Origin of the sequence: Streptomyces sp. NPDC005566 (genome assembly GCF_040605575.1) — a bacterium.
GTDB lineage: Bacteria > Actinomycetota > Actinomycetes > Streptomycetales > Streptomycetaceae > Streptomyces.
Window position 1 is genome coordinate 163742 of sequence record NZ_JBEXDB010000001.1, and the last position, 55749, is coordinate 219490.

Annotated in this window: 51 protein-coding genes and 2 pseudogenes (1 of these 53 running past the window's edge); 28 read left to right on the plus strand and 25 right to left on the minus strand. The window is 71.1% G+C overall.

What is annotated here, in order from left to right:
- Both ABZS61_RS00770 and ABZS61_RS00775 read left to right on the plus strand, forming a co-directional pair.
- Positions 1–1975, plus strand: a pseudogene (locus ABZS61_RS00770) (hypothetical protein); the annotation flags it as partial.
- Complete coding sequence (locus ABZS61_RS00775; RefSeq protein ID WP_356414018.1) at positions 1972–2586, plus strand: hypothetical protein; 615 nt, start codon at positions 1972–1974, stop codon at positions 2584–2586. The pseudogene ABZS61_RS00770 and the gene ABZS61_RS00775, both read left to right, overlap by 4 nt.
- A gap of 469 nt (positions 2587–3055) precedes the next feature.
- On the opposite strand, the gene glnA is transcribed toward ABZS61_RS00775, so the two are convergent.
- Positions 3056–4417, minus strand: a complete 1362-nt coding sequence (gene glnA / locus ABZS61_RS00780) for a type I glutamate--ammonia ligase (protein ID WP_351181830.1) — start codon at positions 4415–4417, stop codon at positions 3056–3058.
- A gap of 244 nt (positions 4418–4661) precedes the next feature.
- On the opposite strand from glnA, the gene ABZS61_RS00785 reads away from it, so the two are divergent.
- From ABZS61_RS00785 to ABZS61_RS00800, 4 genes are all read left to right on the plus strand, one after another.
- Positions 4662–5336, plus strand: a complete 675-nt coding sequence (locus ABZS61_RS00785) for a DUF3105 domain-containing protein (RefSeq protein WP_356414020.1) — start codon at positions 4662–4664, stop codon at positions 5334–5336.
- Positions 5333–6019 carry a DUF305 domain-containing protein gene (locus tag ABZS61_RS00790; RefSeq protein WP_356414023.1) on the plus strand — a complete coding sequence of 229 codons (687 nt, stop codon included), beginning with the start codon at positions 5333–5335 and terminating at the stop codon, positions 6017–6019. Before ABZS61_RS00785 ends, ABZS61_RS00790 begins: the two co-directional genes overlap by 4 nt.
- 121 nt (positions 6020–6140) lie before the next feature.
- Positions 6141–6566: a CBS domain-containing protein gene (locus tag ABZS61_RS00795; protein ID WP_351181821.1), complete on the plus strand. Its 426-nt coding sequence runs from the start codon at positions 6141–6143 to the stop codon at positions 6564–6566.
- A 197-nt stretch (positions 6567–6763) separates the two neighbouring features.
- On the plus strand, positions 6764–8518 hold the full coding sequence (locus ABZS61_RS00800; RefSeq protein WP_356414027.1) for an NAD+ synthase: 1755 nt from the start codon (positions 6764–6766) through the stop codon (positions 8516–8518).
- Positions 8519–8583: 65 nt separating this feature from the next.
- Here the strand turns inward: ABZS61_RS00800 and ABZS61_RS00805 are convergent, their stop codons facing one another.
- From ABZS61_RS00805 to ABZS61_RS00825, 5 genes are all read right to left on the minus strand, one after another.
- Positions 8584–9792: an MFS transporter gene (locus ABZS61_RS00805; protein WP_356414030.1), complete on the minus strand. Its 1209-nt coding sequence runs from the start codon at positions 9790–9792 to the stop codon at positions 8584–8586.
- A gap of 213 nt (positions 9793–10005) precedes the next feature.
- Positions 10006–11217 carry a Cmx/CmrA family chloramphenicol efflux MFS transporter gene (locus ABZS61_RS00810; RefSeq protein WP_356414033.1) on the minus strand — a complete coding sequence of 404 codons (1212 nt, stop codon included), beginning with the start codon at positions 11215–11217 and terminating at the stop codon, positions 10006–10008.
- A 304-nt stretch (positions 11218–11521) separates the two neighbouring features.
- Positions 11522–12547 (minus strand): endonuclease/exonuclease/phosphatase family protein, encoded by a 1026-nt coding sequence (locus ABZS61_RS00815; RefSeq protein WP_356414036.1) that lies wholly within the window; start codon positions 12545–12547, stop codon positions 11522–11524.
- A 167-nt stretch (positions 12548–12714) separates the two neighbouring features.
- Positions 12715–13458, minus strand: coding sequence for a TetR/AcrR family transcriptional regulator (locus ABZS61_RS00820; protein ID WP_356414040.1), 744 nt, complete (start codon positions 13456–13458; stop codon positions 12715–12717).
- 307 nt (positions 13459–13765) lie between these two features.
- Entirely contained in the window at positions 13766–15391 is a 1626-nt protein-coding gene (locus ABZS61_RS00825) for an MFS transporter (RefSeq protein ID WP_356414043.1), read from the minus strand.
- A gap of 162 nt (positions 15392–15553) precedes the next feature.
- Here ABZS61_RS00825 and panB point away from each other — a divergent pair, with 162 nt between their 5' ends.
- The 3 genes from panB (at position 15554) to ABZS61_RS00840 (ending at position 18436) form a co-directional block, all read left to right on the plus strand.
- Positions 15554–16441, plus strand: a complete 888-nt coding sequence (gene panB / locus ABZS61_RS00830) for a 3-methyl-2-oxobutanoate hydroxymethyltransferase (RefSeq protein ID WP_356414046.1) — start codon at positions 15554–15556, stop codon at positions 16439–16441.
- A gap of 121 nt (positions 16442–16562) precedes the next feature.
- A complete protein-coding gene (locus tag ABZS61_RS00835; protein ID WP_356414049.1) occupies positions 16563–17582 on the plus strand; it encodes an ATP-binding cassette domain-containing protein in 1020 nt (339 codons plus the stop codon).
- Complete coding sequence (locus ABZS61_RS00840) at positions 17579–18436, plus strand: ABC transporter permease (protein ID WP_356414052.1); 858 nt, start codon at positions 17579–17581, stop codon at positions 18434–18436. The genes ABZS61_RS00835 and ABZS61_RS00840 overlap by 4 nt, the downstream gene beginning before the upstream one ends.
- Positions 18437–18446: 10 nt before the next feature.
- Here ABZS61_RS00840 and ABZS61_RS00845 read toward each other — a convergent pair whose 3' ends face one another.
- The gene (locus tag ABZS61_RS00845; RefSeq protein WP_356414055.1) at positions 18447–21746 is read right to left on the minus strand and encodes a BTAD domain-containing putative transcriptional regulator; all 3300 of its coding nucleotides are present in this window, start codon (positions 21744–21746) and stop codon (positions 18447–18449) included.
- A gap of 124 nt (positions 21747–21870) precedes the next feature.
- Here ABZS61_RS00845 and ABZS61_RS00850 point away from each other — a divergent pair, with 124 nt between their 5' ends.
- The gene (locus ABZS61_RS00850) at positions 21871–22683 is read left to right on the plus strand and encodes a site-2 protease family protein (RefSeq protein WP_356414058.1); all 813 of its coding nucleotides are present in this window, start codon (positions 21871–21873) and stop codon (positions 22681–22683) included.
- A gap of 13 nt (positions 22684–22696) precedes the next feature.
- On the opposite strand, the gene ABZS61_RS00855 is transcribed toward ABZS61_RS00850, so the two are convergent.
- Both ABZS61_RS00855 and npdG read right to left on the minus strand, forming a co-directional pair.
- Positions 22697–22879, minus strand: coding sequence for a hypothetical protein (locus ABZS61_RS00855; protein ID WP_356414061.1), 183 nt, complete (start codon positions 22877–22879; stop codon positions 22697–22699).
- A gap of 80 nt (positions 22880–22959) precedes the next feature.
- Positions 22960–23670, minus strand: a complete 711-nt coding sequence (npdG, locus tag ABZS61_RS00860) for an NADPH-dependent F420 reductase (RefSeq protein WP_356414064.1) — start codon at positions 23668–23670, stop codon at positions 22960–22962.
- 181 nt (positions 23671–23851) lie between these two features.
- Here npdG and ABZS61_RS00865 point away from each other — a divergent pair, with 181 nt between their 5' ends.
- Positions 23852–24454, plus strand: a complete 603-nt coding sequence (locus tag ABZS61_RS00865) for a hypothetical protein (protein ID WP_356414067.1) — start codon at positions 23852–23854, stop codon at positions 24452–24454.
- 71 nt (positions 24455–24525) lie between these two features.
- On the opposite strand, the gene ABZS61_RS00870 is transcribed toward ABZS61_RS00865, so the two are convergent.
- Entirely contained in the window at positions 24526–24753 is a 228-nt protein-coding gene (locus ABZS61_RS00870; RefSeq protein WP_356414070.1) for a hypothetical protein, read from the minus strand.
- A 58-nt stretch (positions 24754–24811) separates the two neighbouring features.
- Here ABZS61_RS00870 and map point away from each other — a divergent pair, with 58 nt between their 5' ends.
- Positions 24812–25669 (plus strand): type I methionyl aminopeptidase, encoded by an 858-nt coding sequence (gene map / locus ABZS61_RS00875; RefSeq protein WP_356414073.1) that lies wholly within the window; start codon positions 24812–24814, stop codon positions 25667–25669.
- Positions 25670–25834: 165 nt separating this feature from the next.
- A complete protein-coding gene (locus ABZS61_RS00880) occupies positions 25835–26497 on the plus strand; it encodes a biliverdin-producing heme oxygenase (protein WP_356414075.1) in 663 nt (220 codons plus the stop codon).
- A 9-nt stretch (positions 26498–26506) separates the two neighbouring features.
- Here the strand turns inward: ABZS61_RS00880 and ABZS61_RS00885 are convergent, their stop codons facing one another.
- The 3 genes from ABZS61_RS00885 to ABZS61_RS00895 all read right to left on the minus strand — a co-directional run bounded on the left by ABZS61_RS00885 (position 26507) and on the right by ABZS61_RS00895 (position 30263).
- Positions 26507–27178, minus strand: a complete 672-nt coding sequence (locus ABZS61_RS00885; RefSeq protein ID WP_356414078.1) for a PhzF family phenazine biosynthesis protein — start codon at positions 27176–27178, stop codon at positions 26507–26509.
- Positions 27179–27274: 96 nt separating this feature from the next.
- Positions 27275–28798, minus strand: a complete 1524-nt coding sequence (locus tag ABZS61_RS00890) for an HtaA domain-containing protein (RefSeq protein WP_356414080.1) — start codon at positions 28796–28798, stop codon at positions 27275–27277.
- Positions 28799–28862: 64 nt separating this feature from the next.
- Positions 28863–30263: an HtaA domain-containing protein gene (locus tag ABZS61_RS00895; RefSeq protein WP_356414083.1), complete on the minus strand. Its 1401-nt coding sequence runs from the start codon at positions 30261–30263 to the stop codon at positions 28863–28865.
- 109 nt (positions 30264–30372) lie between these two features.
- Here ABZS61_RS00895 and ABZS61_RS00900 point away from each other — a divergent pair, with 109 nt between their 5' ends.
- From ABZS61_RS00900 to ABZS61_RS00930, 7 genes are all read left to right on the plus strand, one after another.
- Complete coding sequence (locus ABZS61_RS00900) at positions 30373–31440, plus strand: ABC transporter substrate-binding protein (RefSeq protein WP_356414085.1); 1068 nt, start codon at positions 30373–30375, stop codon at positions 31438–31440.
- A complete protein-coding gene (locus ABZS61_RS00905) occupies positions 31437–32519 on the plus strand; it encodes an iron ABC transporter permease (protein WP_356414088.1) in 1083 nt (360 codons plus the stop codon). The genes ABZS61_RS00900 and ABZS61_RS00905 overlap by 4 nt, the downstream gene beginning before the upstream one ends.
- A complete protein-coding gene (locus tag ABZS61_RS00910) occupies positions 32516–33355 on the plus strand; it encodes a heme ABC transporter ATP-binding protein (RefSeq protein ID WP_356414091.1) in 840 nt (279 codons plus the stop codon). Before ABZS61_RS00905 ends, ABZS61_RS00910 begins: the two co-directional genes overlap by 4 nt.
- A gap of 187 nt (positions 33356–33542) precedes the next feature.
- On the plus strand, positions 33543–34679 hold the full coding sequence (gene efeO / locus ABZS61_RS00915; protein ID WP_356414094.1) for an iron uptake system protein EfeO: 1137 nt from the start codon (positions 33543–33545) through the stop codon (positions 34677–34679).
- On the plus strand, positions 34679–35944 hold the full coding sequence (gene efeB, locus ABZS61_RS00920; protein WP_356414097.1) for an iron uptake transporter deferrochelatase/peroxidase subunit: 1266 nt from the start codon (positions 34679–34681) through the stop codon (positions 35942–35944). The genes efeO and efeB overlap by 1 nt, the downstream gene beginning before the upstream one ends.
- A gap of 22 nt (positions 35945–35966) precedes the next feature.
- Positions 35967–36935, plus strand: coding sequence for an iron uptake transporter permease EfeU (gene efeU / locus ABZS61_RS00925; RefSeq protein ID WP_356414100.1), 969 nt, complete (start codon positions 35967–35969; stop codon positions 36933–36935).
- Positions 36823–37812 carry a hypothetical protein gene (locus ABZS61_RS00930; protein WP_356415106.1) on the plus strand — a complete coding sequence of 330 codons (990 nt, stop codon included), beginning with the start codon at positions 36823–36825 and terminating at the stop codon, positions 37810–37812. The genes efeU and ABZS61_RS00930 overlap by 113 nt, the downstream gene beginning before the upstream one ends.
- A 39-nt stretch (positions 37813–37851) precedes the next feature.
- On the opposite strand, the gene ABZS61_RS00935 is transcribed toward ABZS61_RS00930, so the two are convergent.
- On the minus strand, positions 37852–38595 hold the full coding sequence (locus ABZS61_RS00935) for a bifunctional DNA primase/polymerase (RefSeq protein WP_356414103.1): 744 nt from the start codon (positions 38593–38595) through the stop codon (positions 37852–37854).
- A gap of 136 nt (positions 38596–38731) precedes the next feature.
- Positions 38732–39355, minus strand: coding sequence for a TetR/AcrR family transcriptional regulator (locus ABZS61_RS00940; RefSeq protein ID WP_356414106.1), 624 nt, complete (start codon positions 39353–39355; stop codon positions 38732–38734).
- A gap of 171 nt (positions 39356–39526) precedes the next feature.
- On the opposite strand from ABZS61_RS00940, the pseudogene ddaH reads away from it, so the two are divergent.
- Positions 39527–40354, plus strand: a pseudogene (ddaH, locus tag ABZS61_RS00945) (dimethylargininase); the annotation flags it as partial.
- Here ddaH and ABZS61_RS00950 read toward each other — a convergent pair.
- Positions 40351–41346 (minus strand): small ribosomal subunit Rsm22 family protein, encoded by a 996-nt coding sequence (locus tag ABZS61_RS00950; RefSeq protein WP_356414109.1) that lies wholly within the window; start codon positions 41344–41346, stop codon positions 40351–40353. The pseudogene ddaH and the gene ABZS61_RS00950 sit on opposite strands and share 4 nt — an antisense overlap.
- Positions 41347–41525: 179 nt before the next feature.
- Here ABZS61_RS00950 and ABZS61_RS00955 point away from each other — a divergent pair, with 179 nt between their 5' ends.
- Positions 41526–42836: a hypothetical protein gene (locus ABZS61_RS00955; RefSeq protein WP_356414112.1), complete on the plus strand. Its 1311-nt coding sequence runs from the start codon at positions 41526–41528 to the stop codon at positions 42834–42836.
- Here the strand turns inward: ABZS61_RS00955 and ABZS61_RS00960 are convergent.
- Positions 42818–44203 carry a Bcr/CflA family multidrug efflux MFS transporter gene (locus ABZS61_RS00960; protein ID WP_356414115.1) on the minus strand — a complete coding sequence of 462 codons (1386 nt, stop codon included), beginning with the start codon at positions 44201–44203 and terminating at the stop codon, positions 42818–42820. The genes ABZS61_RS00955 and ABZS61_RS00960 overlap by 19 nt on opposite strands.
- Positions 44204–44288: 85 nt before the next feature.
- Here ABZS61_RS00960 and ABZS61_RS00965 point away from each other — a divergent pair, with 85 nt between their 5' ends.
- On the plus strand, positions 44289–45296 hold the full coding sequence (locus ABZS61_RS00965) for a Gfo/Idh/MocA family oxidoreductase (protein WP_356414118.1): 1008 nt from the start codon (positions 44289–44291) through the stop codon (positions 45294–45296).
- Positions 45297–45321: 25 nt separating this feature from the next.
- Here ABZS61_RS00965 and ABZS61_RS00970 read toward each other — a convergent pair whose 3' ends face one another.
- Positions 45322–46986, minus strand: coding sequence for an alkaline phosphatase D family protein (locus ABZS61_RS00970; protein WP_356414120.1), 1665 nt, complete (start codon positions 46984–46986; stop codon positions 45322–45324).
- A 142-nt stretch (positions 46987–47128) separates the two neighbouring features.
- Between ABZS61_RS00970 and ABZS61_RS00975 the strand changes: the two genes are divergently transcribed.
- The 3 genes from ABZS61_RS00975 (at position 47129) to ABZS61_RS00985 (ending at position 49487) form a co-directional block, all read left to right on the plus strand.
- Positions 47129–47887, plus strand: coding sequence for an SDR family oxidoreductase (locus ABZS61_RS00975; protein WP_356414122.1), 759 nt, complete (start codon positions 47129–47131; stop codon positions 47885–47887).
- Positions 47888–48043: 156 nt separating this feature from the next.
- Positions 48044–48511, plus strand: a complete 468-nt coding sequence (locus ABZS61_RS00980) for a lamin tail domain-containing protein (RefSeq protein WP_356414125.1) — start codon at positions 48044–48046, stop codon at positions 48509–48511.
- 121 nt (positions 48512–48632) lie between these two features.
- On the plus strand, positions 48633–49487 hold the full coding sequence (locus ABZS61_RS00985; RefSeq protein ID WP_356414128.1) for a PhzF family phenazine biosynthesis isomerase: 855 nt from the start codon (positions 48633–48635) through the stop codon (positions 49485–49487).
- 24 nt (positions 49488–49511) lie between these two features.
- On the opposite strand, the gene ABZS61_RS00990 is transcribed toward ABZS61_RS00985, so the two are convergent.
- The gene (locus ABZS61_RS00990) at positions 49512–50123 is read right to left on the minus strand and encodes a TetR/AcrR family transcriptional regulator (RefSeq protein ID WP_356414131.1); all 612 of its coding nucleotides are present in this window, start codon (positions 50121–50123) and stop codon (positions 49512–49514) included.
- A gap of 105 nt (positions 50124–50228) precedes the next feature.
- On the opposite strand from ABZS61_RS00990, the gene ABZS61_RS00995 reads away from it, so the two are divergent.
- A complete protein-coding gene (locus ABZS61_RS00995; RefSeq protein WP_356414134.1) occupies positions 50229–51680 on the plus strand; it encodes an MFS transporter in 1452 nt (483 codons plus the stop codon).
- A gap of 43 nt (positions 51681–51723) precedes the next feature.
- Positions 51724–52290 carry a GNAT family N-acetyltransferase gene (locus ABZS61_RS01000; RefSeq protein WP_356414137.1) on the plus strand — a complete coding sequence of 189 codons (567 nt, stop codon included), beginning with the start codon at positions 51724–51726 and terminating at the stop codon, positions 52288–52290.
- A gap of 38 nt (positions 52291–52328) precedes the next feature.
- Here ABZS61_RS01000 and ABZS61_RS01005 read toward each other — a convergent pair whose 3' ends face one another.
- The 6 genes from ABZS61_RS01005 to ABZS61_RS01030 all read right to left on the minus strand — a co-directional run.
- Complete coding sequence (locus ABZS61_RS01005) at positions 52329–52784, minus strand: pyridoxamine 5'-phosphate oxidase family protein (protein ID WP_356414140.1); 456 nt, start codon at positions 52782–52784, stop codon at positions 52329–52331.
- A gap of 81 nt (positions 52785–52865) precedes the next feature.
- Positions 52866–53492 (minus strand): glyoxalase, encoded by a 627-nt coding sequence (locus ABZS61_RS01010; protein ID WP_356414143.1) that lies wholly within the window; start codon positions 53490–53492, stop codon positions 52866–52868.
- Between the two features lie 5 nt (positions 53493–53497).
- Positions 53498–53965: a helix-turn-helix transcriptional regulator gene (locus ABZS61_RS01015; RefSeq protein ID WP_356414146.1), complete on the minus strand. Its 468-nt coding sequence runs from the start codon at positions 53963–53965 to the stop codon at positions 53498–53500.
- 227 nt (positions 53966–54192) lie between these two features.
- Positions 54193–54603 carry a VOC family protein gene (locus ABZS61_RS01020; RefSeq protein WP_356414148.1) on the minus strand — a complete coding sequence of 137 codons (411 nt, stop codon included), beginning with the start codon at positions 54601–54603 and terminating at the stop codon, positions 54193–54195.
- Positions 54604–54832: 229 nt separating this feature from the next.
- Complete coding sequence (locus ABZS61_RS01025) at positions 54833–55360, minus strand: GNAT family N-acetyltransferase (protein ID WP_356414151.1); 528 nt, start codon at positions 55358–55360, stop codon at positions 54833–54835.
- A 128-nt stretch (positions 55361–55488) separates the two neighbouring features.
- Positions 55489–55749, minus strand: partial view of a hypothetical protein gene (locus ABZS61_RS01030; RefSeq protein ID WP_356415109.1) — the end only. Its footprint extends 399 nt past the window's final position; 261 of the gene's 660 nt are visible here — the last part of the coding sequence; its start codon lies off the right edge, out of view; the stop codon is at positions 55489–55491.

Consider the following 55749-nt stretch of genomic DNA (forward strand, 5'->3'; position numbering starts at 1 on the left):
CACCACCGGCGGCACAGGCGGCACCACCGGCGGCACAGGCGGCACCACCGGCGGCACAGGCGGCACCACCGGCGGCACAGGCGGCACCACCGGCGGCACAGGCGGCACCACCGGCGGTACTGAAGGCGCCACCGGCGGCCAGACCGGCCCTGGTGACGGCCCGCCCGGCTCCGAGGACGACGAGGACGGCGACCCGACCGACCCGTACGAGCAGATCGGGGACGGCGGGGCATCGCAGGACGGCGATGACGGCGATGACGGCGGCGACGAGAAGAAGGAGTGCTCCGGCTTCTGGGGCTGCACCCTGGACCAGCTCGGCCAGGTCGGCGAGGGCATCGTCGTGGACGGTCTGTGGGGCGATGTCACCGACACCTGGGACACGATCATTCACCCCATCGACAGCGTCACCGGCCTCTGGGACTACGCCAAGACGCTCGATGACCCCTGGAAGGAGGGCACCCAGGAAGCCGGCGACAAGTGGGACAGGGGCGACTACTGGGACGCGCTCACCGACTGGGGCGGGAGCGGCGTCGACGTCGTCGTGAAGCCGCTGGACGACATGTTCATCGGCGATGACGTACGCGACAGCTGGAACCGCGGCGAGGAGACCCAGGCGGTCAGCAACGTCATCTGGAACGTCGGCTCGCTGTTCATCCCCGGCTACGGCGAGGTCAAGGCCGCCGCCAAGCTCGGCAAGCTCGGCCGCCTCGGCAAGATCGCCGGAGCCGTCACCGAGGCCGTGGACAAGGCCAAGGACGCGGCGGGCCGTGCCCGCAAGGCTGTGGGTGCCGGTGACACCAAGGGCGCCCGGGACGCTGCGGACGAAGCCCAGGACGTCGCCGACGACGCGAGGAAGAAGGTCGAGGAGGCGGGCGAATGCAAGCTCGCCGCTCTGGGCGGCGCACGTCTCGTCCCGTACGGCGGAGGCGTCCCGCGCCCCCTCGGCGGGCCCGGCAGTGGCACCGTCGTCCTCGCGGCCGCGCCCGCGGCCGTTCCGGTGGGCTTCGTCGCGGCGCCGGGCCCCGGCGGCTGCGAAGGCGCCGAGGCGGACGACGCCCGTGAGGCGCAGGAGCAGGCGGACGAGGCGGACAGGGTGGCCGACGCGGCCGAGCTCGGAGATGTGGCCGCCAAGGTCAAGCAGACGATCCTCGATGCCCGCGACAAGAGCAAGACGCCCAAGTCGGACCGCCTCAACCTCAACGAGAAGGCCATCGACGACCTGGTCGCGAAGGCCAAGGACAATCCCGACTACAGCAAGGGCGAGTACAGCAAGGAGGAGCTGGCGGCCGCGCTGGATGAACTCGACGGCATGCTGAAGGACACCTCCATCGACACCCAGACCCGGGGATCGCTGGCGTCCGAGGTGCTCAAGTCCGGCAACCGGCACAAGCTGGCCGAGTCGTTGGCCGAGGTCAGCGCCGCCCGGCGCGCGGTCTCCGAGGCCGCCGAGGGCACCAAGGTCTACGGCGCGGTCGGTGCCAAGAAGGGCCGCCAGACCGTCGACATGGGCGACGGCACCACGGTCGATGTCAGCGGTGTCGACGACGTCGACGTCCTCTACAAGGGGAAGGACGGCAACATCCACGCCGTCGAGGTGAAGAACACCGCCAACGCCGCCACCAAGTACACCGTCCCGGCCCAGGCGAAACGGCTCGCGGACTGGGCCAAGGAGGACGGAGCCACCCCGCCGAGGGCCGCCCGCTACGAGATCGAGCAGAAGAAGGACTGGCACAAGATCTTCGACGGCTACCAGACGGACAAGAAGAACAACGTCACGCCCGGAGGTACTCCGGCGCAGACCTTCGCCGAGAACGGGCTCGGTGTCCGTATCGCCGGCCAGGACTTCACGCCGCAGCAGATCAAGGCCATGGACGCCGCGTGGAATGCCAAGAGCGACGCCGACAAGCGGGCGGCGCTGGACTCCGGCAAGATGAACGACCCCAAGAGCGCGATGGATTACCTGGGAGTCTCGTGACCGCCACCGACGAAACCCCGCTGCTGCCGGGGGTGCTGCGGGCCTACCCGTACCCGTGGGACAACGGCTTCATCTGGACCACCGAGAAGGAGGACGAGGAGACCCTCTCCTACGCACGGGCCGTGCTGGAAGCCTGTCTGCCGTCCCAGCCGCTCGCCGGTCCGGAGCCGCCGCAGGAGACGGTCCTCCACGACTCCGGCGGCGACGCGTACCCCGAGTGGACCGAGATCCGTGCCGTCCTGCGCGAGCGCATGCCCTACGCCCGGCACGTGACGGCCGAACGCATGACCGAGGCCGAGGCCGAGTGCGCCCGTCGCGGGCTGGCCACGGCCGGCTTCCAGGAGATCTGGACGCGCCGCATCACCGCATGGATCGCCGAGCAGACCCTGTACTGGTGCGGCCTCATGGTCGACGACGAGGCCGCCCTCACGCCGTGGCTCATGGACCTCGCCGAGCTCTACGTCCAGCGCGGCATGGCCGCCGAAAAGGCCGTGGGCGCGCTCAGCTGCACCAAGTCCGTGCCCGGGAGCCGCGCGGCCCTCGGCCGGCTCGCCGCGTACGACGGCCTGCCCGAGGAGATCCGGGAAGCGGTCGCGTACGAACTCCGCTGACGCCCCGGAACGCCGGACGGCCCACAGACGGCCCAGCACGTGCGAAACGGCTTCGGGCCGACGGTACGAAACCATCGGCCCGAAGCGTGCGTTCACCGGAACAGGTCTGAACTGCCCCTGCAGCAGCGGCAGGAGCGCCTTCCGCGCATCAAGACCCCGACACCGTGGACCACCAGACTCTGGTAATCAGGCCTTCTACTGCGACCAATTTCGATCAGGTTCGAAGGAACGGTCCCAGGACCGGAGCACCAGGCAGCCCGCGATCACGGCCTGCACGCGCTGTGGGTCCACACCATGCCGGGCAGCGAAGGCCGCACCCGAAAGGTCCTGGACGGTACGAACGAGGCCGTCGGTGCCCACATCACACGGCCCACAGACGGCCCAGCCCTCCTGACACAGCTTCGGGCCGACGGAATCACACCGTCGGCCCGAAGCCACATCCACGCGCTCTAACGGCGCTGACCTGCGATTACAGCACCGGCAGGAGCGCCTTCAGTTCGAAGGCCGTGACCTCGCTGCGGTACTCCTCCCACTCCTGCTTCTTGTTGCGCAGGAAGAAGTCGAAGACGTGCTCGCCCAGCGTCTCCGCGACCAGTTCGCTCTTCTCCATCAGCGAGATCGCCTCGCCCAGGTTCTGCGGCAGCGGCTCGATGCCCATCGCGCGGCGCTCGGCGTCGGAGAGTGCCCAGACGTCGTCGTCGGCGCCGGCCGGGAGTTCGTAGCCCTCCTCGATGCCCTTGAGGCCCGCGGCGAGCAGCACCGCGTACGTCAGGTAGGGGTTGGCGCCGGAGTCGATGGAGCGGACCTCGACCCGGGCCGATCCGGTCTTGCCGGGCTTGTACATCGGGACGCGGATCAGCGCGGAGCGGTTGTTGTGGCCCCAGCAGATGTACGAGGGCGCCTCGCCGCCCGCTCCCGCGGCGCGGGTGGAGCCGCCCCAGATGCGCTTGTAGGAGTTGACCCACTGGTTCGTCACGGCGGAGATCTCCGCGGCGTGCTTGAGCAGGCCCGCGATGAAGGAGCGGCCGACCTTGGAGAGCTGGTACTCGGCGCCCGACTCGTAGAACGCGTTGCGGTCGCCCTCGAAGAGGGAGAGGTGGGTGTGCATGCCCGAGCCCGGGTACTCCGAGAACGGCTTCGGCATGAACGTCGCCTGCACGCCCTGCTCCAGCGCGACCTGCTTCATGACCAGGCGGAAGGTCATGATGTTGTCGGCGGTGGAGAGCGCGTCCGCGTACCGCAGGTCGATCTCCTGCTGGCCGGGGGCGCCCTCGTGGTGGCTGAACTCGACCGAGATGCCCATCGATTCGAGCATGGTGATCGCCTGGCGGCGGAAGTCCATGCCGACGTTCTGCGGGGTGTGGTCGAAGTAGCCGGAACTGTCGGCGGGGGTCGGGCGGCTGCCGTCGACCGGCTTGTTCTTCAGCAGGAAGAACTCGATCTCCGGGTGGGTGTAGAAGGTGAAACCCAGGTCGGAGGTCTTGGCGAGGATGCGCTTCAGCACGTAGCGCGGGTCCGCGAAGGAGGGCGAGCCGTCCGGCATCAGGATGTCGCAGAACATGCGCGCCGTCCCGGGGGCCTCCGCGCGCCACGGCAGGATCTGGAACGTGGCCGGGTCCGGCTTGGCGATCATGTCCGACTCGTATACACGGGCGAAGCCCTCGATGGCCGAGCCGTCGAAGCCGATGCCCTCGTCGAAGGCCTGTTCCAGCTCGGCGGGGGCCACGGCGACGGACTTGAGGTAACCGAGTACATCGGTGAACCACAGCCGTACGAAGCGGATGTCTCGCTCCTCAAGCGTCCTGAGGACGAATTCCTGCTGCTTGTCCATAGCCACATCCTTGCAGTTCAGACGGTCCGTGCACCACCGCCCGGGGTAGGGGAGACACTCCAGTATCACGACCCGGGATTTCACCCAGATTACGCACACGGTGTGAGAGAGAGCACTCGGCCACCCACTACGATCGGCGGCCATGGTGTGCAAGGGGCGCGGCGGCCTCCCGACAGCCCTGTGCGCACCCGTTTTCCCGGCCCGTTCCGTCCCTCCCTCCCCCTTGGCAGAAGGACCCGACGACATGAGCTTCGACCGCAGGACCCGCATAGAGCAGATGCGCAAGGCCGACCGTTCGCGCGATCGCCGCAACCGTGTCGTCGCCATAGGCGTGAGCGCCGCCGTGGTCGCCGGTCTGCTCGGTTTCGGCACGTACATGCTGCTGGAGAGGTCGGAGGCGAACGACCGGAACGCGGAGAGCCGGGCCCAGGACGCCAAGCAGACCGAGCAGGAGAAGGAGAAGCTGGCAGCCGAGCCGGTCGCGGACGAGAAGTCCTGGGACGCGAAGAAGCTGACCCGCAACCACGTCACGACCGCCGTGAAGTACCCCATGGAGCCGCCGGTCGGCGGTGACCACAATCCGGCCTGGCTGAACTGCGACGGCGTCGTATACGAAAAGGCCGTCCCGAACGTCAACGCCGTGCACGCCCTGGAGCACGGCGCGGTCTGGGTGACGTACAACGACAAGGCCGCGGACGCCGATGTCAAGAAGCTCGCTGCCCGGGTCGGGAGCACCCCGTTCTCGCTGATGAGCCCCTACGAGGGCCAGGCCGGCCCGATCATGCTGAGCGCCTGGGGCAAGCAGGTCACGGTGGACGGTGCGGACGACCGGCGGGTCGCCCAGTTCTTCGCGAAGTACGTCCAGGGCAAGCAGACGCCCGAGCCGGGTGCGCCCTGCACGGGCGGGATCGACGGGTGAGCTCGCCGCGCACGCGCCGTACGCGGTGGGTGGCCGGCTCCGCCGTGACGCTGGCCCTGCTGTTCGCCGGGGCGGCGACGGTCGCCGCCGCCCGGGACGACGGGGCCGTCCCGGATCCCCGTACCCCCTCGGCGGAGTCGGCGGACGCGGGCTTCGCGCGCGACATGGCCGTGCACCATCAGCAGGCGGTGGAGATGTCCTTCATCGTGCGTGACGGTACGCGGGACGAGGACGTGCGGCGCCTCGCGTACGACATCGCCAACACGCAGGCCAACCAGCGGGGCATGCTGCTCGGCTGGCTGGACCTGTGGGAGCTGCCGAAGACGGCTCCCGCCGGGCAGGAACCGATGGCGTGGATGTCCGGCCACCGGCATGCCGCGCACCACACGGAGGGCTCGGAGACCGGGTTCAAGGCCCACGACGGGGCCCTCATGCCGGGCATGGCCACCAGGACGGAGCTCGACGGACTCCGGGCGGCCCGCGGCAAGCAGGCCGAGATCCTCTTTCTGCAGCTGATGACCGACCACCACAAGGGCGGCGTCGACATGGCGCGCGGCTGCGCGGAGCAGTGCACGGTGGCGGTGGAGAAGCGCCTCGCCCAGGGCATGGCCGAGGCCCAGCGGTCCGAGCTCGACCTGATGGCGGACATGCTCGCGGCACGGGGTGCGGCACCCCGTCCCTGAGTGGCCGGGCCTCGGCGTGCACCCGAACGGGTGACAGCGGTCGCGTACTCCGAACGGACCCATGACGATGGGTTCGCTCGGGCCGTACGGCCGTGCCCATCGGCACGCAGGAGGAATCCCCATGACCACCGCCAAGGACATCATGCACACCGGGGCCCACTGGATCCCGGCACACGAGACGCTCGACCGCGCAGCGCAGATGATGCGCGACCACAAGGTGGGCGCGCTGCCCGTGTCCGCCAATGGTGAGCAGGACAGGATGGTCGGCATCATCACCGACCGCGACATCGTGATCAAGTGCGTGGCGTCGGGGCACGATCCGTCGAAGCTGACGGCGGGCGAGCTCTGCGACGGCACACCGCGCTGGATCGAGGCGACCGCCGATGTCGACGCGGTGCTCGAGGAGATGCAGAGCCACCGGATCCGCCGGCTGCCGGTGATCGAGAACAAGAAGCTCATCGGCATGATCAGCGAGGCGGACCTGGCGCGGCACCTCTCGGACGAGCAGGTGGCCGGCTGGGCGGAGCAGGTCTACTCCGGTTCCTGACCCGGCCCCCTTCCCCGTCGCGCTCCGCCCTCCGTCGGCCCGTTCCCGGGTTGCCGCGGGGGGCGGAACGTCCCGGTCCGGCGTCCCTCCCCCGAGGGCCGTCGGGCCGTCGGGCGCCCGGCTCGCCGGGGTCGGAAGTCGCGGTTCGTGGCCGCCCTCCGGGACATCGCGTCAGAGAGACGATTACACTGGGCGGCGTGCCTCAACTACGTCTCGCACTGAACCAGATCGACGCGACCGTCGGTGATCTCGCCGGCAACAGCGAGTCGATCGTCCACTGGACCCGGCACGCCGCCGAGCAGGGCGCCCACCTCGTGGCGTTCCCCGAGATGGTGCTGACCGGGTACCCCGTCGAGGATCTGGCCCTGCGGTCGTCCTTCGTCGAGGCCTCGCGGGAGGCGCTGCGCGCGCTGGCCGCCCGCCTCGACTCGGAGGGCTTCGGCGATCTGCCGGTCGTCGTCGGTTACCTCGATCGCTCCGAGCACGCCGCGCCGCGCTACGGGCAGCCCGCGGGGTCCCCGCGCAACGCCGCCGCCGTACTGCACCGTGGCCGGGTCGCGCTGAACTTCGCCAAGCACCACCTGCCCAACTACGGCGTGTTCGACGAGTTCCGGTACTTCGTGCCGGGCGACTCGATGCCCGTCGTACGGATCCACGGCATCGATGTGGCGCTCGCGATCTGCGAGGACCTCTGGCAGGACGGCGGCCGTGTGCCGGCCGCCCGCGCCGCCGGGGCGGGACTGCTGCTGTCGGTCAACGCCTCGCCGTACGAGCGCGACAAGGACGACACCCGGCTCGAACTGGTCCGCAAGCGTGCCCAGGAGGCCGGCTGCACGACCGCGTACCTGGCGATGATCGGCGGCCAGGACGAGCTGGTCTTCGACGGCGACTCGATCGTCGTCGACGGGAACGGCGAAGTGATCGCCCGCGCACCGCAGTTCGCCGAGGGCAGCGTGATCCTCGATCTGGAGCTGCCCGCCGCCGCGGCCGAGGCGCCGTCCGGGGTGGTGAACGACGGACTGCGCATCGACCACGTGGTGATCTCCGAGGAGCCCCTGCCCGCGTACGAGGCGGAGCTGGCAGGCGGTTACGCCGAGCGGCTCGACGACGACGAGGAGCTGTACTCCGCCCTGGTCGTGGGGCTGCGCGCGTACGCCGCGAAGAACGGTTTCAGCAGTGTGCTGATCGGTCTCTCGGGCGGCATCGACTCGGCGCTGGTCGCGGCCATCGCCTGCGATGCGCTGGGGGCCCAGAACGTCTACGGCATCTCGATGCCGTCGAAGTACTCCTCGGACCACTCCAAGGGCGACGCGGCCGAGCTTGCCAGGCGTACCGGGCTGAACTTCCGCACCGTGCCGATCGAGCCGATGTTCGACGCGTACATGGGGTCGCTGGGGCTCACCGGTCTCGCCGAGGAGAACCTCCAGTCGCGGCTGCGCGGCACGATGCTGATGGCCGTCTCCAACCAGGAGGGCCAGATCGTGCTCGCGCCCGGCAACAAGTCCGAGCTGGCGGTGGGTTACTCCACGCTGTACGGCGACTCCGTCGGCGCGTACGGGCCGATCAAGGACGTGTACAAGACGTCGGTGTTCCGCCTCGCGAAGTGGCGCAACCGGGCCGCCGAGGAGCGCGGGCAGATCCCGCCGATCCCGGAGGCCTCCATCACCAAGCCGCCGAGTGCCGAGTTGCGCCCGGACCAGGTGGACACGGACTCGCTGCCCGACTACGACGTGCTGGACCGGATCCTGGAGATGTACGTCGACCGGGACCAGGGCCTGGAGGCGATCGTGGCGGCCGGTTTCGACGCGGAGCTGGTGGCGAAGACCCTGCGGATGGTGGACACCGCGGAGTACAAGCGGCGGCAGTACCCGCCGGGCACGAAGATCTCGCCGAAGGGCTTCGGCAAGGACCGCCGCCTGCCGATCACGAACCGGTGGCGCGAGTCGGCCTGACCACGCGCGTGGGGGCGTACACCGGACCGGTCCGGTGTACGCCCCCCAGGGGCCGGGGTGCGCGGTCAGCGCACCCCGGCTTCCTGCTTGCTTCGGGCCGCGGCCCCGCCGGTCACGACACGGGAGACCCCAGGCGTGCGGTCCATCAGACCCGCCGTGACCGCCACCGCGAGACCGACGACCGCCAGAACCGCACCGACCAGGGCCGGCGACGTCCAGCCCCAGCCCGCCGCGATGGCCACGCCACCGAGCCATGCGCCGCCCGCGTTGGCCAGGTTGAAGGCGGAGTGGTTGGACGCGGACGCGAGCGTGGGGGCGTCCTTGGCCTTGTTCATCACCAGCATCTGCAGCGGCGTGGTCGTCATGAAGCCGATCCCGCCGAGCAGCACCACCATCACCAGCGCCGCCCACTGCACGTGCACGGTGAACGGGAAGACCACGAGTACGACGGCCAGGGCGGCCAGCGATCCGTAGAGCGTGGGCCGCAGCGCCCGGTCGGTCAGCGGTCCGGCCGCCAGGGCCCCCAGGGTCATCCCGATGCCGAAGAGCGCCAGGACGAGCGTCACCGAGGACTCGCCGAAGCCCATCGCCTCGGTCGTCATGGCCGAGAGGTACGAGTAGACGGCGAAGACCCCCGCGAACCCGAGGACCGCGGTGAGCAGCCCGAGCAGCACCTGCCGGTTGCCCATGGCCTTCATCTCGCGTCCCAGGCCCTGGTGGGAGTCGACGGGCATCTGCGGGACGAGCCGGGCCAGCGCGGCCATGGCGCCCAGCCCGATCACCGAGACGACGACGAACGTGGCGCGCCAGCCGAGGTGCTGGCCGAGCAGGGTTGCCGCCGGCACGCCGACGATGTTGGCGACGGTCAGCCCGAGGAACATGGTCGCGACGGCGCGGGCCTGCCGCCCGTCCGGGACGAGCCGCGCGGCGACGACGGCTCCGACCCCGAAGAACGCCCCGTGCGGCAGTCCGGCCAGCAGCCGTCCGGCCAGCAGCCAGCCGAAGTCGGGGGCGAACGCCGAGGCGAGGTTGCCCACGGTGAACAGGGCCATAAGCAGCAGGAGCATCCGCTTGCGCGGAACCCGTGAGCCGATGGCGGTGAGCAGCGGGGCGCCCAGGACGACGCCGATCGCGTACGCCGAGACGAGGTAGCCGGCGGTGGGCACGGACGTTCCCAGATCGTCCGCGACGTTGGGCAGCAGGCCCATCATCACGAACTCGGTGGTGCCGATGCCGAAGGCGCTCACAGCGAGGGCGAGCAGGGCCAGGGGCATGGAGGGAGCCTTTCGGAACGGTGGAGGGAGCTTCGGCTTCGTTGCCGGTCCGGATTAAGTATTCAGCCGGAACAAAGTGTCGCAGACCTTTTATGCCCGGAGGTGAACGAGCCGTTGCGGCGGGGTGCGGCCCGGACACCTCCGCCGCTGCTCGGTGGCATCGGCATGGCTGGTCAGGATACGTACGGTGACCTGCTGGTGCCGGGTCAGGGCCTAGGCGACCTCGTCCGTCCGGTGAAGAAGATCACGGGCGGAGTCGTGCCGCGCCCCGGGCAGCAAGCGCAACCGCTCGCGCGACAGCGCCCCCGCCCCCGCGAGCGCCAGGCACATGAGCAGGGCGCTCACCCAGACCGGTGCGCGGAAGCCGAAGCCCGCTCCGAGGGCCAGGCCGCCCAGCCAAGGGCCCAGCGCGGCGCCCACGTTGAAGGCGGCCGTGGCGAAGGAGCCCGCCAGGGTCGGGGCATCGGGGGCCTGGTGGAAGACCCGGGTGATCAGCGCCGTACCCGTACCGAAGGCGAGCGCGCCCTGGAGGAGGACCAGGGCGAGGGCGGCCACCGGGTTCCCGGCGGTCAGTGCGAGGGCCGCCCAGCCGGCGGCCAGCGCGACCATGCCGACGGCCACGACGGTGCCGGGCCTGGCGTCGGCGATGCGGCCCGCCAGGGCGACGCCCGCGAACGAGCCCACGCCGAACAGGGCGAGGACGGCGGGGACCCAGCCCGCGCCGAGGCCGGTGACCCGGGTGACCAGCGGCTCCAGGTAGGAGAACGTACAGAAGGTCGCCCCCTGGACGAGCGCCATCACCAGCAGGGTGAGCAGCGGACGGGGGCGGGCCAGGGCCCGCAGTTCGGTGCGGGCACTCACGTGCGCCAGGCCGTGGGAGCGCCCGCCGGGAATCGTCCGCAGCAGCGCGAGGACCGCCGGTACGGAGACGAGGGCCACGGCCCAGAACGCCGAGCGCCAGCCCCACAGTTCACCGAGCAGCGCACCGGCCGGCACACCCACCACACAGGCGACCGTCACCCCGCCGACGACCACGGCGGTGGCCCTCGCCCGCAGATGCGGTTCGACCATGGCCAGCGCGGTGACCAGGGCCACCGCCCAGAAGCCGGCGTTGGCCAGCGCCCCGGCCACCCGTGTCGCCAGCAGCACCCCGTAGCCGGGGGTCAGCGCACCCACCACATGGGAGGCGATGAACACGCCGAGGAAGAACAGCAGCGCCCGGCGCCGGGGCCAGGTGCGGCCCGCCAGGGCGGCGAGCGGTGCGCCGATCACCATGCCGATCGCGAAGGCCGAGGTCAGCAGCCCGGCGGCGGCCAGTGAGACGTCGAGGTCGGTGGCGATGCCCGAGAGCAGGCCCGACAGCATGAACTCCGATGTGCCCTGGGCGAAGACCGCCAGCCCGAGCACGTAGACAGCAAATGGCATGAGAAGAAGACCCCTTGTACGGAACCGTCGGAGGAACGAGCGGTGTTCGTCGGGGTGCGGGCCGCGCCCGTCCGTGCGCGCCGGGGCGCGGGGAACGGCAACGCGGTGGAATGCCCGGTGTTCTCACGGACAGGGGAGTCGGCCCACACCGCGGGATCCGGCGGTGGTAGACGACGCGACGGGGGAAGGCTCACCGACCGCTGAGGTCAGAGGCCTTCGGCGCTGCGGGTCGGCCACCGGCGGTCCGGTGGCCGGAGTCTGTCGGACTCGGGGCTGGGCATGGGGAGAGAGTACCCGCCAGGGCTCAGAGTTCGACGCGGGCCGCGATCGGGAGGTGGTCGCTGTCCGTGGCCGGGAGGGTCCAGGACGCCAGGGGTTCGACGCCCCTCACCATGATCTGGTCGATGCGTGCCATCGGGAACGACGCCGGCCAGCTGAAACCGAAGCCGTCGCCCGCCGCGCCCTGGGTGGAGCGCATCTGGGCGGTGACCGCGTTCAGGGAGCGGTCGTTCATCGTGCCGTTGAGGTCGCCGAGCAGGGCCACCCGCTCGAGCCGTTCACCGGCGATCGCCTCGCCCAGCGCGTCGGCGCTCTTGTCCCGCTGGTTGGCGGTGAAGCCCGCGTGCAGCTTGACCCGTACGGACGGCAGATGGGCCACGTACACCGCGATCGAGCCCTGTGGCGTGCTGACCGTGGCGCGCATCGCGCGGGTCCAGCCCAGCTTGATGTCGACGGGGCGGGAGTCCGTCAACGGGTACTTGCTCCACAGGCCGACGGTGCCCTGTACCGAATGGTGCGGATAGCGGGCGGCGAGCGCCTTCTCGTACGCGGCCACCTTGCCGCCTGGCAGTTCCTGCAGGGCCACGACGTCCGCACCGGATCCCGCGACCTGCTGGGCGGTGCCCGCGGGGTCGGGGTTGCCGGCGTTCACGTTGTGCGTGGCGACGGTGAGGTCTCCGCCGGTCCCCGACTTGTCGGCGAACAGGAGTCCGCCGAAGAGGTTGAGCCAGACCACGGCCGGCAGGAGTACGGCGATCAGTGCGGTCGCCGAACGCCGGACGAGGCCGAGGAGCAGCAGCAGCGGCACGAGGAGGCCGAACCAGGGCAGGAACGTCTCGATGAGGCTGCCCGTGTTGCCGATGGTGTTGGGGATCTCCGCGTGGAAGATCATCATCAGGGTCAGGAGGACCGAGCAGAGCGCGAGGAGGATGCCGCGCCGCCAGATTCCCGGGTCCGTCGCCAGTCTGTGGCGCAGGGCCCTGAGGCGGGGCCCGGGTCCCTGCGGACCCGTGCCGGCGTTCTCGGTGTCCGCCCTGTACGCCTGCACCATTGCGCTGTCCTCACTGCCTTGCCGTACACATCGCCGCGCCTCACGACCCTAGGCGATGGGCAACGCTCTTCGTGCCGTCGACGACGGCCGTACTGCCATCAGGACGATGGACGGGGCGTCGTGGGTTCCGGCCGGAAGGGTGGTTGTGGTGGCTTGTGACAGAACGTTCACACAGGAGCGGTTGTCGGCTTCCCGGCCGTGACCTGCGGTTTCGGTGCGAGGCCCTGGAGCAGGATCCCGATGATGCGGTCGGCGAGGTCCTCCGGCAGGGGTGCGTCGGGGCGGTGGACGGTGCGTACGAGCATGGGGCCGAGGAACAGGTCGTCCATCAGCTCCGCGTCGAGGTCGTCGCGGAGCTCGCCCGCGTCCACGGCCCGTTGCACGGCGGCCAGCATGGCGACTCGGCGTGGCGCGATCACCGTGCACTGGTACTCGGTCCACAGCTTGGGGTGGCTCTTCATCTGCGCGAACACGTTGTGCAGGAGTACGGAGGAGCGCTGGGCGAGGCCACGCGTACGCATGCATTCCAGCAGGAGGCGGAGGTCTGCGAGGCCTTCGGTGCCGGAGACGGTGGGGTCGGCGGGTTCGATGTCGCGCAGGACGTCGACGAAGAGCTCCTCCTTCCCGCTCCAGCGACGGTAGATCGTGGCCTTGCCGACGCCCGCGGTGCGGGCGATGCGCTCGATGGACAGGCCGGCGAGGGGTTCACCGGCCTCCAGGAGCTCCACGACGGCGTCGAGGATCGCCCGCTCGGCGGCGGCGCTGCGGGGGCGGCCGCGGCGGGGTTCGGGGTCCTGGCCCTGCGGGTCCTCGGGCCGGTCCTGTACGTGGGGGTCCTCAGCCCGGTCCTGAGGGTGGGCGTCCTGAGCCTGGTCCTGTGCGTGGTCCTGTGCCGCCTGCACGTGGGTCACCTCTCGCCGCGCCGTACGCCGCTCGTCGTTCGCCGTTCATCCTGATTCTCGCCGACCGGCGGGGGGCGGGGCGACCGCCGGGGCCGGGGTGGGGCGGGCGTCGGGTGCCGGGTTCGTCCGGCGTGACGCTCTGTCCTCAATCGCCGGACGGGCTCGAGTGTGCCGGACCGGCCCGAGGGAGTAGCACCGGCCCGAGGGAGCCGGACCGGCCCGGTGCGGCCCGGGCGAGGAACGGGCCTCGCACGGGCCGCTCCGGGCACCGTCTTGTCCTCAATCGCCGGACAGGCTGGAGAGGGCGTCCCAGGCGTCAGGCGCCGGACGGGCCGGAGGCGACCTTGTCGTCCTCCGCCACCGGGGTGGCCCGGTTCTCGTCCTGGCCCGGGGCCTGCTGCCTGCCCGGCAGGAACAGGCCCACCACCACGGCTCCTGCCAGGGCCACCGCCGCCGAGCCGAGGGCCGTGACGTGCATCGCCGAGATGAACGCGTCGTTCGCCGCCGCGACGAGCGGCTTGCCCGCCGGGCCCATCCTGGCCGCGACGCCGAGGGTCGCCTCGATCGACTCGCCCGCCACGTCCCGCGCCGCGGCCGGGACGCCTGCGAGGTGGCCCTCGATGTCACCGCGGTAGACCGTGGACAGCACCGAGCCGAGCACCGCGATGCCGAGCGCCCCGCCGACCTGGCGGAACGTGTTGTTGATGGCCGAGCCGGAGCCGGCCCGTTCGCGGGGCAGGGCCTGCATCACCGCGACGGTGACCGGCGGCATGATGTGCGCCATACCCGTGCCCTGTACGAAGAAGACCACGCACATCACCCACACGGGGGTGTCCGCGTCGAAGAGCGCGAAGGCCGCGAGGCCGCCCGCGACCAGCAGCATGCCGACGGTGCAGACCGCACGGGCGCCGAACCGGTCGACGACGAGCCGAGCGCGTGGCGCGAAGATCATCTGCGCGGCGGCGAGCGGCAGGATGAGCAGTCCGGACTGCAGGGCGCTGTAGCCGCGCACGCTCTGGAGGTAGAAGGCGGAGAAGAAGGTGACGCCCATCAGCGCGAAGAAGACCAGCGCGATGGCGGCGACAGCGGCGGAGAAGGCCGGCTTCCTGAAGTACGAGATGTCGATGGAGGGATGGCTGCTGCGCTTCTCGTGCCACACGAAGACCGCCAGCACCACCAGCCCGCCGAGCAGCGGCGCGAGCACCGTGAGGTCGGTGAAGTCGGCGAGCTCGCCGCCGCGGATGATGCCGTACACCAGCAGGACCAGGCCGACGATGGACAGGAGGACGCCCAGCGGGTCGACCCGGCCCGGGTTCGGGTCCCGGGAGTCCGGTACGAGGATGACCATGGCGATCAGCGCGACGATCACCACGGGGACGTTGACCAGGAAGATCGAGCCCCACCAGAAGTGCTCCAGGAGCAGACCGCCGGTGATCGGGCCGATGGCGATGCCGAGGCCGACGCTGCCGGCCCAGATGCCGATGGCCTTGGGCTGCTCGTCGCGCTCGAACACGTTCATCAGGACGGCGAGCGTGGCGGGCATCACGAACGCCGCACCGAAGCCCATCAGGGAACGCCAGGTGATCAGCTCGCCGGGCGTGGTGGAGAGCGCGGCCAGGCCGGAGCCGATACCGAAGACCAGGATGCCGGCCAGCAGCACCTTCTTGCGGCCGATGCGGTCGCCGAGCAGGCCCGCTGTGAAGAGCAGTCCGGCGAAGACGAGCGTGTAGGAGTTGATGGCCCACTCGAGCTCGCTCTGGGTGGCGCCGATGCCGGTCGGCGCGGGGCTGGCGATCGTCTTGACCGCGACGTTCAGGATCGAGTTGTCCAGCACCACGATGAGCAGGCTGAACATGAGAACGGTGAGGATGGCCCAGCGGCGGCGGTGGACCGCTTCCGGGACACGGGACTCGGCGGCAGGGGCGCCGGACGGTATGGACATGACGACGACCCTAGACCACTTTCAATACGAGACCGTCTCGTATTGGAAAGTCTTTACCCGGTCGCCGGGGCCCACTTCCCGGGAGCGGCTCCGGGATGCCACCATGGAAGGGATCCGGGGACGCCGTCAGGGCGCCACGAGATGACGAAGGAGCCGTTGGCCATGTCGCTTCAGGCTGCGCAGAATCAGAACACCGCACCCCCAGCAGGTCCCTCCCCCTCCGCCGGCAAGGCGTTGTACGGGGGAAAGAGCACCCGCCGCATCACCGTCCACGACATCTCCGCAGCCAGTGAGCGCGGCGAGAAGTGGCCCATGCTCACCGCCTACGACGCGATGACCGCGTCCGTCTTCGACGAGGCCGGCATCCCGGTCATGCTCGTCGGCGACTCCATGGGCAACTGCCACCTCGGCTACGAGACGACCGTCCCCGTCACGATGGACGAGATGGTCATGCTCTCCGCCGCCGTCGTACGGGGCACCAAGCGCGCCCTCATCGTCGCCGACCTGCCCTTCGGGTCCTACCAGGAGGGACCCGTCCAGGCCCTCCGCAACGCCACCCGGCTGATCAAGGACGCCGGCGTCGGCGCGGTCAAGCTGGAGGGCGGCGAGCGCTCCCACGAGCAGATCCGGCTGCTGGTCGAGGCCGGAATCCCGGTCATGGGCCACATCGGCCTGACCCCGCAGTCCGTCAACGCCATGGGCTACCGGGTGCAGGGCCGCGGCGAGGAGGCCGCGCAGCAGCTGCTGCGCGATGCGAAGGCGGTGCAGGACGCGGGCGCGTTCGCCGTCGTCCTGGAGCTCGTACCGGCCGAGCTGGCCGCCGAGGTGACCCGCACCCTGCACATCCCGACCGTCGGCATCGGTGCCGGGCCGGACACGGACGCCCAGGTGCTGGTCTACACCGACATGGTCGGGCTGACCGGCGGCAAGGTGCCCCGCTTCACCAAGCAGTACGCGAACATGCGCCAGGTGCTCGGAGACGCCGCGAAGGAGTTCGCCGACGAGGTCGTCGGCGGAACGTTCCCGCAGCCGGAGCACACCTTCCACTGACGCCCCTCTGACCACTGCCGCACCACCGACAGCCCGCCGACTCCCCCATCGGCGGGCTGTCGCCCTGCGGTAGGTCCGCTGTCAGCGGCTTGTCGGTGACTTGTCGGTGACGGCTGATGTCATGGTGGACATGACGCGAAACGACAAGAACCCCAGGAACGGCACGAACGCCGTCGAGGTGCGGGGGCTGGTCAAGCACTACGGCTCGACCAAGGCGCTGGACGGCGTGGACCTCGATGTGCGCGAAGGCACCGTTCTCGGTGTGCTCGGGCCCAACGGCGCCGGCAAGACCACCCTCGTACGCTGCCTCTCCACCCTGATCCTGCCCGACGCCGGGCACGCGGTCGTGGCGGGCTACGACGTGGTGAAGCAGCCCCGGCAGCTGCGCCGCACCATCGGCCTGACCGGGCAGTACGCCTCGGTGGACGAGAAGCTGTCCGGCTGGGAGAACCTCTACATGATCGGGCGGCTGCTCGACCTGCCGCGCAAGAAGGCCAGGTCCCGCGCCGACGAGCTGCTGGAGCGCTTCTCCCTCACCGACGCGGCGAAGAAGGCCGCGATGGACTACTCCGGCGGCATGCGGCGCCGGCTGGACCTGGCCGCGTCCATGATCGGCAGCCCTGCCGTGCTCTACCTGGACGAGCCGACGACGGGGCTCGACCCCCGCACCCGCAACGAGGTCTGGGACGAGGTGCAGCGGATGGTCGCGGAGGGGGCGACCGTGCTGCTCACCACCCAGTACATGGAAGAGGCCGAGCAGCTCGCCAACGAGCTCACGGTCATCGACAAGGGCAAGATCATCGCCCGGGGCGGTGTCGACGAACTGAAGGCCAAGGTCGGCGGCCGCACCCTGCAGATCCGGCCCTCCGACCCGGACCTGCTCGCCGCCATGGCGCAGGCGATCAGGGAGGCCGGACTCGACGGGGTCTCCGGCGCCCAGGCCGTCCCCGACGAGGGCCTGCTGTACGTGCCGATCCTCAGCGACGAGCAGCTGACCGCCGTGATCGGCCTGCTCGGCACCCGGGGCTTCTCCCTCGCCCATGTCGCCACCGCGCTGCCCAGCCTGGACGAGGTCTTCCTCGCCATCACGGGCGACAAGGCCACCGTCACCGACACGATCCCCCGGGAGGTCGCGGCATGAGCACGACGACTTTGACGCCCGCCCCCACCGACGCGACCGCTTCCGCACCCGTCACGAAGCTCCACGGCGAAGGCCGGATCGGGCTGCGGAACAACCTGCGCCACATCGGGGCCCTCGTGCGGCGCAACCTGCTCCAGATCAAGAAGGATCCGGAGTCGATGTTCGACGCGCTCCTGATGCCGGTCATCTTCACGCTGCTGTTCGTGTACGTCTTCGGAGGCTCGGTCGGCGGCAGCATGGGCGGCGGCCGGCAGGAGTACCTCAACTACCTGATCCCCGGCCTGATGGCGATGATGGGCATGAACATCGCCATGGCGGTCGGTTCCGGCGTCAACGACGACTTCCGCAAGGGGGTCATGGACCGGTTCCGCACGATGCCGATCGCCCGCTCCTCGGTGCTCATCGCGAAGATCGTGGTCGAGCTCGGCCGGATGATGGTCGCCACGCTGATCCTGCTGGCCATGGGCTTCGCGCTCGGCATGGAGCTCCAGGAATCGGTGCTCGGGCTGATCGGTGCGATCGCCCTGTCGGCCGCGTTCGGCGCCGCCATCATGTGGATCTTCATCCTGCTCGGACTGACCATGAAGACGGCTCAGGCCGTCCAGGGGATGGGGATGCTCGTGCTGATGCCGCTCCAGTTCGGTTCGTCCATCTTCGCGCCGACCCATACGATGCCCGGCTGGCTCCAGACGTTCACCGACTACAACCCGCTGTCCAACCTGGCCGACGCCGCCCGCGCCCTGATGATGGGCGGCCCGCTCGCCCACTCGGTCTGGGTGACGCTCGGCTGGACCGTCGTCATCACCGCGGTGATGGCCCCGCTCGCGGTGTCCAAGTTCCGCAAGAAGTCCTGACGGGGCAGGATCAGTCCCGGTACGCGTCGACGAGGGCGGTGGCCTCCTCCTGGGAGAGGCCACCGCCCTCGTCGTACGCGGCCCGGTAGGCGGCGTCCCCGAGGACGCCGCGGACCAGCTCCTCGGCCGCGGCGTAGTTGGCCCGCTCCAGCGACGTCGGCACATGCCCCTCCGGCAGGAGCGCCCGTCCGGCGGCCAGCAGCTTCGCCGCGAGGGTGGCCCGGCGTTCCCCGCCGAGCCCGCCCAGCGCCCGTGCCACGGTGACCAGGTAGATCACGTGCATCTGGGGCGCCACCATCTGCGACAACCGGTCTTCGGACAGTGCCAGCGCCTCCCGGCTCCGGGTCAGGGCGTCCGCGTACAGCCCCTCCTGGTTGTCCAGCCAGGCCAGGCCGCCCAGCACGAACGCCTCGAAGACCCCCACGGCTGCCGACTTGAAGTCCTCCTGCAGCACGCTCAGTTGCTCGCGGGCCTCGACGGTACGGCCGGACATGCCCAGCGTCATGGCCAGGAAGAACCGGGCGAACGCCGTCGACTCGTGCCCCATGTGCCGCCCATGGGTGAGCACCTCCCGGAGGATCACCTCGCCCTCCGCACCGCGGCCGAGCTCGACGAGGGCGGAGGCGTACCGGGTACTGAGCACCAGTACCTGGGCCCGGGCGCCGAGCCTCTCCGCGTACCCGATCGCGGCCTGGTAGTCGTCGGCCGCCCGGGTGTAGTCGCCCCTTCTCTCGTTGGCCTCGCCCCGAGAGGAGAGCGCCTCCGCCGCACCCCAGTCGTCGCCGAGGCGGATGAAGATCTCCAGGCTCTCGTCCGCGTCCGCATGGGCCGCGCCCGCCCAGTCGGGCCGGTTGGCCAGCACGTTGGCGCGCATCTGGAGCGCCGCGGCCAGTTCCCAGTCGAATCCGAGCTCCCGTGAGGCACGGACCGTCTCGTCCAGCACCCCGCGCAGGTCCGAGATGTCCGCGGTGAGCACGACGGCGAAGAACCAGAGCGAACCCGGGCTGCGGCAGGTCTGCGGCTGGCCGGGCCGGTAGGCCGCGGCGATGGCCCGCAGGCGCGCCATGCCCGCCTCGTTCGCCCAGACGTCCATCGCGTGGTCCACGCTGGCCATCTGGACCAGTGCCACCTGGCGCCGCGCCTCCTGGAGCAGTTCGGGACTCATCGGCGGCGGCGCGTCGATGCAGCGCTCGGTGAGCGAGGGCGCGGCACCGGCGTCCTCGGTGAACGGGTCGGGGCCGAGCGCGGAGGCGGCTTCGGCCCACTGCAGTGCGTCGCTGCGCAGATCGCGCATCTGCCAGTACCAGGCGAGCGAGAGCACCATGCAGAGCGACTCCTGCTCGTCGCGGGCGGCGACGGCGTGCCGCAGGGCCGTGCGCAGGTTCTCGTACTCCCGCTGGAGCAGTTCGAGGGCGGCGAGCTGTCCGGCGCCCCGGAGTTCGGGGTCGGTGGTGCGGGCCAGCTCCCGGTAGAACGCGAGGTGCTTCCGTTCGACGGCGTCCCGCTCCCCCGCCTCGTCGAGCCGTTCGGCGGCGTACTCGCCGACGGTCTCCAGGAGGCGGTAGCGCATCCGGCCGTCCGCGGCGGGGGCGGCGACGACGAGGGACTTGTCGACGAGCGAGCCGAGCGCCCCGGCGACGTCGTACGCGTCCTGCGGCCGGTTCGCGCAGACGGCCTCGGCCGCAGGGAGGGTGCAGCCGCCGGAGAAGACCGACAGCCTGCGCAGGGCGGTGCGTTCGTCCTCGTCCAGGAGGTCCCAGGACCAGTCGACGACCGCCCGCAGGGTCTGCTGACGGGGCAGCACGGTGCGACTGCCGCTGGTCAGCAGACGGAAGCGGTCGTCGAGGCGGTCGGCGATCTGGCGCGGAGTGAGCATGCGCAGCCGCGCGGCGGCGAGTTCGATCGCGAGCGGAAGGCCGTCGAGGCGGTGGCAGATCTCGGCGCAGGCCGCCTGTGTCCGCTCGTCCGCGTCCACCCGGAAGCCGGCCAGGGCGGCGGCCCCGCGCTCGGCGAGCAGGCGCAACGCCATCGGGTCGGGCAGCGGGTCGACCGGCCGGACGAACTCGCCGGGTACGCCCAGGGGTTCACGGCTGGTCGCGAGGACGGTGAGGCCCGGGCAGCGGGCCAGGAGGTGGTCGGCGAGGGCCGCGGCCGCCTCGACGAGGTGCTCGCAGTTGTCCAGGAGCAGCAGCATGCGGCGCTCGGAGCAGTGTTCGGTGAGCCGGGCGAGCGGTTCGCCCGCGCCCCGTTCGGCGGCGCGGAGCTCCTCGGCGCCCGCCCCGCGCAGCACGGTCTCGCGGCCTCCGAGGGCGGTGAGGACGGCCTCCGGAACCGCTTCGGGATCGTCGACCGGCGCGAGCTCGGCCAGCCAGACGCCGTCCGGCCAGGCGGCCGGATCGACGGATTCGGCCGCCTCCTGGGACAGCCTGGTCTTACCCGCGCCTCCGGGGCCCAGCAGGGTGACCAGGCGCGCCCGGGAGAGGTCCTCGCGCAGGGCGGCGATGTCGGTCTCGCGGCCGACGAAGCTGGTGAGCCTGGCCCGCAGGTTTCCGTGCGGGGCGGGGGCCGGCGCGGGTTCCGGCCGTGGCGGGTCCTGGTGCAGCAGCTCCTCGTACAGCCGGCGCAGCTCGGGTCCCGGCGAGGCCCCCAGGCGCTCGGCGAGCGCGGTCCGCGCCTCCCCGTAGGCCGCGAGGGCCTGGGCGGTTCGCCCGGCGGCCTGCAGAGCCCTGATGCGCAGCGCCTGCAGGGGTTCGTCGATCGGGTGGTCGGCACAGAGCGCGGCGAGTTCGGGCAGGGCCTCGTCGGGGCGGCCCAGCGCGAGGACGGCGGCGATCCTGGTGCGGCGGGCCTCCAGGCGCCGGGCCTCCCAGCGGACGGCGGCCGCGGCACGGTCGGGCAGGTCGGCGAGGGCGGGCCCGCGCCACAGGGCGAGCGCGTCGTCGAGGACCGTGGCGGACTTCGCCGCGTCACCGTCCTCCAGGGCCCGCGCGCCCTCCCCCACGAGCCGCTCGAAGCGGTGCAGGTCCACGGCGTCCTGGTCGGCGGCGAGCCGGTAGCCGTTCTCCACGGAGCCGATGGCGTCCCGGCCGAGCGCACGCCTGAGGCGGCCCACGAGGGCCTGCAGGGCACCGACGGCATCGGCGGGCGGATCGCCGTCCCACACCTCGTCGACGAGAACCGTCGCCGGGACCGTGCGCCCGGGGCGCAGGGCGAGCACCGTGAGCAGGGCGCGCAGCCGCGCCCCGCCGAGGGCCACGGCGGTGCCGTCGTCGCGGAGTGCCTGGGTCGTACCGAGAATGCTGTAGTGCACGCGCCCATTGTCCGTGACGGCTCCGCACTTCGTGGAACTACCACCCGACCGCGAGACGTTCTCGCCCTGTCACCCGTACTGTCGGGGCTCGCCGCCTGCCGTCCAGCACCCAGGAGTTCCGCCGATGACCACCGCCTTCCGCCGCAGCGACCGGCGGGTCAGTCCGATCTTCCTCGGGATCGTCGCCGTCATGGCCGTCTCGGGCTGGGCGGTGTGGGCGGACTTCGCCGGCGAGACGGGCTTCGCGGTCTTCCTGTTCGTCACGGCGGCCTGGATCGTCTCGCTGTGTCTGCATGAGTACGCGCACGCCCGCACGGCGCTGCACAGCGGGGACATCTCGGTCGGAGCGAAGGGGTACCTCACCCTGAATCCGCTCAAGTACACCCACGCCCTGCTGAGCATCGTGCTGCCGGTGCTGTTCGTGATCATGGGCGGCATCGGCCTGCCGGGCGGTGCGGTCTACATCGAGCGGGGCCGTATCACCGGCCGCTGGAAGCACAGTCTGATCTCGGCCGCGGGCCCTCTGACGAACGTCCTGTTCGCGATCGTCTGCACGGCGCCGTTCTGGCTGGACGCGCTGGAAGGGGTCCCGCTCTCCTTCCGCCTGGCACTGGCGTTCCTGGCGCTGCTCCAGGTGACGGCCGCCATCCTGAACTTCCTGCCGGTCCCGGGGCTGGACGGCTACGGGGTGATCGAGCCGTGGCTCTCGTACAAGGTCCGGCGGCAGGTGGAGCCGTTCGCGCCGTTCGGGCTGATCGCGGTCTTCGCGCTGCTGTGGATCCCGGAGGTGAACGGGGTCTTCTTCGACGCGGTCGACGCGCTGCTGCGGGGGCTGGGCGTCAGTGAGGTCGAGACGTACTGCGGGCTCGACACGTACCGCTTCTGGCAGGAGTGGTTCGGCGACCAGGACCCTGGCTGCGCGGTGCCGGGGGCGTGAGCGGCGAGAGGCCCTAGCTCCCGGCCGCCGCGCTTTCCAGCCTGTGCTTGCGGATGTAGAACCACGCCATGTTCGATGAGAGGCCGGCCAGCAGCACCCAGATGATCCCGAGGAAACTGCCCTGGGCGAAGGAGACCACGGCTGCGGCGACGGCGAGAACGCAGACGACGAGGGCGTAGATGGCGAGGCGGGGCATGAGGGCTGGTGCTCCTGTCCGGGGATGGTGCGCGGTCCCGTCCAGTGTCCCTCATGCCCGTTCCGGCTCCGGGCACGGGCTCACACGTCGGTGGTGCGCAGCCCCGCGTGTGCCTTGTAGCGGCGGTTGACGGAGATCAGGTTGGCGACGAGCGACTCGACCTGGTGCGCGTTGCGCAGCCGGCCGGCGAAGACGCCGCGCATACCGGGGATACGGCTCGCGAGTGCCTGCACGGTGTCGGTGTCGGCGCGTGCCTCGCCAAGCACCATGACGTCGGTGTCGATCTCCTCGATCGTCTCGTCCTGGAGCAGTACCGCGGACAGGTGGTGGAAGGCCGCGGTGACCCGGGAGCCGGGCAGCAGGGCGGCGGCCTGCTCGGCGGCGCTACCCTCCTCGGGCTTCAGGGCGTAGGCGCCCTTCTTGTCGAAGCCGAGCGGGTTGACGCAGTCGACGACGAGCTTGCCCACGAGCTCCTCGCGCAGTGACTCGAGCGTCTTGGCGTGTCCGTCCCACGGCACGGCGACGATCACGACGTCGCTGCGGCGCGCGCACTCCGCGTTGTCCGCGCCCTCGACGCCATGGCCCAGCTCGGCGGCGGCGGCTTCCGCACGGTCGGCGGCACGGGAGCCGATGACGACCTTGTGACCGGCGCGGGCGAAGCGGTAGGCGAGGCCACGGCCCTGGGGGCCCGTTCCGCCGAGTACGCCGATCGTCAGCCCGGACACGTCGGGGAGGTCCCAGGGGTCCTTGGCGGGGGGCTTGGGTGCGCTGCCGCTGTCATTCGTAGTCATGGCGCCGACCCTACTGCGAGGTAGCTACGGGAACTCTGCGGCATGGTCCCCTCTGCGACATCCGTCACGGCGGGCGGGCGCCCGCCCTGCGGGGCTCCCGGCCGGACAGGCCGGACCCGTTCGGGTGCTCCGACCCCAAGGAGCCACCTGTGAGGAAGAGTTGGGGGCATGATGCCGGGTCATGGATGCTGTACGTGTCGCGCTGCTGCGTGAAGTGCTCGCCGGGACCGAGTGGCCCGCCGCGACCCGGCGGTTCGCCAGGACCCTGCGGTCCTCGGTCGTGCCGCAGGGCGGCGGGCTGCTGCTGGTGGGGACCGAGGTGTACGAGCCGTGGCACATGGCCGCGCATCTGGTCGACGAGTCCACGTGGTCGGGACTGCCGCAGCTGCGGCCCACCCTCGTGCGGCACCGGGTGGAGCCGGGCGATCCGGCGCATCTGGCCGTGGGACTGGGCCGGATCGAGGCGGCCGGGCGGGGCCAGACCCTGCTCGTGGTGGCCCCGGAAAGGCCCGGTGGCGGCCTGTTGGAGCGGGTGCACGACGCGCGCCGGGCGGGGGCGACGGTGCTGACGCTGGACGGCGGCGACGCGGAGGTGCGAGGGCTCGCCCATGAGGCGCTCACGGTGGACGACGGGGACGACGTGGACCTGGACACCGTGCAGCACCTGGTCAGCGCGGCGGCCGGGGAGAACGGCGCCCCCACCCCGCGGGGGCGCCGCACGTTCCGGGACCGGCTGTCACGGCTGGCCGACCAGCTGACGGCCCCGCCGCCCGCCCGCTGGTGACGGGGCGGGCCAAGGGCTCTGCTCTGCTCGGGCCGGGCGCGCGGGGTCCGGCACGATCCGAGCGAGGATCCCTAGGGCTCCGGGGTCCCCTCCGTGCGGTCGTGCCACTTCGGGTCGTTCTCCCACTCCAGGTTCCGCTCACGCGCCGTGTCCATGGCGTGCTGAGCCTCCTCGCGGGAGGTGTACGGGCCGAAGCGGTCCTTCGCCGGGCACTCGGGGCCCTCCTCGACCTTCTTGTGCTCCAGGCAGTAGTACCATTCGCCCGGTTTGCCGACCGTGCGCTTCTTGAACAGGGCCATCGTCGGATCCTTTCCTCTCAGCCATGCTGCCCCAGGCGCGCTGGTTAGACTCGCTGGCATGTCTGGCCAGTCGCTTCTCGTACCAGGGGAGATCACTCCCGTCCGTTCCGTTCCCGGAAACATCCGGCGCCCCGAGTACGTGGGCAAGCCCGCCCCCACGCCGTACACCGGGCCGGAGATCCAGGACTCCGACACCGTGGAGCGCATGCGGATCGCGGGCCGTATCGCCGCACAGGCGATGGAGGAGGCCGCGAAGCACATCGCCCCGGGAGTCACCACCGACGAACTCGACCGGGTCGCCCATGAGTTCATGGTCGACCACGGCGCGTACCCGTCGACGCTCGGCTACCGCGGCTTCCCGAAGTCCCTGTGCTCCTCGCTCAACGAGGTCATCTGTCACGGCATCCCGGACTCCACCGTGCTGCGGGACGGCGACATCGTGAACCTCGACGTCACCGCGTACATCAACGGTGTGCACGGGGACAACAACGCCACGTACTTCTGCGGCGACGTCGACGAGGAGTCGAAGCTCCTCGTGGAGCGCACCCGGGAGTCGCTGAACCGGGCCGTCAAGGCGGTGCGGCCCGGCCGCCAGATCAATGTGATCGGCCGGGTGATCGAGTCGTACGCGAAGCGGTTCGGGTACGGCGTGGTGCGCGACTTCACGGGGCACGGGATCAATTCCTCGTTCCACTCCGGTCTCATCGTGCCGCACTACGACAGCCCGCACGCGACGACGGTGATGCAGCCCGGCATGACGTTCACCATCGAGCCGATGCTGACGCTCGGGACGCACGAGTACGACATGTGGGACGACGGCTGGACCGTGGTGACGAAGGACCGGAAGCGGACCGCCCAGTTCGAGCACACGCTGGTGGTGACGGAGACGGGGGCGGAGATCCTGACTCTGCCGTAACGCCGCGCCCGGTCCGGGCCGGGCGTAATGTTTTACCGACAGACAGTCGGGATCCAATTGACTTAGGTAAGCCTAAGTAGGAGGATCGGCGTACGGGCAGTCGGCGCTGCCGGCATTTCCGTCTCTGTCCGGACTTCCCGTCCCCTCGGCCCCCGGAGGCCCCTCTTGGACGCAACCGCCACCACCCCCTTCTCCACGCTCATCCGCACCGCTTCGCACGAGCAGCACACGGAAGCGGAGTCCTCCTCCTTCATGAGCGACATGCTCGGCGGGCGGCTCGGGGTGGATGCGTACACGCGCTACACCGAGCAGCTGTGGTTCGTGTACCGGGCACTGGAGGACGGTGCGCAGGCGCTGCGCGACGACCCGGTCGCCGGTCCCTTCATCCAGCCGGAGCTGATGCGCAGTGCCGAGCTGGAGCGCGACCTGGCGCACCTGCGGGGTGCCGGCTGGCGCGAGGGGCTGGAGCCGCTGGCCGCCACCGCCGCGTACGCGGAGCGGGTCGCCGAGTGCGCCCGTGACTGGCCGGCCGGTTACATCGCGCACCACTACACCCGTTATCTCGGGGACCTCTCCGGCGGCCAGATCATCCGGGGCACCGCGGAGAAGACCTGGGGTTTCGAGCGCAAGGGCGACGGGGTGCGCTTCTACGTGTTCGAGCAGATCCCCAACCCGGCCGCGTTCAAGCGGGAGTACCGGGAGCTCCTGGACGCGGTGAACGCCGACGATCTGGAGAAGCAGCGCATCATCGACGAGTGCAAGAACGCGTTCGCGCTGAACACGGCCGTCTTCCACGAGCTCGGCGAGGTCTTCCCGCTCAGCGCGTAGCGGTCCGGTTCAGCCCTTGGCTGCCAGCAGGACGCGGCCCCCGATCTCCACCGTGCCGTCCGGCGCGGGTGCGGTGAGGATCTGGGAGCCGCGTCCTTGTGCGATGTTGAGGGCGCGGCCCAGTTCCACGCTCAGCAGCATGGCCGCCGCTCCGGTCGCCTCGTCCTCGTCGATGCCGTCGACGCTCCGCGGGAACGCCCGCGCCCGTACACGCCCCGCCGCCTCGTCCTCCCAGGCCCAGACGTAGAGCCGGCCCTCTCCGGGCGGCGGCTCCGTCAGGGCCTCGACCTCGGCGACGGACGCGTACCGTTCCAGCGTCCACGGACGCGACCATTCGGGGCGGGCCGAGATCCAGGTGAACTCGCCGTCCTGGCGGGCGAGCACGTCCCCGACGGGCAGTTCCAGGACCTCCAGGTCGAGCAGCCACGCCGCGCCGACGAGCGGGTGCCCGGCGAACTTGAGGCGCAGCCCGGGTGTGCGGATGTCGACGGTCCCGCGCTCCGGGTCGTCGACGAACACGGTCTCGCTGAAGCCGAGCCGGCGGGCAAGCGCCTGCCGGGACTCGTTGTCGGGGTACCTGCGCCCGTCACGTACGACCCCGAGCGCATTGCCGTGGCGGCCGTCCGGGCCGCAGAACACGCGCAGTACGTCGATGCCGTCGGGTACGTCGTAGTCGTTCACGAGCGCATTCAAGCACCGCGCGAGGGCCGGGCGACGCCACGGGGCCGCACCGGCGGGTGCCGGTGCGGCCCTGTGGCGGTCAGCCGGTGACGGAGGTCAGGCGGTACGGCGGCGGCGCGCCGCGATCACCACTCCCGCGCCTGCGGCGACGACCACGCCCGCGGCGGCGAACAGGGCGCCTGCCGGAACGTCGGCGCCCGTGGCCGCGAGCGAGCCGGAGCCGCCGACCGTGCCGCCGGTGCCCCCGGTGGTCGAGCCGCCGGTCGTACCGGTGCCGCCGCTGGTGCCCGAGCCGCCGGTTCCGCCTGTCGTGCCGGGGAGTTCGGCGTCCTTGTCGAGCGCGACCGCGACGGTCAGCGCGTCGAGCTGCTCGCCCTTCGGGTACATGCCGCCGAACGCCTCGGTGCCGTCGGCGGTCAGCGTCGCCGGCACTCCGGAAAGCGTCACGACACCGTCCTTCGCGGCGAGTTCACCGGCGGGCAGCGTGAGGTCGGCGACGGCCAGACCGGTGTACGTGGTGACCTTCTTGGTTTCGCGGTCCTTGGTCGTGACGTCGGCGATCAGCGTGCCGGCCGCCCCCCGCACCTGGATCTCCAGACCGGTGAGGGACAGGTCGAGCGTGTAGGCGTCGCCCTCCTTGTGGCCGAGGAAGCGGACGGTGCCCTCGAACGCGGCGTCCAGGGTCTGCTCCTCCGCGTCGAAGCGGCCCGTAGCGTCGGGGAAGCGGTAGCCGTCGCCCGAGGCGGTGGCGCCGTCGGTCGTCTCGATCGAGCCCTTCGCGATGGGGCCCGTGACGTACGTACGGAAGGACTTCTTGACACCCCAGTCCAGGGTGCCGTCGACGAGCGCGCCCGGGTCGGCGGCCGGGGTGGTGGCCGAGGCGGACGGGGACGCCGGCGACGTGGGCTTGTCCGTGGCGGTCGCCGTGGCCGTCGGGGTGGCGGTCGGCTTCTCCGTCGGCTTCTGGGTCGGCGTCGGCTCCGTGGTCGGGGGCGCCGCGACCGCCTTGACGGAGAGGGTGGCCGGGTCGAGGGCGGTGCCCTCCGCGTACTGGCCGTTGAAGGCCTCGGCACCGGCCTTCGTCATCGTCGCGGGGATGTCCTTGAAGACCATCGCGCCGCCCGCACCCTGGCCCGGCCTCACCGCCGACAGGTCGAGTGACGCGACGGCCACGTCGTTCTGGGTGCCCTGGGGTGTGGCGACATCGGCGGTGATCGCGCCGCCCGTGCCGACGGTGGCGACCTTCACGTCGGAGAGCGTGATGTCGAGAACACCCCCGTGGGCGTTGAAGTTGACGCCGCCCTCGAAGGCCGTGTCGGTCCCGTGGGTGCTCGTGTCGTAGGTGCCCTTGCCGTTGACGAAGGTGAACACGCCGTTGCCCGCGGCCTGCTTGGCGCCGTCCTTGACGGTGATCGTGCCCGCCCCGCCGATGTATCTGCGGAAGGACTCCTTGAAGCCCCAGTCCAGCGTGCCGTCCGTCAGCTCCGTCGCGGGGGCCGCCGCGACGGGGCGGGCGCCCGTGCTGTCGGCCGCGAGCGCGGGAAGGGCGAACGTCGCACCGAGTGCGGCCGCGGTGGCGACTGCGGCGGCAAGGGCTATGGGGCGGCGGGTGGCTGCCATGGCTGGTGACTCCTCGAAGGACGAAGGTACGGAAAGGGAGAAGGGGGGTGGAGCGGTCTGTGGCTCATGCGTCCGGTGAGCTGCGTCGCCGGGAGACGTACAGCACGCCGGCGACGGCCGCGAGCAGCAGCACGGCGCCGCCGCCGACTGCGGCGTAGGTCCCGGTGCGGGAGCCGGAGTCGGCGGCCACCGGCTGCGCGGCTGGTGTGGCAGAGGGCTTGTGCGCCGGTGTGGCGGAGGGCTCCGCCGCACTGCCGAGGTCGGGCAGTGGGGGCAGTTCCGCCTGCGCGTCGACGGCTACGGCGAGGGAGACCGGGTCCATCGCGGTACCCGCCTTGTACAGGGATCCGAAGGCTTCGGCGCCGCCGGCGGTGAGGGTCGCGGGGGCTTCGGTGAGGGTGGCGAGACCGTTCTTCGGGGTGAAGCCCTTGGCGGTGAAGGTGACGAGCGGAACGTCCTTGCGGGTACTGCCCCCACTGGTGACGTCCGCCAGGAGCGTGCCCTTGCCCGAGGTCACCCGCACGGCGACCCCGGCGAGTTCCAGGTCGAGACCGTCGGCCCCGGTGAAGCGGACGCTGCCGGCGAAGGCGGCGTTCAGGGTCTGCTCCGCGGCGTCGTAGGTGCCCTTGCCCTGCGGGAAGCGGAAGAGAGCTCCGCCGTCCTGGGCACCGTCGGTCAGGGCCCACCTGCCCCGGCCGATGGAGCCGGTGACGTACTCGCGGAAGGTGCGGCGTACGCCCCAGTCGACCGCGGCGGTCTCGAAGCGGCCTGCGGTCCCGCCCTTCGGCTTCGACGCCTTCTTCGACGGGGAGGAGGACGGGGAAGGGGACTTCGGCGCGGCCGGTCCTGTCGTATCGACGGAGAGGCTGATCGGGTCGAGGGGTGTACCGGCCGTGTAGTAACCGGCGAAGGCTTTCGCACCCTGCGACGTCAGGCTCGCCGGGACGTTGGAGAGGGCGACGGGGGTGGACCCGCCCCTCATGTTGATTCCGGCGAGCCCGAGCGTGGCCAGCGGTACCTGGGCGGAGGAGGTGACCCGGCCGCTCCCCCGGTCCTTGCTGACCATGTCGGCGTACAGGGTTCCGCCGCCGCCGCTGATCCGGACGGTGGGGCGGCTGATGGTGAGGTCGAGTTCGTTGCCGCCGGCCTTCTTGTGGCCGGTGAAGTGGACCCCGCCGGAGAAGCCGGCCCGGAAGGCACCGCTCGCCGGGTCGTAGGAACCGGTGGCGGAGTGGAAGCGGAACCGGCTCCCGCCGACCGTCGCGGCTCCGCCGGTCAGGTTCCAGCTGCCGTTGGCGATGGGCCCGGTGACGTAGCTCTGGAACGAGGACTTGATGCCCCAGTCCAGCCTGCCGCCCTGCACCGTGCGGCTCGCCGCCTGAGCGGCGGCGGCCGGGAGCAGGGCCGCCGTGAGTACCGCGAGAAGCACAACGGCGAGCGCACGGACAGGTCGTGACGGCGGCATGGGACCCTCTCAGGGCTAGAAAGTGAGGTAAGGCTAACCTAAGCGCAACCTAGCTCGTGCCGGAACCCCCTCCGCCACTTCTCATCCGAAACACCCAGGACGGTGCCCCGTGCGTCTCCCCCAGAACTCCGTCACGGCGGGCCGGGAGGAAGGACGGCCACGCGCCGTCCGGCTCGGTGGCCTTGCCGCGGTCGTGGCACTCGCCCTGGCCCTCACGGGCTGCGGCGGCCCGGTGGATCCCGCCGCAGAACCGGCCGGAGCGGCGAGCGCGTCCGCGGCGGCCGACCGTGTCGAGCCGCTCGCCACCGCTCCCGAGCAGCAGCTTCCGGTCACCGTGAAGTCCGCGGACGGGGCCGAGGTCACCGTCACCTCGGCCGACCGGATCGTGACGCTGACCGGCTCGCTCAGCGAGATCGTGTTCACCCTCGGGTTCGGCGAGCGGGTGGTGGCCCGTGACATCACCGCCACCTTCGAACAGGCGGAGAAGCTCCCGGTGGTGACCCGCGCTCACGACGTCTCGGCGGAGAGCGTGCTGTCGCTGAAACCGACACTCGTCCTCGCCGACACCACGACCGGTCCTGCCGAGGCCATCGGCCAGATCCGTGACGCCGGCATCGCCCTCGTCGTCGTCGAGCCCGCCAAGGAACTCGCCGATGTGGGCCGCCGGATCGCCACCGTGGCAGAGGCGCTGGGTGCGAAGTCCGCGGGAGACGAGCTGAAGACGCGTACGGAGTCCCGCATCGACGCCGTGCAGAAGACGATTCCCGCACGCCGGGAGGGCGGGAAGCCGCGCGTCGCGTTCCTGTATCTGCGCGGCTCGGCCTCCGTCTATCTGCTGGGCGGCCGGGAATCCGGCGCGAGTTCCCTCCTCGAAGCGGCGGGGGCCGTCGACGCGGGCAAGGCGTCCGGGCTGACGAAGGACTTCACCACCATCACCAGCGAGGCCCTCGCCGAGGCGGCTCCCGACGCGATCCTCGTGATGAGCAAAGGGCTCGACTCCGTGGGCGGCGTCGACGGCCTCGTGAAGATCCCCGGGGTCGCGGAGACACCGGCCGGGATGGACCGCCGGATCGTCTCGATCGACGACGGGGTGCTGCTGAACTACGGGCCGCGCACCGACCGTGTGCTGGCCGGACTCGTGGAGCAGCTCTACCCGAAGGGCAGGCCGGGCAAGTGACGACCACCCCCTACGAGAAGCGCACGGAGGCGGCCACCGGTGCAGGGGCCCGGCGCAGCAGGGCGTTCGTCCTCACCGCCGCACTGTCGGCCGCGCTGCTCGTCGGCTGCCTGCTCTCCGCCGGGCTCGGCGCGTACAGCATCCCGCTCGGCGACGTCCTGTCCTCGGTGCAGCACCGGACCGGTCTGGGCGGCCAGGCGCTGGACCGGGTCGGTGAGAGCGTCCTGTGGAACGTACGGCTGCCGAGGGTCGTCCTCGCGCTGCTCGTCGGCGCCTCCCTCGGCTGTGCGGGGGCCCTGATGCAGGGGGTGTTCGGCAACCCGCTGGCGGAACCCGGGGTCATCGGCATCTCCTCGGGTGCGGCGGTCGGTGCGGTCGCCTCGATCGCACTCGGGCTGAACTTCCTCGGCAACTGGACCATCACCGTCTGCGCGTTCGTCTCCGGCCTCGCCACCGTCCTTCTGGTGTACGCGCTGTCGCGCTCGGGGGGCCGCACCGAGGTGGTGACGCTGATCCTCACGGGTATCGCCGTCAACGCCTTCGCGGGCGCCCTGATCGGCCTGTTCATCTTCTTCGCGGACAATGCCCAGATCACCCAGATCACCTTCTGGCAGCTCGGTTCGCTGGCCCAGGCGACCTGGCCCAAGGTGCTGGCCGTGCTGCCGTGCGCGGTGATCGGGCTGCTGCTGGCACCGTTCCATGCCGGGAAACTGGATCTGCTCGCGCTCGGCGAGCGGCCCGCCCGGCACCTCGGGGTGGATGTCGAGCGCCTGCGCGTCGTGCTCGTCCTCGTGGTGGCGCTGCTGACCGCCGCCGCGGTCGCCGTCGCCGGGATCATCTCCTTCGTGGGCCTGCTCGTTCCGCATCTGCTGCGCATGGCGAACGGCCCCGGCCACCGCTTCCTCGTCCCCGGCAGCGCGCTCGGAGGTGCGCTGGTCCTGGTGGCGGGCGATCTCGCGGCCCGTACGGTGGCCGACCCCGCCGAGCTGCCGCTCGGGGTGCTGACCGCGCTCTTCGGCAGCCCGTTCTTCTTCTGGCTGCTGCGCAGGACCCGTCGCAAGCAAGGTGGTTGGGCATGAACCCGCTGAGGAAGCTGTTCGCGGTACGGCACCGGGAGCTGCCGCCCCCGGTGGCCCCCGGCTCGCCCGTCGCCGAAGCCGCGGGACTGGGCGTCCGGCTCGGCGGGCGACAGGTGCTCGATGCCGTGGACCTGACCGTCCGGGCGGGCGAGGTGCTGGCGCTCGTCGGGCCGAACGGGGCCGGAAAATCGACCCTGCTGGCGGCACTGGCCGCCGATCTGGCCCCGGGCAGCGGCGAGGTACGCATAGCCGGCCGCCCGGCCGCCGCGTGGTCGCCGGCCGGACTCGCCCTGCGCCGGGCCGTGCTGCCGCAGTCGGCCGTGCTGTCCTTCCCGTTCCCGGTCGAGGACGTCGTACGGATGGGACGGGCGCCCTGGGCGGGGACGGACCGGGAGGACGAGGACGACGCGGCCGTCGCCGCGGCGATGGCGGCGACGGAGGTCACGGAGTTCGCCGCCCGCCCGTTCTCCGCGCTGTCGGGCGGCGAGCGGGCCCGGGTCGCGCTGGCCCGGGTGCTGGCCCAGCGCGCCCCGCTGCTGCTGCTCGACGAGCCGACGGCCGCGCTGGACCTGCGCCATCAGGAACTGGTGCTGCGGATCTGCCGGGAGCGGGCGGCGGCCGGGGACGCCGTGGTCGTCGTGCTGCACGACCTGGGGCTCGCGGCTGCTTACGCGGACCGGGCCGTGGTCCTGGACGGCGGCCGGATCGCGGTGGCCGGGCCGCCCATCGAGGTGTTCACGGGGGCGCTGCTCGGTGAGGTCTACCGGCAGCCGGTGGAGGTGTTCCCGCATCCGCGGACCGGGGCGCCGCTCGTCGTACCGACAAGGGCCACTTGACCCGCATTTGACCTCCCTGTGGGTTGCCTGTGGGGAGGCCGTGACCTGCTCGTTCTTCTGGACCTCCGGTGAGAGGTGAATCACTGCGCGGACGGGTACCGACCAGATAAGGCCCCGCTAAGTTAGGTCCGCCTCACCTGCCCTTGGTACGGCCTTTCTCCGTTCTTTCGTCCCCTGTGGAGCCCGCATGCGAGCCGTTCGTCTCTCCGTCGTCACCGCTGCCGCGACCGTGGCCGCACTGACCGCCGTCACGGGCTGCGCCGAGAAGAGCGACGGCAAGGGGGACGGCGCCGTCCGGGTCGTCGCGACGGACGACTCGTGCGAGGTGTCCAGGACGAAGATCCCGGCCGGCCACGTCGAACTCGCCGTGGAGAACAAGGGGTCCAAGGTCACCGAGGTCTACGTGCTGTTCCCGGACGACCGCATCGTCACCGAGCGCGAGAACATCGGCCCCGGCACCAAGGCGAAGATCACGGCCGAGGTGAAGTCCGGTACGTACGAGATCGCCTGCAAGCCCGGTATGAAGGGCAAGGGCATCCGGCAGACCGTCGAGGTCACCGGCGGAAAGACGGCCGAGCGCAGCCCCGAGATGGACGAGGCCGTCGCCGGCTACCGCACCTACGTGCAGGCACAGGCCGACGAGACGCTGCCCAAGGTGAAGGTCTTCACGGACGCCGTGGCCGCGGGCGACATCGAGGCGGCGAAGAAGGCGTACGCGGACTCCCGTATCGGCTGGGAGCGCACCGAGCCGGTCGCCGAGTCCTTCGGTGACATCGACCCGAAGGTCGACGTCCGGGAGGACGGCCTGGAGGACGGCCAGAAGTGGACCGGCTGGCACCGCCTGGAGAAGGCGCTGTGGCAGGACAAGAAGCTGGGCGCCGAGGAGAAGGCGCTCGCCCCCCTCCTCCACAAGGACCTGGTCGACTGGCAGAAGCGGGTCGGCAGGGCGGAGATCACCCCGACCTCGATGGCGAACGGCGCCAAGGAACTCCTCGACGAGGTGGCCACCGGCAAGGTCACCGGTGAGGAGGAGCGCTACAGCCACACCGACCTCGTCGACTTCAAGGCCAACGTCGAGGGTGCGGAGAAGTCGTACGAGCTGCTCAAGCCGATCGCGTCGAAGAACGACGCGGCACTGACCGCCACCCTGGACAAGCAGTTCGCGGCACTGGACACGCTGCTGGACAAGTACCGCGCGGACAAGGCGTCCTACGAGTTCACCTCGTACGACAAGGTCGGCAAGGCGGACCGCAAGGAGCTCTCGGACGCGGTCAACGCGCTCGCCGAGCCGCTGTCCCGGCTCGCTGCCGCGGTGACGAAGTAATGCAGTCCGGAGACGGCGAGGCCGCCGGGGCGAAGGATCCGGCCCCGTCCCGTCGCGCACTGCTCGGCTGGGGCGGTGCCGGCCTCGCGCTGGGCGCCGTCGCGGCGGGCGGCGCGGTCGCCGCGGTGCACTCCGGCGGGAGTTCCGAGCCGGCGGCGGACAGCGGCGCGGCCGTGCCGTTCCACGGTGTGCACCAGGCGGGCATCGCGACCGCCGTCCAGGACCGGCTGCACTTCGCCGCGTTCGACGTGACGACGAAGGACAGGGCCGAGCTGATCGCCCTGCTCAAGGAGTGGACCCGGGCCGCCGAGCGCATGACGGCCGGGCGGGCGGTGGGCGACGGCGCGTACGGAGGCCCGGCCGAGGCACCGCCGGACGACACCGGTGAGGCGCTGGGCCTCAAGCCGTCCCGGCTGACGCTCACCATCGGCTTCGGCCCGTCCCTGTTCGCGGCGGACCGGTTCGGCCTCCAGGACAGCCGCCCCGAAGCCCTGGTGGATCTGCCGAAGTTCCCCGGGGACAACCTCGACGCCACCCGCAGCGGCGGCGATCTGTGTGTCCAGGCGTGCGCGGACGACCCGCAGGTAGCCGTCCACGCGGTCCGCAACCTCGCCAGGATCGCCATGGGCCGCGCCTCGGTCCGCTGGTCGCAGCTGGGCTTCGGCAAGACGTCGTCGACGACGCCCGACGCCCAGACCCCGCGCAACATGATGGGCTTCAAGGACGGCACCCGGAACATCGCGGGCACCGATGACGCCGCCCTCACGAAGCACGTGTGGGTGAGTCCGAAGGACGACGGCGGATGGATGACCGGGGGTTCGTACCTGGTGGCCCGGCGCATCCGGATGCACATCGAGACCTGGGACCGCACGCCGCTCCAGGAGCAGGAGGACATCTTCGGCCGGGACAAGGGTGAGGGCGCCCCGGTCGGCAGGCCGAAGGAGCGCGACGAGCCGTTCCTGAAGGCGATGCTGCCCACCGCGCACGTGCGGCTCGCCCACCCGGACACCAACGGCGGGGCGTCGATCCTGCGCCGCGGCTACTCCTTCACCGACGGTACGGACGGTCTGGGCAGGCTCGACGCGGGGCTGTTCTTCCTCGCCTACCAGCGCGATGTCCGCAAGGGCTTCATCCCGGTGCAGCGCAGCCTCGCGGCGAACGACGCGCTCAACGAGTACATCCAGCACGTGGGTTCGGCGGTCTTCGCCGTTCCGCCGGGCGTCCGCGACAAGGACGACTGGTGGGGCCGGGCACTGTTCTCATGACCGACACCGTGGAAGGACCGGCATGTTCGGCAACTATCTGATCGGTCTGCGCGAGGGTCTCGAGGCCAGTCTGGTCGTCTGCATCCTCGTCGCGTACCTGGTCAAGACCGGCCGCCGTGACGCACTGCGCCCGGTGTGGACGGGCATCGGCATCGCCTGCGCCATCTCGCTGGCCTTCGGCGCCGCACTCGAATTCGGCTCCCAGGAGCTGACGTTCGAGGCACAGGAGATGCTCGGCGGTTCGCTGTCGGTCATCGCCGTCGGGCTGGTGACCTGGATGGTGTTCTGGATGCGGCGGACTGCGCGGCACCTGAAGGCCGAACTCCACGGCAGGCTCGACGCGGCGCTCGCCATGGGCACCGGCGCGCTCGTCGCCACGGCCTTCCTCGCGGTGGGCCGCGAGGGTCTGGAGACCGCGCTCTTCGTGTGGGCGTCGGTGCGGGCCAGCGGTGAGGGTTCCTCGTCGCCGCTGATCGGTGTACTGCTGGGCATCGCGACCGCGGTCGTGCTGGGCTGGCTCTTCTACCGGGGTGCGCTGAGGATCAACCTGTCGAGGTTCTTCACCTGGACCGGTGGCATGCTGGTCGTCGTCGCGGCGGGCGTGCTCGCCTACGGCGTGCACGACCTCCAGGAGGCCCGCTTCCTGGGCGGCCTGCAGAACAAGGCGTTCGACATCACCACCACGGTTCCGCCGGACAGCTGGTACGGCACCCTGCTCAAGGGCGTCTTCAACTTCCAGCCCGATCCGACTGTTCTTCAGGTCACGGTGTGGGCGCTGTATCTCATCCCCACGCTCGCGCTGTTCCTCGCCCCGGTAGGGTTCGGACGGTCAGTGCGGACGACGGATCAGAAGGCGCAGAAGGCAACGGATGACAAGGCTGGGTCGACTGGCGACGGGGCTCGCGACAGCGACGGTGCTGAGCGTGACGGCGAGCGGCTGCGTGACGGTGCACGGCGAACTGGAAGTTCTGCCGGGAGCGACGAGAACTGAGGCCGCACAGGCCCTGGACGACTTCCTCGTCGCCTACAACAAAGCGGACAAGGCATACGATCCGGCGCTGGACGCGGACCGGGTGACCGGTTCGCTCGGCGCGATCAACCAGGCCGGGCTGAAGGCGCGTCGGAAGTCCAGTCCGCAGGGAAACGCGTCGCACAAGCCGCTGGAGCTGACCGACGCCGCGTTCAGCATTCCCAAGAAGGCGGGCTGGCCCCGCTGGTTCGTCGCGGACACGGACTCCAACCGCGACCAGGACAACGGGCGGCAGGACACCCGCTGGCTGCTGGCGTTCCTCCGCACCGGCCCCGACGCCCCCTGGAAGGCCGCCTATCTGGCGGTCGTCCCCCAGTCCCAGGTACCGAAGTTCTTCAAGGACGCCGACGGCCTGGCGCAGCCCGTGCCCTCGGCGGACACCGACGGAGCCCTGGCCGTGCAGCCGAAGGGCCTCAGCGGCACGTACACGGGCTATCTGTCGCAAGGATCGCCGGACGTCTTCGCTCCGGGGGCGACGACGTCGGGCTGGCGGGACGCGCGCAAGAACACGCGCAGGGCGGGATTCTCGTTCCAGTACGTCGACCAGGCGCTGGACAGCGGGACGTTCGCGCCGCTGGGCCTGAAGACGGAGGACGGCGGAGCCCTGGTCTTCTTCAGCAGCAAGCACTTCGAGCGGCAGACCGCGGCGCCGGGGCTGCGGCCCACGGTCAACTCGGACGTGGAGGCACTGCTCACCAGTGAGGTGAAGAGCACCCTCACCAAGGAGCGGGTCTCCAGCCAGCTGGTGTACGTGCCCAGGAGGGGCGCCGGTGACTCGGGCGGCAAGGTGCGCGTGCTGAACCGGCTGCCCGGCCTGGTCGCCGCTCAGGGCTCATGACCTCCGCGGGTCACGCAGCGCCCCGTCCGGCGGTGTCCGTCAGCGGCTGAGCGGCCAGGCCACGGCATCGTGGTCGAGGTCGCTCTCGTCGGCCGTGTCCGCGTACTGCGCGCAGGCGTCGGTCAGCGTCTCGAGCAGGGTCAGGGGGTCGGGCAGCGGGTTCTCCGCGCCGCGGATCCAGCGCACGTCCAGCTCACCGGGGAGCCGGGCGGGCGGCAGGAGGACGTAGCTGCCGCGGCAGTGCCAGCGCAGCCCCGGGTGCTCGTCCGTGGTCTCGGGGTGGCTGTCCAGCTCGCACGGCCACCACTCGTCCTCGTCCTCGGGGGTACCGCGGGTGGCGGTGAAGAAGAGCATCCGGTCCTCGCCGGACTGGGCCACGGGGCCGACGTCGATGCCCGCTTCGAGGAGCCGTTCCAGGGCGGCGCGGCCGGCCGTCAGGGGGACGTCGAGCACGTCGTGGATCATGCCTGTGGCGGTGATGAAGTTGGCCAGTGGCTGGCCCGCGGCCCAGCGCTCGATCTGGTCGCGGTCCGTCGTGGACTGCGTCTGCCAGGCGAACGAGACGGGATGCCGGGCGGGGGTGGGGCAGCCGATGCGTTCGCACGAACATCGGTATCCGTTGGGATACGCGGCGGGAGAGATCGGCATCCCTGCGTCGGCGACGGCCAGGAGCAGCTCCAGCCGGGCGGCGTCGTCAGCCTCCGGCTGCGGTTTCGGCCGACGGCGCAGCCATTGGGAGATCCTGCTCTCTGTGCCGCGATAGCGGCCGGAATCGGCGCCCATCTATCCCCTCACCTCAGCGTTGCTCCTCCATGGTCCCACCATCCTGCTCCTCGGGTGGCCAGAGTTCTCAAGCGGGGTGCCCCGGGCTCCACGGAGAGTGGAGCCCACCTGCACCGAATGCAAGGGAATGGCTGTTTTATTCCGCGGGTCCGGTCGCGAGTCCCCGCAGGGTGAGGTCGACCACCGCGTCCGCGTACTCATGGGTGAGCGGCAGGGTCCGGAGCAGCCAGCGGTGGGTGAGCGGGGCGATCAGCAGCTCCAGCGCGATGCGCGGATCGATGTCGTCGCGCACCTCGCCGGCCTCCTGGGCGGAGCGCAGCCGTGTGACGTACAACTGCATCTGCGGATCGAGCAGCTTCTCGACGAACTGGGCGCCCAGCACCGGATCGATGATGCCCTCGGCGGCCAGGGCGCGGGTCGGCGCCTCGGTCACGGGGTCGTTCAGCTCGTCGACGGTGGCCCGCAGGACGAGCTTGAGGTCGGCCGCCAGGTCCCCGGTGTCGGGGATCGCGTAGCCGGCGTCGCCGGCCTCCTCGGCCGCCCGGGTCCCCACGTCGATGAAGGCCTCCATGAGGACGGCCGCCTTGGACGGCCACCAGCGGTAGATCGTCTGCTTGCCGACCCCCGCGCGGGCGGCGATCCCCTCGATCGTCGTCCTCGCGTAGCCGGCCTCGCCGACGAGGGCGAGGGCGGCGTCGTAGATCGCGCGGCGGGAGCGGTCGCTGCGGCGGCTGGAATCGGGCGCCTTGTGGGGTGACATCCACTCAGCCTACAAGTTCACGATTCGATACGTATCGTCTTGTTGGCTGCTCGACGACCATCGCATGAATCACCCGATCGGATCACTGCGCATCGGCCGGGAGCAGCGCACCATGAACTCACGCACAGACCGTGCGCATCCCACCGTTCCGCAGCTCCGGCTGCCGTTCGTGAGGAGCCTGCATTGACCCGTGACGCCACCCCTCGTCGCTACCTGATGTGCGCCCCGGCCCACTTCAAGGTCACGTACTCCATCAACCCATGGATGGACCCCTCGAAACCTGTCGACCTGCCGCTGGCCAACACCCAGTGGGAGGACCTGCGCGACCGCTACCGCTCGCTCGGCCACACCGTCGAGCTGCTCACCCCGGACCCGGACCTCCCCGACATGGTGTTCGCCGCCAACGGCGCCACCGTCATCGACGGACGCGTGCTGGGCGCCCTGTTCGCGTACCGGGAGCGGTACGCGGAGGCCGAGGCGCACCGGGACTGGTTCCGGGCCAACGGCTTCACCGACATCCATGTACCGGATCACGTCAACGAGGGGGAGGGCGACTTCGCGGTCACCTCCTCGTACCTCCTGGCGGGGCGCGGCTTCCGGTCCAGTCCGCTCTCCCACGACGAGGCGCAGGAGTTCTTCGGACGCCCCGTGATCGGCCTCGACCTGGTGGATCCGCGCTACTACCACCTGGACACGGCGCTGTGCGTCCTCGACGACGCCGCCGACGAGATCATGTACTACCCGGGGGCCTTCTCGCCGGGCAGCCGGTCCGTGCTGGCCAGGCTCTTCCCCGACGCGCTGATCGCCCAGGAGGCGGACGCCGCGGCGCTGGGTCTCAACGCGGTCAGCGACGGACGGCACGTGCTGGTTCCGCAGGCCGCCGTCGGGCTCCTCGATCCGCTGCGGGACCGCGGCTTCGAGCCGGTTCCGATGGACCTCGGCGAGCTGCTCAAGGGCGGCGGCAGCGTGAAGTGCTGCACCCAGGAGCTGAGACCCTAGGGCTTCTCCGGGGGCGGCCAGGCGTCGCCCCACGCGGTGTCCCGGGCGGCACGGTACAGATCGCCGTGCCGCTTGGTGACCGTCGCGCGCTGCAGGCCCTCCTCGCGGGTGCAGAGCTCGAGGAGCACCTGGCCCTTGCGGATCTGCGGCCTGCGGGTGACCCGCGCCCGTACCGGATCGGTGGGGAAGCGGGTCGCCACGACGTAGCTGAACTTCTCGTCCTCGTGGCTCAGGGAGCCGCCCTTCACCCGGCGGTGCAGGGACGAGCGGCTGACCCGCGCCGAGAAGTGGCACCAGTCCGTGCCCGGCTCGATGGGGCAGGCGTCGCTGTGCGGGCAGGGCGCCGCCACGGTCAGCCCCGCGCCGATCAGCAGGTCGCGGGCCTCGATGACGCGGGCGTAGCCGTCCGGGGTGCCCGGCTCGACGATCACCACCGCCTGCGCGGCGGTGGCGGCCGCTTCCACCACCTGGATCCGGTCCTCCGGGGTGAGCTCCTTGAGGACGTACGAGACGGTCACCAGATCCGTGGGCGCGAGTTCCAGCGCCGTGCCGATCCTGGCGCGCTGCCACTCGGCGTCCCGCAGCCCGGGAACGCCCGAGGCCGTGGCCAGCTCGCGGCCGAGCGCGAGGGCGGGTTCGGCCCAGTCCAGCACGGTCGTGCGCGGCCCTTCCCAGGCCCCCGCGACGGCCCAGCTCGCCGCGCCCGTACCGCCCCCGATGTCGGTGTGCGTGGCGGGCACCCAGTCCGGCGCCGCCTCACGGAGTGCCGCGAGGGCGGACCGTACGGCCTCGAAGGTCGCGGGCATCCGGTACGCGGCGTACGCGGCGACGTCCGAGCGGTCGCGCAGGACCGGGGCGTCGGTGGGGGTCGTCCCGCGGTAGCTGGCGATCAGCCGGTCGACGGCCTGTGCGGCCTGCTTGGGCGGCAGTCCTTCGAGCAGCGCGGCCAAGGCCGTGCGCAGGGCTTCCGAGGTGGGGAGGGTGGCATTCACCGCCGAATTGTAGGCGCAGGAAGCCGGTCCGTCGCTGCCGGGCGGTCCGGTACGGAACCGGGACAGAACGGCGACGGAACCGAACTGCTGCCGGGCGTTGTCCTGTTGCTACGCTGACCGGCGCCGGATCGGGGCAGGTCATTCGGGATCGGTCGGGGGGATTTCTCATCGGGGGGACCATGAGACAGAAGATCGTGCGCCTGGCTCTGGTCGGCGGGGTGCTCTTCCTTGCGCTGCTGCTCCTGCTGGCGACCTGCGGCGGGGGCGGCGGCAGCGGCAAGAAGGACGACAAGCCGAAGAAGCCGGTGAAGAAGAGCGCGGGCCCGGCAACGCAGTTGACGGTCCCTCCGGCCTACACGACGGCCCGCGGCTGGGAGATCGTGGGCGTGGGGCCCGACTACGCCGTCGCGCCCACGACGGGCCGGCTCGCCTATCTGGTGAAGGCCTCCGACAACCACTACCGGCTGCGGACCGTCGACACGGAGACGGGCCGGGACGGCTGGAGCGGCGAGGCCTGGCGGCCGCCGGACCCGCTGCACTTCCCGAAGCTGATCGGCGTCGCCAAGGACGACCGGCAGTTCTTCGTGACGTGGTCGTACGGGAAGGTCGGCGACGGGCTGGCCCCGGCCGACACCTTCATCTCCCTCGATGTGTACGACGCCGCGGACGGCGAGCGCCGGCGGGTCGAGGTGCCGTGGAACGGCGCCCCGACGGTCACGGCGACCGGGCCGAACATCCTGATCAGCGACGGCCGGGCGAACAGTGCGGTGGTCGACCCGGTGACCGGCCAGGTCTCGGAGGTCGGCGCCGCCTCGGTGACGTACCCGAAGGGCTGCGCCGCCTGCAAGCAGCTCACCGAGGTGCGCGGGCAGACGGCGAAGGGTCTTCTGTTCAGCGGGGTGCGCGAATTCTGGGTACGGGGCGGCTGGTTCAGCAGGACGGTCGCGCCCAAGGGCGCCGACGTGCTCTCCGGCGTGCCGACGTCCGTGGCCTCCGACCGGATCCTGGCGAAGTGGCAGCTCGCCAAGGGGTCCAAGCGTGCCGCGACGCACGAACTGTGGACGGTGCACGACGCCGCGACCGGCAAGGCGATGGTCTCGGTGGAGTGCCACAAGCCGGCCATCGAACCCGGACGCCATCCCCAGTCCGTCGTCTCCCCTTCGGACCGCTACCTGGTGGCGGGGAACCTGGCCTTCGATCTGGCGGCGGCGAAGGGGGTCTGCTTCGAGGAGGACGACGGGGCGGCACAGCTGACGCTCGCCTCGGTGACGGACGCGGGTACGGCGTACGGCGCGACGAACGCACGGGACGCCTCCGACGCCCTGGAGGGAGGCGGGGCCCCGGTCACGATGAGCTTCACGACCTGGGGCACCGAGCCGCTGTCACTGAATGTGAGGCTTCCGGAGCTGGAGATGTCCGGGACCGGAGTGTTCCGATGGACGGACCGGAAGGACCGGCTGCACCTGCTGGGCTATCCGCGCGTCGGCTGATCGTGCGGGCCGCCCCTGGTCTGCCACGGCCGGCACAGGCCGAGGAAGCACACCACCGCGGAGAGGGCGCACACGACCTGCACCACGGCCATGGGCACGGCCGTCTGCTCCCCCGCGATCCCGACCAGGGGTGAGGCGATGGCACCGACGAGGAACGACGTCGTACCGAGCAGCGCGGAGGCGGACCCCGCCGCGTGCTTCGTGCGCATCAGGGCCTGGGCGTTGGTGTTGGGCATCGCCAGTCCCATCGCGGACATCAGGACGAAGAGCCCGGTGGCGACGGGCAGCAGGCCCACGTCGCCGAATACTCCGGAGGTCATGAGCAGCAGGGCGACGGCCGCGAGGGAGATGACGGCCAGTCCGAGGCCGAGCGCCTTGTCGAGGCTGATCCGGCCGACGAGCACCTTGCCGTTGATCTGGCCGACGGCGATCAGCCCGATCGAGTTGATGCCGAAGAGCAGGCTGAAGGTCTGCGGCGAGGCTCCGTAGATCTCCTGCACGACGAACGGGGACGCGCTCACGTAGGCGAACAGCGCGGCGAACGCGAGACTGCCCGCGATCATGTACCCGGTGAACACCCGGTCCGCCAGCAGTCCGCGCATGGTGCGCAGCGCCTCACCGATGCCGCCGGTGTGCCGTTCCTCCTCGGGCAGGGTCTCGTGCAGCCACTTCCACACGATCAGGGTGAGCAGCACGCCCACGGCGGTGAGCACGACGAAGATGCCGCGCCAGTCGGTGAACCGCAGCACCTGTCCGCCGATCACGGGCGCGATGACGGGAGCGACACCGGAGATCAGCATCAGGGTGGAGAAGAACCGGGCCATCTCCATGCCGTCGTAGAGGTCGCGCACCACGGCCCTGGAGATCACGATGCCCGCGGCGCCCGCCAGTCCCTGCAGGAGGCGGAAGCCGATGAGGAGTTCGGCGGAGGGGGCGAAGGCGCAGATCGCGGTGGCCACCACGTAGATGATCATGCCGAGGAGCAGCGGCTTGCGCCGTCCCCACCGGTCGCTCATCGGTCCGACGACGAGCTGGCCGAGCGCCATGCCGGTGAGGCATGCGGTCAGCGTGAGCTGGACGGTCGCGGCCGGGGCGTGCAGCGAGTCGGTGACCGCGGGCAGCGCCGGGAGGTACATGTCCATGGAGAGCGGCGGCAGCGCGGTCAGCCCGCCGAGAACCAGGGTGACCAGGATTCCGGCCCGCCGTGCGGCGTCGGTGGCGGAGGAACCCGGGGGTGCCGGTATGTGTTCCTGCCGGTGTTCCTGCCGTACGGGGTGAATGTGCCGCTCTCGCTGCTCGTGGCGCTCGGACCGATCCGGTCGTTCGTGCTGTTCCTGCTGGGCCCGGCTCACGCCGCTGTCCGGCATCCTCGTCTCCGCTTCGTTGAATCCACATCTATGCTCTCAGCTCAGTCGTAGTGGTCGGAACCTTTTTTCATGAGGGCGGGCGGGCATGAGCAGGACTGTGCGTTGGGGTGTACTGGCGACGGGCGGCATAGCCGCGACGTTCACCGGGGATCTGCTGGCGATGAAGGACTCCGGAGCCGAGGTCGTCGCCGTCGCCTCCCGCACGGACGCCTCCGCGAAGGCGTTCGCCGAGCGGTTCGGGATCGGGCGGTCGTACGGCAGCTGGGCGGAGCTCGTCGCCGACGACGACATCGATGTCGTGTACGTGGCGACGCCGCACTCCGCGCACCGGGAGGCCGCGGGGCTCGCCCTGGAGGCCGGGAAGCACGTGCTGTGCGAGAAGGCGTTCACGCTCAACGCGCGCGAGGCGCGGGAGCTCGTGGCCCTGGCACGGGAGCGGGGGCTCTTCCTCATGGAGGCCATGTGGACGTACTGCAACCCGGTCATCCGCCGCATGACCGAGCTGGTGCGGGACGGTGCCATCGGCGAGATCCGCACGGTGCAGGCCGACTTCGGTTTCGCGGGCACCTTCGGCGCCGAGCACCGGCTGCGGGATCCCGCTCTGGGCGGCGGCGCGCTGCTGGACCTCGGGGTCTACCCGGTGTCGTTCGCGCACCTGCTGCTGGGTGAGCCGGACCGGGTGCAGGCGGACGCGCTGCTGTCCCCGGAGGGCGTCGACCTCAACACCGGGATGCTGCTGGGCTGGGACTCGGGCGCCACGGCGCTGCTGTCCTGCTCGATCGTGGGGAACCTGCCCACCACCGCGTCGGTCACCGGCACCACCGGGCGGATCGACTTCCCGCACGGCTTCTTCCACCCGGAGCGCTTCGTCCTGCACCGTTCCGGCCGGGAGCCCGAGGAGGTCACCACCGGCCCCGGACCGCAGGGACTCTCGGGCATGCAGTACGAGGCGGCCGAGGTGACGCGTGCGCTGCTCGCGGGCGAGACGGAGTCCCCGCTGGTGCCGCTGGACGGCTCGCTCGCCGTGATGCGGACGCTCGACGCGGTACGTGACCGCATCGGCGTCCGCTATCCGGCGGACGACCGCGCCTGAACCTTCCGGCCGGCCCGGGGCCGGGTCACGCGGGGGTGAGCCCCGGGTTCCCGGCCTCGGTCACGAAGGACGCGGCGGTGCCCACGGGCGCACCGGGCGTGGTGACGGCCGACACCGTACGGAAGTCGGCGCGCGCCTGCTCCGTGCCGAGGGTGACGAGGGCGTAGCCGCGGCGGCCGTCGTAGAACTTCATGTGCGGGTTGGCCTGGGTCTGGTTGGTCCAGTTGGCCGGCTTCTCGGCGCCGTCCTTGCCGCTGGCGATCGAGGTGGCCACGATCTCCGTGCCGACGGTCCGGGACGACGGGTCGTCGAAGTCCTTCTTCAGGTCGAAGCCGTAGCCGACGTGGACGTCCCCGGTCAGCACCATCAGGTTGTCGACCCCGGCGGCCTCGGCCCCGTCCATGAGCCGCTGCCTGGAGGCCGGGTAGCCGTCCCACGAGTCCATGGACAGCTTGAAGGCGTCCGTGGGCACGTCACGCCGCTGGGCGAAGGTGACCTGCTGCGGCAGGACGTTCCAGCGCGCACGGGAGTTCTTCCAGCCGTCGAGCAGCCAGCGCTCCTGGGCGGCTCCCGTCATGGTGCGCGACGGGTCCTCGGACTCGGGCCCGGGGACCTTCCAGCCGTCGCCGTACGCCTGGTTGCTGCGGTACTGGCGGGTGTCGAGGATGTCGAACTGGGCGAGCCGGCCGAACTCCAGGCGGCGGTAGAGCCGCATGTCGGGGCCGGTGGGGCGCTGCGGGGTGCGCAGCGGCTGGTTCTCCCAGTAGGCGCGGTAGGCGGCGGCCCTGCGCAGCAGGAACTCCTCCGGCGGGACGCTGTTCTCCGGGGTGTCTCCCGCGTAGTTGTTCTCGGTCTCGTGGTCGTCCCAGGTGACGACGAAGGGGTGGGCCGCGTGGGCGGCGCGCAGATCGGGGTCGGACTTGTAGAGGCCGTACCGCATCCGGTAGTCCTCCAGCGTGACCGTCTCCCGGTTGTAGTGGGCCGGGAGGGTGCGGTCGGTGTAGGTGCGGGCGCCGCCCGTGGCGGTGACCGCGTACTCGTAGAGGTAGTCGCCGAGGTGGAAGACCACGTCGACGTCCTCGGCGGCGAGGTGCTTGTAGGCGGTGAAGTAGCCGTCGTGGTAGGCCTGGCAGGAGACGGCGGCCAGGGTCAGTGAGCTGTTGCGGGCGCCGCGGGCGGGAGCTGTGCGGGTCCGGCCGGCCGGGCTGATCCAGGTGCCGGCGCGGAAGCGGTAGTAGAAGGTCCGGTCCGGGTCGAGGCCGTCGACGTCCACGCGGACGCTGTGGCCGAACTCCGGGTGCGCGGTGACGGATCCGCGTCGGACGATCCGGGCGAAGCGTTCGTCGCGGGCGACCTCCCAGCGGACCTGTACACGTGTGGCCGGCAGTCCGCCGTCGGGTTCGAAGGGGCGGGGCGCGAGTCTCGTCCACAGGAGGACGGATCCGGGCAGCGGGTCGCCCGAGGCGACGCCGAGGGTGAAGGGGTCCTCGGTGATCTTCCGGGCGTCGAGTTCGGCGGCGCTCGCAGCACCTGCGGCGGGCAGGTTGACGGCGAAGGCCAGTGCGGCGGCGGCGCCGGTGACGGTGAGGAACCTGCGGCGGTCCACACCGGACCCGAGCCGCCGCGCGGCGCTGCGCAGTTCGGCGGAATGCCCCTGCTGACCGGGCGTGCTGATCTGTGCGGCTGTCATATGCCCCTCCCCTGCCGGATGCTGTCAGAGGCATTGGAGTGGGGGGTGACGACCTGCCGTTGGCGGGTACACAACATCCGTATGGCGGTGCGATGAGCACCGGGTGCCCTGTGCCGCCAAACCTCCCGTACGCTGCCGGGCCATGAACGCTGAGCAGAGAATCGCTGTCGTCACGGGTGCCGGGTCGGGCATCGGCCGGGCCGTCGCCCTCACCCTCGAAGAGGCCGGCTGGACGGTGATCCTGGCGGGGCGACGGGAGGAGCCCCTCAAGGAGACCGCCGCCGCGGCCGGCGGCCGGGGAGACACCGTGTGCCTGCCCACCGATGTGACGGACCCGGACGAGGTGACAGCGCTCTTCTCGCTCGCCCGGGAGCGTTTCGGCCGCCTCGATCTGCTCTTCAACAACGCGGGGACCTTCGGACCGCGTTCGGCGCCGGTCGAGGACATCGCCTACGAGGACTGGCGGACGGTGGTGGACGTCAACCTGACGGGGGCGTTCCTGTGCGCGCAGGCGGCGTACCGCCTGATGAAGGAGCAGGACCCGCAGGGCGGACGGATCATCAACAACGGCTCCGTCTCCGCGCACGCCCCTCGCCCGCACTCCATCGCGTACACCGCGACGAAGCACGCCATGACGGGTCTGACGAAGTCGCTGTCACTGGACGGGCGTCCGTACCGGATCGCCTGCGGGCAGATCGACATCGGCAACGCGGCGACCGACATGACGGAGCGGATGCGGACGGGCATCCTCCAGGCCAACGGCGACGTGGCCGTCGAACCGGTGATGGCGGCGGCCGATGTGGCCCGGACGGTCCTGCACATGGCGGAGCTGCCGCTGGAAGCGAACGTGCAGTTCGCGACGGTCATGGCGACCGCGATGCCGTACGTGGGCCGGGGCTGACGCCGCGGCGGCCGGTCCCCCGCACCCTCGCATCCGCATGCCCGAACCCGTCGCAAAATGACCGAGTTTGCTGATTTCCGCCGACGGCACCGCGTAAGCGCGTGCTGCCCGTATGCTGCTGACCTTCACCAGATGAACACAGAAGGAACACACAGTATGCGCATACGCACCGCCGCGCCTCTCGCCCTGGCCGCCGCCACCGCACTGGCCGGCTCGCTCCTCGCCACGGCTCCGGCCTCGGCGGCCTCCCATCAGGGCGGGCTGCACCTCGGCAAGATCCAGTACAACAGCCCCGGCACCGACACCCGGACGAACACGTCCCTGAACGCCGAGTTCGTGGACATCCACAACAACGGCACGGTGAAGCTCCAGCTCAAGGGCTACCGGCTGAAGGACAACACCGGGTACACGTACACCTTCGGCAGCTACACGGTCGCCGCGGGCAAGACGGTCCGGGTCCACACGGGCAAGGGCAGCACCTCCGGAGCCCACGTGTACTGGAACCGCGGGTCGTACGTCTGGAACAACACCGGCGACAAGGCCCGGCTGTACAAGCCCAGCGGCTCGCTCCAGGACTCCTGCTCCTGGACGCCGACGAGCACCGGGATCAAGGTCTGCCACTGACCGCAGTGAACGGCCACCGCGGTCCGGGGGGTCCGCGGAACGGCCAGGGGGTGGTACGGGGGGTCAGGGCCCCGTACCACCCCTCGGGAATTCCCCCGGCCGCGCGTCAGTTGTCGTGCGCATGAGCCGACTTCCCAGCACCGAGGTGCTCCGTTACACCGCCTTCTCCGCCGACCCGGACGGGGGCAATCCCGCCGGGGTCGTACTGGACGCCTCCGGCCTCGACGACGCGGAGATGCTCGCCGTCGCGGCGGAGCTGGGGTACAGCGAGTCCGCGTTCCTCACCGCACCGGACGGCCGCGGCGGTTACACGATCCGCTACTTCAGCCCCAAGGCCGAGGTCCCCTTCTGCGGCCACGCGACGGTCGCGACGGCCATCGCCCTCGCCGAACGCGACGGCCCCGGCGACCTGACCTTCGTCGCCCCTGCCGGTACGGTCCCGGTCACCGTCACCCGGGACGGCGACGCGCTCCGCGCGACCCTCACCAGCGTCGAGCCGCACGTCTCGGACATCGGAGCTGACGACCTGGCGGAAGCCCTGGCCGCACTGGACTGGCCGGCCACCGACCTCGACCCGGCCCTGCCGCCCCGCATCGCCTACGCGGGCAACCGCCACCTGGTGCTCGCCGCCTCGACCCGTGAGCGACTGGCCGACCTGGACTACGACTTCGCCCGCCTGGAAGCGCTGATGCACCGCCTGGACCTGACCACGCTCCAGCTGGTCAGCCGCGAGTCGTCGACCGTCTTCCACGTCCGCGACCCGTTCCCGGTCGGCGGGGTGGTCGAGGACCCGGCCACGGGCGCGGCGGCGGCCGCGTTCGGCGCGTACGCCCGGGAGCTCGGCCTCGTCCCCGACGACGCCGTCCTCACCCTTCACCAGGGAGCGGACATGGGCCGCCCCGGCACGCTCACCGTGGAACTGCGCCCGGACGACACCCGGATCAGGGTGAGCGGTACGGGAACCCGCATCGGCTGACCGGCACCGAACGCGGCGGCACCCTCAGATCACATACACGCCCGCCCTCGCCGCCACCGCCGCCGCCTCGGCCGCGCGGTCGGCGGCGGCTTCGTCGAGGGGGTCGCCGCTGGCCAGCAGCCGGTAGTAGAGGGGTGCGGAGACGGCCCGGATCACCTCGCCCGCGTCGGTGCCGGCGGGCAGTTCGCCCCGCTCGACCGCCGCGTCGACGCAGCCGGACCACTCGGCGATGCGCACGGCGTAGAAGCGGTGCAGCGCCTCGGCCGTGCGGGCGTCACAGGTGGCCGCCGCGATCACGGCGGCGAAGAGCGCGCCCTGGCGCGGGTCGGTCAGGGTGCGCACCACCAGCCTGGCGTTGGCCCTGAGGTCCTCGTCCAGTGAACCCGTGTCCGTACGCGGTACGGACTGCTCCGCCATGTCAGTGAGCAGATCGGCGACCAGACCCGCGGTACCGGCCCAGCGCCGGTAGACCGTCGTCTTGCCGACCTCGGCGCGTCGTGCGACATCGGCGAGGTCGAGCCGGTCGAAGCCCTGCTCGACCAGCGCGTCACCGGCAGCCCGCAGAACCGATTCCCGTACCCGGGCCGTGCGCCCACCGGGCCGGACCATGCCCGGCTCCACTCCTTCAGCATCCATAACGGGTCTCCAGTTCCATTAATAGCCCTAGTCCTGCTACGGTGACTCCATACTAACGGAACCACAGACCCGTTAGAGTCGTTCGCCTTCAGGAAAGGGCTCCCCATGTCCACGTCCCGCACGGCACCCCTCATCGCCCCTGCGTCCCCGGCCCCTCCCCCTCTCCGTATGACCGGACGGCAGAAGCTCGTCCTCGTCCTCCTCCTCGGTGCACAGTTCATGATCGCCGTGGACTTCTCGATCCTGAACGTCGCCCTGCCCGCCGTCGGCGAAGGACTCGGCTTCTCCCTCTCCCACCTCCAGTGGATCGCCACCTCCTTCGCACTGGCCGCCGCCGGCTTCACGCTGCTGTTCGGCCGCATCGCCGATCTCGTCGGCCGTAAGCGCCTCTTCATCGGCGGCATGGTCGTCCTCGGCCTGTCCTCCGTACTCGGCGGACTCGCCACCTCCCCCGAAGTACTGCTCACCGCACGGGTGCTGCAGGGCCTGGCCACCGCGGCCGTCACCCCGGCCGGGCTCGCACTGCTCACCACGGCGTTCAAGGAAGGGCCCCTGCGCGAACGCGCCCTCGGCCTCAACGGGGCCCTGATGTCGGCAGGTTTCACCGCCGGGGCGATCCTCGGCGGGCTGCTGACCGATCTGCTCTCCTGGCGCTGGGCCTTCTTCATCAACGTCCCCGTCGCCGCACTCGTCGTGGCCCTCGCCCCGTCCGTGATCGCCGACTCCCGGCCGGCCGAACGCCCCAAGCTCGACCTGCCGGGCGCCGCGGCCGTCACCGGCGGCCTGCTGCTCCTCGTGTTCGGGCTCACTCAAGCCGGCGAGTCCGGCTGGCTGGCACCCACGACCCTGGCCGCACTGCTCGCCGGCGCGGCGCTCCTCGTCGGCTTCTGGTTCGTCGAGAAGCGGGCCGCGGCGCCCCTGGTCCCGGTACACATCCTGAAGCGACGCAGTGTCATCTGGGGCAACGCCACCGGGCTGATCGCCTTCGTCACCGAGACGTCCCTGGTCTTCCTGCTCACGCTCTACCTCCAGGAAGTCCTTGGCTACTCGCCGCTCGCCACCGGCCTCGCCTTCGGCGTCCTCGGCGTCGGGACCGTCATCGGCGGCATGCTCGGCGGCCGTGCGGTGGGCAGGTTCGGCAACCGGCGCACGATCGTCCTGGGCGGCGTCGTCCAGGCCGTCGCCACCCTCTCCCTGGTGGCGCTCGGCACCTCCGGCGGATGGATCCAGCTCCTGCTGGTCGCGACCTTCATCGGCGGCGTCGGCAACATGCTGATGATCGTGGGCTTCATGGTCACCGCCACCTCCGGACTCCCCGACGAGGAGCAGGGCCTGGCCACCGGGCTCGCGACGATGACGCAGCAGGTCGGCATCACGATGGGCATCCCGGTCATGAGCGCGATCGTCACCGCGCGGATGGGAACGGCCACGGGGCCCGACGCGGTGCTGTCCGGCGTCTCGGCGGCGGTCCTGGTCAACTCGGCACTCGTCCTGGCCGGCGCCCTGCTCGCCGGAGCATTCCTCGGCAGGCCCGGCACGCGGACATCCAACGGGTGAGTCGGGCCCCGGTCCGGGGCGTGTTCGCGAAAGGATGACGGCCATGGCACGCCCCCTTACCGTTCCCAGCCTCACCGCCGGAGCCGATTTCGTCCTGCGCCCCTGGGAGATGAGCGATCTGCCCCTCGTACGCGAGGCGGCGGCGGACGACTACATCCCGCTGATCACCACGATTCCCTCGCCGTACTCGGAGGCGGAGGCGGAGGCGTACGTCCGGCGCCAGTGGGAACGGGCGGCGACCGGCGCCGGCTACCCGTTCGCCATCGTCCGCACCCGGGACCGGCGGCCGGTCGGCTCCATCGGGCTGTGGCTCGGGGCCGAGGCCGACGGCCGCGCGTCGGTCGGGTACTGGATGAGCGAACGCGCCCGCCGGCAGGGAGTGGCCGGCGCGGCCCTCCGAACGGTCACCACCTGGGCCCTGCACGACCTCCGCATCCCCCGCGTCCAACTCCTTGTCGAGCCGTGGAACACCGCGTCGGTACGGACCGCCGAGAGTGCCGGGTACCGGCCCGAGGGGCTGATGCGCGGCTGGCAGCAGGTCGGGGACCACCGCCGGGACATGCTCATGTACGCGCAGCTGAACGATGCCGCTCCCGCCGAAGGCTCCTGACCGGCCGCACCGCCCGCGGGTGTGCCCCCGTGCCGCGGTCAGCCGAGCCAGCGGCCCTCGCGCATGAGGTCGCGTCCCCGCAGCTCGTTCGCCTCGCGCCAGGCCTGGATGCGCCGCGGCCTGATCAGGAAGTACTGGTAGGGCTCGTCGAGCCCGCGCGGGTCGAAACCCGTCCTGGCCGCGAACGCGTCGCCCCTCCCCGGGGCGAGGCCGTCGACGTCCACCGGCTCGGCGATGCCGTCGACGACGACGGCATCGCGGGTCGGCCCGAGGCTGAGGCGCACCCGGTGGTCAGCCAGCAGGTTGCGCCCGGTGACCGAGGCGCGCGGCGTCGACACGAGGAACGCGGTCCCGTCCCAGAGGTACGAGAGCGGGATGAGGTGGACCCCGCCCGGGGAGCCCGACGTCGCGACCCAGAGGTCGACGTCGTTCTCCAGTTTCGCGCGGGTGTCCCGCAGCCTTGCCTCACGTCCACGCGGCGGCGCGCCCGTCATGTTTCCTCCAGTCGTCCCGTGGAGAGCCCGTCCTTCGGGGACGGGCTCTCCAGCAGTGGCAGGCATTGCGGGAGCGGCACGTCAGGACGCGAGTGCCGACGACGACGCCTCCCACGCGAACCCGTCCGGGTCGGTGAACGCTCCGGCGTCGCCGCCGATCACGAGCCGGTGGGATCCGGTGCCGTCGGGAGAGACGCCGGCGTCCTTGGCCAGGGCGCGGCGTCTGTACAGCGCAAGCTTGACGGGACTCGCCCCGGCCTCGAACTCGACGTACACGCGGCCGAAGCTCTTCGCCACGGCCAGGCCCTGACCGGCGTAGAACCGCTTGCTCGCGACCACGTCGGCGACCCCCAGCAGAAGCACGATCTCGTCGATCTGCCGCGTGGCGGGGCCGGTGTCCTTCTTCGCCGAGGTCGCGACCTTCCAGATCGTCCCGTCCGGTGCCTGCACGACTCCGCCGTAGCCCCAGATCGACTTCGAGACAGGCTTCAGCGGGGTGGCGCCGGCTTCGAGGGCGGCGTCGACGAGGCTGTTGACGGTGGACGGCTGGGACACCGTGAGCGAGAGCGTGAACCCGCGGAATCCGGTGGTGGGTGCCTCCGAGGCCCGCAGGCGTACCTGCGTGTCCAGGCCGAAGGCGGTGGAGTAGAAGTGGCGGGCGGCCGTGGGGTCGGCCACGTCGAGGGTCACTGCTGCGATGGAGGTCATGGTCATCACGCTAGTTGCGGCTCGACGGCCGGCGCTTCTTGATTCCTGACCGGTCTTGTCACCTGTTTCGCCACGCACGGCGGCATCCCCGCAGCAGTGCCCGTCGCGTCGCGCCGGTAGGCGCCGGGCGGCATGCCGACCAGTTCGGTGAATCGGGTGGTGAAGGTGCCCAGCGACGAGCAGCCGACCGCGAAGCAGACCTCGGTCACGCTGAGGTCGCCACGCCGCAGCAGCGCCGCCGCGCGCTCGATGCGCCGCGTCATCAGGTAGGCGTACGGCGACTCGCCGTACGCCAGCCGGAACTGACGGCTGAGGTGCCCGGCGGACATGTGCACGCCGACGGCGAGCGCCTCGACGTTCAGCGGCTGGGCGTACTCCCGGTCGATCCGGTCGCGGACGCGGCGCAGTCGGGCCAGGTCGTCGCTCGGGCGCTGCGCCGCGATGCGTGCGCGCCCCCACGAGGGGTGACACATGGGAGAACTCCTTTTCGTCGGTGCCCGCGAGTTTTCGTCGGTGCCCGCGAGTTTTCGTCGGTGCCCGCGAGTTTTCGTCGGTGCCCGCGAGTTTTCGTCGGTGCCCGCGAGCATGTGCGGGCATGCCGAAGCACGCCGCGACGTGCTCGACAGCCGTGAGCGGCTTGCGGGTTCTCCTCAGCCGGTCATCGATCCGGCCGTCACGGCCGGATCGATGACCGGACGGATCAGCGGACTTCCTGGATCCGGACCAGGTTGCCCGCGGGATCGCGGAAGGCGCAGTCGCGGATGCCGTACGGCTGGTCGGTGGGCTCCTGGACGATCTCGGCGTCGCCGGCCTGCACCTTTTCGAAGGTGCGGTCGAGGTCCGGGGTGGCCAGCAGGATCCAGCCGAAGGTGCCCTTGGCCATCATCTCGGCGATGGTGCGGCGCTCGTCCTCCGTGATGCCGGGGTCGGCGGCAGGCGGTGCCAGAAGGATCGAGGTGCCGGGCTGGCCGACGGGGCCGACCGTGATCCAGCGCATCTTGCCCTGTCCGACGTCACTGCGGACCTCGAAGCCGAGGACGTCGCGGTAGAAGGCGAGGGACGCGTCCGGGTCGTCGTGCGGGAGGAAGCTCGCGTGAATGCTGATGTCCATGACGATCAGGTTAGGTGCGGGTCCGTGACCCGCGCTTCTCGAATCCTGACCGATCCGGCGCCCTCGGAGGACCGGCGGGTGCCCCGGGCGCGTCATCCTCCACACGGTGCGCCACGTCACCGGCTTGCGCGGGGCGCAGGGCGTCCGTACGCCCTCGGCGAAGCCGCCCCACCATGCTCCGAGGCCGGTCAGGGACCGGATTCGCACCACCCTGTCATCCCCCGGTGGATCAGCGCGCGGCGTCGGATCGGCCGCAGGCGAAGCCGGCCGCTGCCCTCCACCGGTACGACACGTCGGGTTCCTTCTCCTCGTTGCGGCTGCCGTCGTCGTAGGACACCGCGGTGAACCCGTGCCGCTCGTAGAAGGCGCGGGCTGCGGTGTTGCGCTGGAACGTGTACAGGCTCAGCTCCCCGCCCGAGGCCTCCTTGACCAGGGCGAGGAGCTGCGAGCCGATGCCGCGGCGCAGGGAGCCGGGGCGCAGGTAGAGCTGGTCGAGTTCGTGCCCGTCCGCATCCAGGGAGGCGAACCCGAGCACCTCCCCGTCCTCGTTCTCGGCGACCCACGTCGTGCTGCCGGGAAGCACGACGTGGGTGATCCAGGCGAGCGTGTCCTCATCGCTGTGGACGCGGGGCAGGTAGGGCAGGGCGTCGGCCCGCGCGTCCAGGAAGACCTGGGTGATCTCCTCGGCGTCCCGGGCCGACGCGGCGCGCAGTCGTATCGCGGTCCCTGCCTGCTGTGCCGACTCGTCCGTCGTCATCCCGTTGCTCCCTGGCTCGTGAACGCACAGCTATACCAGGGGCGTCGGGGCGGGGCACGGTCTTTTCCGGGCCCGCTGGGGCAGTTCGCGGATCGACTCGGGCAGTTCACGAATCGCTCGGACGGACGTCAGGCTCCGAGGTCGTAGAGGACGAACTCCTCCCAGGAGCCGGTGATCTCGGCGGAGCGGGCGCGCAGCACGTACTGGAGCGATCCGGTGTAGCTGTTCTCCATGGTGACGAAGAGCCCGTTCAGCGTGGACCGGAGCGCGAAACGGTCCAGACCCTCGTTGTAGTACAGGACGAACTGTTCCCAGCCGCCCACGCCGGTGGAACGGGCTCGCAGCACGTTCTGCGCGCTTCCCGTGAAGTTCTTCTCGACCGCCACGTA

Bases quoted from the DNA above. Each gene is read 5' to 3' on its own strand.
- ABZS61_RS00960 (WP_356414115.1), bottom strand. From the start codon at position 44,203: ATGCCGGACAGCGGCGTGAGCCGGGCCCAGCAGGAACAGCACGAACGA.
- panB (WP_356414046.1), top strand. From the start codon at position 15,554: ATGTCGCTTCAGGCTGCGCAGAATCAGAACACCGCACCCCCAGCAGGT.
- ABZS61_RS00965 (WP_356414118.1), top strand. From the start codon at position 44,289: ATGAGCAGGACTGTGCGTTGGGGTGTACTGGCGACGGGCGGCATAGCC.
- ABZS61_RS00910 (WP_356414091.1), top strand. From the start codon at position 32,516: ATGAACCCGCTGAGGAAGCTGTTCGCGGTACGGCACCGGGAGCTGCCG.
- npdG (WP_356414064.1), bottom strand. From the start codon at position 23,670: ATGACTACGAATGACAGCGGCAGCGCACCCAAGCCCCCCGCCAAGGAC.
- ABZS61_RS01005 (WP_356414140.1), bottom strand. From the start codon at position 52,784: ATGACGGGCGCGCCGCCGCGTGGACGTGAGGCAAGGCTGCGGGACACC.
- ABZS61_RS00890 (WP_356414080.1), bottom strand. From the start codon at position 28,798: ATGGCAGCCACCCGCCGCCCCATAGCCCTTGCCGCCGCAGTCGCCACC.
- ABZS61_RS00970 (WP_356414120.1), bottom strand. From the start codon at position 46,986: ATGACAGCCGCACAGATCAGCACGCCCGGTCAGCAGGGGCATTCCGCC.
- ABZS61_RS00980 (WP_356414125.1), top strand. From the start codon at position 48,044: ATGCGCATACGCACCGCCGCGCCTCTCGCCCTGGCCGCCGCCACCGCA.
- efeO (WP_356414094.1), top strand. From the start codon at position 33,543: ATGCGAGCCGTTCGTCTCTCCGTCGTCACCGCTGCCGCGACCGTGGCC.
- ABZS61_RS00895 (WP_356414083.1), bottom strand. From the start codon at position 30,263: ATGCCGCCGTCACGACCTGTCCGTGCGCTCGCCGTTGTGCTTCTCGCG.
- ABZS61_RS00850 (WP_356414058.1), top strand. From the start codon at position 21,871: ATGACCACCGCCTTCCGCCGCAGCGACCGGCGGGTCAGTCCGATCTTC.
- ABZS61_RS01010 (WP_356414143.1), bottom strand. From the start codon at position 53,492: ATGACCTCCATCGCAGCAGTGACCCTCGACGTGGCCGACCCCACGGCC.
- ABZS61_RS00855 (WP_356414061.1), bottom strand. From the start codon at position 22,879: ATGCCCCGCCTCGCCATCTACGCCCTCGTCGTCTGCGTTCTCGCCGTC.
- glnA (WP_351181830.1), bottom strand. From the start codon at position 4,417: ATGGACAAGCAGCAGGAATTCGTCCTCAGGACGCTTGAGGAGCGAGAC.
- ABZS61_RS01015 (WP_356414146.1), bottom strand. From the start codon at position 53,965: ATGTGTCACCCCTCGTGGGGGCGCGCACGCATCGCGGCGCAGCGCCCG.
- efeU (WP_356414100.1), top strand. From the start codon at position 35,967: ATGTTCGGCAACTATCTGATCGGTCTGCGCGAGGGTCTCGAGGCCAGT.
- map (WP_356414073.1), top strand. From the start codon at position 24,812: ATGTCTGGCCAGTCGCTTCTCGTACCAGGGGAGATCACTCCCGTCCGT.
- ABZS61_RS00995 (WP_356414134.1), top strand. From the start codon at position 50,229: ATGTCCACGTCCCGCACGGCACCCCTCATCGCCCCTGCGTCCCCGGCC.
- ABZS61_RS00795 (WP_351181821.1), top strand. From the start codon at position 6,141: ATGACCACCGCCAAGGACATCATGCACACCGGGGCCCACTGGATCCCG.
- ABZS61_RS00985 (WP_356414128.1), top strand. From the start codon at position 48,633: ATGAGCCGACTTCCCAGCACCGAGGTGCTCCGTTACACCGCCTTCTCC.
- ABZS61_RS00940 (WP_356414106.1), bottom strand. From the start codon at position 39,355: ATGTCACCCCACAAGGCGCCCGATTCCAGCCGCCGCAGCGACCGCTCC.
- ABZS61_RS00975 (WP_356414122.1), top strand. From the start codon at position 47,129: ATGAACGCTGAGCAGAGAATCGCTGTCGTCACGGGTGCCGGGTCGGGC.
- ABZS61_RS01020 (WP_356414148.1), bottom strand. From the start codon at position 54,603: ATGGACATCAGCATTCACGCGAGCTTCCTCCCGCACGACGACCCGGAC.
- ABZS61_RS00870 (WP_356414070.1), bottom strand. From the start codon at position 24,753: ATGGCCCTGTTCAAGAAGCGCACGGTCGGCAAACCGGGCGAATGGTAC.
- ABZS61_RS01000 (WP_356414137.1), top strand. From the start codon at position 51,724: ATGGCACGCCCCCTTACCGTTCCCAGCCTCACCGCCGGAGCCGATTTC.
- ABZS61_RS01025 (WP_356414151.1), bottom strand. From the start codon at position 55,360: ATGACGACGGACGAGTCGGCACAGCAGGCAGGGACCGCGATACGACTG.
- ABZS61_RS00935 (WP_356414103.1), bottom strand. From the start codon at position 38,595: ATGGGCGCCGATTCCGGCCGCTATCGCGGCACAGAGAGCAGGATCTCC.
- ABZS61_RS00840 (WP_356414052.1), top strand. From the start codon at position 17,579: ATGAGCACGACGACTTTGACGCCCGCCCCCACCGACGCGACCGCTTCC.
- ABZS61_RS00815 (WP_356414036.1), bottom strand. From the start codon at position 12,547: ATGGTGCAGGCGTACAGGGCGGACACCGAGAACGCCGGCACGGGTCCG.
- ABZS61_RS00865 (WP_356414067.1), top strand. From the start codon at position 23,852: ATGGATGCTGTACGTGTCGCGCTGCTGCGTGAAGTGCTCGCCGGGACC.
- efeB (WP_356414097.1), top strand. From the start codon at position 34,679: ATGCAGTCCGGAGACGGCGAGGCCGCCGGGGCGAAGGATCCGGCCCCG.
- ABZS61_RS00825 (WP_356414043.1), bottom strand. From the start codon at position 15,391: ATGTCCATACCGTCCGGCGCCCCTGCCGCCGAGTCCCGTGTCCCGGAA.
- ABZS61_RS00990 (WP_356414131.1), bottom strand. From the start codon at position 50,123: ATGGATGCTGAAGGAGTGGAGCCGGGCATGGTCCGGCCCGGTGGGCGC.
- ABZS61_RS00955 (WP_356414112.1), top strand. From the start codon at position 41,526: ATGAGACAGAAGATCGTGCGCCTGGCTCTGGTCGGCGGGGTGCTCTTC.
- ABZS61_RS00805 (WP_356414030.1), bottom strand. From the start codon at position 9,792: ATGCCCCTGGCCCTGCTCGCCCTCGCTGTGAGCGCCTTCGGCATCGGC.
- ABZS61_RS00835 (WP_356414049.1), top strand. From the start codon at position 16,563: ATGGTGGACATGACGCGAAACGACAAGAACCCCAGGAACGGCACGAAC.
- ABZS61_RS00785 (WP_356414020.1), top strand. From the start codon at position 4,662: ATGAGCTTCGACCGCAGGACCCGCATAGAGCAGATGCGCAAGGCCGAC.
- ABZS61_RS00810 (WP_356414033.1), bottom strand. From the start codon at position 11,217: ATGCCATTTGCTGTCTACGTGCTCGGGCTGGCGGTCTTCGCCCAGGGC.